We start from the raw sequence: 57,671 nt of genomic DNA, 5'->3' as shown, positions 1-57,671 counted from the left end.
AGGCAAACAAAGGAACGAAATAAAGAAAAATTAAACCGCTTTAACCCACCATTGCCATAGGGGTCATTGCAAAGAGGTGGTTTGCACAAGCCATGCGATCATGCATTACTTTAATCGGCTGCCCAAATTGAAGCGCCTTATTGCCATCAAGAACAAAGGCTTCTTGGTTAACATAAGCACATAAGCTCGATGTTTCGCCTGGTTCTAGAACGATGAACATACCATCAGAATATTGATTTGTGAGGAAGACCATGTCCCCTTCTTGAGGTTCATAATCAGAGGACTGTGCATCGAAGAACCAGCTCTTAGGCTGTACAGGTTTATGAAAACGCTTTGCAGCAACACAATACAGTGTTAATTCAGCTTGGCGATATTCACTGATATCGAGACAGCGAATGCGCTCATTAAACGTTTGAAATGCGCTGGCGTCATCAACGGTAAATTCACTGTTTGAGAAGGCACAGTTAACCAACAATTTTCGGGATAGATTGGTTTGGAAAATCATTTCCTCCCCCAGATCCAGCATTAAGCAAGCTTTTTGCTCGTCAAAATACCAATTCCATTTGTCGCTGGGTTTAAGCATTATTCCGTTCTCTCTTGACTAGTTAAATCAGTGGTAAAGAGGTAAGACGCTTAATTACCTACTCGTGATTTTTAAATTCTACAAACGAACGGATAAAAAAAAAGAGGAAACAAAATCCTCTTTTTTATGTAACAGGTACTGATTTTTCAGTAGTTTTTGATGTATATGTTAAAGATTTTTAACAATATCACGTACGAGACCTGGGCCGTGGTAAATAAAGCCAGTGTAGACTTGAACAAGTTTAGCGCCTGCCATGATCTTTTCTTTGGCTGCAACATAGGAATCTACACCACCAACACCGATAATTGGAAGTTTGTCTCCAAGCTCTTCATGAAGCTTACGTACGACCTCCGTAGAGCGTGATTGCACAGGGCGACCACTCAAGCCACCTGCCTCATTGGCGTGTTTCATCCCTTCTACGATCGTGCGATCCAAAGTTGTGTTAGTCGCGATCACACCATCTATATTGTTTTTCAATAAAGAATCGCAGATTTGGCAGATTTCATCGTCACTTAAATCCGGCGCAATCTTTAATGCTAACGGGACATACTTGTTGTATTTCTCTGATAACTCCGCTTGTTTCGCTTTTAATTCGGAAAGCAGTTCATCAAGCGCTTCACCATATTGAAGTGAACGAAGACCTGGAGTGTTTGGCGATGAGATGTTTACTGCAATATAGCCAGCATACTCATACACTTTTTCCATACAAATCAGGTAGTCCTCTGCCCCTTTCTCAATTGGCGTATCTTTATTTTTACCGATATTAATTCCGAGAACACAATTGAATTTTGCTCGTTTAACATTCTCGATCAAATTATCAACGCCTAGGTTATTAAAGCCCATGCGGTTGATGATCCCTTCTGCTTCCACTAAACGGAATAAGCGTGGTTTATCATTACCTGGTTGTGGTCGTGGCGTTACAGTGCCGACTTCGACAAAGCCAAAGCCCATGGCATCAAATGCTTCAATACATTCGCCGTTTTTATCTAAACCAGCCGCAAGACCAACAGGGTTACGGAATGTTAGACCCATACACTCAACTGGACGAGTTGGTAACTGTTGGCGGTAAAAGAGATCAAGTGGTGTGCCGTTAAAGCGTTGGAAGTTCTTGATTGCAAGATCATGTGCCTTCTCGGCATCGAGTTGGAAAAAGCCAGTTCTGGCTAGACGGTAAAGCATTGTGCCTCCGAAAGAAAAAAGCCCCGTATAAACGGGACAATATTATTTACCGTTTTTCATCGTAATTCAATGAAAATGAACGTAATAAGTAAAAACCTATATCTTTATAAGATTTTTAAATATAAAACAAACAATTACAATCAAGTTTCTGCGATAAAAATCGTAACTAACCGCTTAAAAGCAATCGATTTCACTCTGTTTTAATTTCAACCAAATGTGACAATGTAACCATTTTCGTTCCAAATGTGAATAATAGATAATAAAAAGCCCCGTTAAATAACGAGGCTTTTACTTATGACTTGATTATTCCACTACTCTTTCGATGAGCAGTTGAGGTTTAAAAGTACTAGCTCTCGAAGTGCTACAGAGAACTTAGCAAATTCGTGTACTGAGCCAACTTTGAACTCGTTTAAGATACTCTCCCAGCGGTGCAACGATTGCTCGTTAGTTTCAATCCAATCTTCTAACGCAGCCATCACGTCAAGCTCTTCGGTTGAGCAGCCACAAGTCAGTACCTGAGCGGTAAGTTGACGTTGTTGCCAGTCCAGATCTTCACGGAATGCCGCTCTTGCAAGTGCTTGCCAGTTGTTATCAACGGCTTGGCTATTAATTTGCTTCAAGAACCAATGCAACGATAAACGGTCACCCAAGTTAAAGTAGAGTTTCGATGCTTGCTCAACCGTTTTACCTGTTTCACTTGCTACTGATGAAATATCCAGTGCAGATTGTAAGCTTGATAAGCGGGCAACTTGGTGAGCGAGTTTCTCTTCAACCCCTTTCTCTATCCAACCTTGAGCCAACTCATTGTGTTCTTCAACTTCAGACTCAACTAACATAGTGTCTAGGGTTTCAGTGATAACATTGACATCTTGCTTGTAGATAGCAATCAACTCACCGACCGTGCATTTGCCGCTACGGTTACGAAGCAACCAGCGTGCAATTCGACGCAGTGCTCGGCGCACGTAAAACATAATTTCGTATTGAGCTTGCGCTGTCGCAACGTTATCAAGTTTGCGAGTTTGCTTGAGGATTTCTTCTAAATCAAAGATTTCTCTAGCCGCACTGTAAGCGTTGGCAATATCGACAACACTTGCACCAGTTTCTTCTTGCAAACGAGTAACGAAGTTACAGCCCATTTCATTAACCATCTGGTTAGCCAATGCTGTAGCGATAATTTCAGCTCGCAGTGGGTGATTAACCATTTGATCTTTATAGTTACGTCGTAACGCACTTGGGAAATATTCAACAAGTTGTTTTGCATGGAATTCATCATTTGCGATTTCATCCGTAACAAGTTGCTGTTTAAGTACCATTTTACCGTAGGCAACTAACACTGATAGCTCAGGGCGAGTCAGACCTAGTCCCTGTTTTTCACGCTCGATTAGCGTTTCATCATCAGGAATGTATTCGAGAGCACGATCCAAGTACCCTGCTTTCTCCATAGTGTGGATGAATCGAATTTGCTCCTTAACAATGCCAACACCTTGCTGTTCAGTAACAGAGATCGACTCCGACTGACGGTAAGCATCATCCAAGACAATTTCACCCACTTCGTCTTCCATAGACTCTAGAATTTGGTTACGTTGCTTAACCGTAAGATCGCCATTTGAAACCAGTCCATTGAGGAAGATCTTGATGTTGACTTCATTATCCGAACAGTCAACGCCACCTACGTTATCAACGAAGTCCGTGTTCACTCGACCGCCAGTTAGTGCGTATTCGATACGACCAAGCTGAGTCATACCCAAGTTACCACCTTCGCCAACCACTTTGGCTCTTAAGTCACGGCCGTCAATGCGCAGCATGTCGTTAGCACGGTCGCCAACATCTGTATGAGTTTCTGTTGATGATTTAACGTAAGTGCCGATACCACCATTCCAAAGCAGATCGACTTTCATTTTCAAGATCATCTTTATCAGATCGTTAGGCGCTAAAGATGCTTTCTTAGTACCTAACATTTTCTGAATTTCTGGCGTCAACTGGATCGATTTTGATCGACGAGAGAAGATGCCACCACCTTGAGAGATCAAGTCTTTGTTGTAATCTTCCCAGCTTGATCTTGGCAGATTAAACAAGCGGTTACGCTCTTCCCAGCTGCTGGCTGAATCTGGATTTGGATCAATAAAGATGTGCATGTGGTTAAACGCAGCTTGCAATCGAATATGCTTCGATAACAGCATACCGTTACCGAACACGTCACCTGCCATATCACCTACACCGATTGCAGTAAAATCAGTGGTCTGACAGTTGATGCCCATTTCACGGAAGTGACGTTTAACAGATTCCCAACCACCTTTTGCGGTGATACCCATTGCTTTGTGATCGTAACCGTTTGAACCACCTGAAGCGAATGCGTCACCTAGCCAGAAGTTGTATTCTGCAGAAACAGAGTTTGCCAAATCTGAGAAGGTTGCTGTGCCTTTATCGGCAGCCACTACTAGATATGGGTCATCTTCATCGTGACGAACAACGTTTTGTGGTGGTACCACCTCTCCTTCAATGATGTTATCTGACACATCTAGCAGTGCACGGATAAAGCGTTTGTAACAACGCTGACCTTCCGCAAAAATTTCATCACGAGTGGTGAGAGATGGCTGGCGTTTACAAACGAAGCCGCCTTTTGCACCAACTGGTACAATTACAGTGTTCTTAACCTGTTGCGCTTTTACTAAGCCAAGAATCTCCGTACGGAAGTCTTCTTGACGATCTGACCAACGCAAACCACCACGAGCCACTTTTCCACCACGAAGGTGAACACCTTCAATATCTGGTGCGTAAACAAAGATCTCGAATGCAGGTACAGGCTGCGGAATCTCAGGAATATCGCTTGGCTTCATTTTCAAAGATAACCAAGGCTTAGGCTGCTTATTCTCGTCTACTTGGTAGTAGTTGGTACGAAGCGTCGCCATGATCATTTCAATATAACGACGAATAATACGATCATCATCCAAGCTCTCTACACGATCCAACTGCTCTGTTAGCTTTTTAATTAGATCGTTTTGGCCTTTCTCGCTGCCTTTGTGTTTCGGATCAAATCGCTTGGTGAACAGCTTGACTAGACCTGTCGCTAAGTCTGGGTAGTGGCTTAGCGTGTCTTCGATGTACTGCTGACTGAATGGGAAGCCGACTTGGCGCATGTATCGTGCGTAAGCGCGAAGAATGGAAATCTCACGGCCAGATAAAGACGCACCTAATAACAATCGGTTGAAACCATCACTTTCAAGATTACCCGCCCAAATGGCAGCAAATGCTTGTTGGAAACGATCACGAGCTTCACGAAGGTCAACGGTTTTCTCGCTCTTATGCAGCATAGAGAAGTCAAGGATCCAGAAAGTCTGACCGTTGTTTTTCTCGATCTCATATGGCGATTCGCCAATCACACGCAAACCAAGGTTTTCCAACATCGGCATTACGTCAGAAAGGTGAATTGGTTCATCGCGATGATATAACTTTAAGCGGACAGCTTTGGAATCTGCACCCTCTTCTTGAGGTCGGTAGAACAACATACCAAGTTTATTATCATCACTTAACGCTTCTAAGCGCTCGATATCTGCAACCGCAGAACCTGGCATCATGTCCTCTTTGTATGAGCGAGGGAACGCACTCATATATTCTTTTGAAAGAGGAAGGCCTTTACTTTCACCAAAGTTAGCAATGATGGATTCTTTTAGTCTGTCATCCCAAGAGGTAGAAACTTCCATTAGATTTTGCTCGATCTTTTTCACGTCTACGTCAATGTTGTTATTGTCTACACGAACAATGTAATGTGTTCTCGCTAGTGGGCTTTCTGAGAAGTACGTTGTAAATTCAACCTCTTGCTCGCAACCAAAGTACTGCTTAAGAATGCGTTGAGTTTGACGACGCAATTCTGTGTTGTAACGATCTTTAGTGACATAAACCATGCAACTGAAGAAACGACCAAATGGGTCTTTACGAACAAACAAACGCAGCAAGTCACGATCTTGCATTTGTACAACACCCATTCCCACCTCAAGCAGCTCTTCTTCATTAGCTTGAAGCAACTCGTCGCGTGGGTAGTTTTCTAAGATATTGTGCAATGCTTTGTATGAGTATGATCCGTGACGGTATCCACTTGCTTCAAGGATACGGTCAACTTTTTCACGGATCAAAGGAATACTTTGTACCGCTTGGTTGTAAACGGCGGAGGTATATAAACCAGTAAAGCGATGCTCACCTATTACTTTACCGTTTTCATCAAACTTCTTAATACCGATGTAATCAGTATAAGCTGGACGGTGGATACGAGATGCTTTGTTACCTTTGGTGATGATCAGAGCGTATGGTTTTTTCGCTTCTAATCGCGCTGAATCTGATAATTCAGAGAGCTTGACGCTACGCACGCGCTTGTCATCAGCAAACAGACCTAGTCCTTTTTCTTTAGCAGGAACAAGTTCGGTATCACCATTGACCTCTTTTAAGTCATAATCTTTATAACCCATAAAGGTAAAGTTATGATCTTCTAGCCAACGAAGAAATGCGATCGTTTCATCCATACGATCAGTTTGGATAGAAACACGATCTTTATTTTTCTCAAGTTCATCAGTAACAAACTTAAGCTTATCAACCATCTGCTTCCAGTCATCAACGACTAAGCGAGTATCAGATAGAATTCTTAACAGCTCTTCTTTAAGCGCTTGCATCTCGTCTTTACTAGTAAGGCGGTCTACCTCTATGTGGAAAAGTGATTGAAGAACACCACCCTCACCGTTTACGTCTGTAACTTGGCCTTTTTTATCACGCTGAATCTGTGTTGGGTTATTCAACATTAGGTGACAAACAAGATCCAAACGTGCTAAAGCCATTTTGACTGAGTCCACTAAGAATGGACTATCTGGAACAACAATTTCTACGATTGTGTGTGTGGATTGCCAGCCTTGACGACTTACGGTCGGGTTAAATACTCGAACCGAAATCTCTTCTGGTTTTTTTTCATTGATATGGTGCCAAAGGCTAACGACAGCACCATAAAGGTCGGATTCGTTTCGCTGAATTAGATCATCATCAGCAATGTTACTGAATAAGTGTTGAGCAAGTTTAGTTACAAGCGTTTGGTGAGAAAGCTCGAGTTTGTCTTGAATCAGTTGGTAAACCTTTTCAAGCAGAACCGGCACTACATTTTCACGCGCGGTCATATTCACACTCCACATTAGAATTGTTGTTTTGTAGGGGGACTTAGTAGCTAGGTTGTTACCTTAGAAACTAAGCATAGGTAATGCATGTGCCCATTGTAAAAGCATAATTACAAATGTTTAACAACTAATCGTAGTGGTAAGAGGTGAAATGTCCGATTCTGTGACTAAGATTCCTATTTAACTCTCTGCAAATACAATACATCACAGAGTTTCTAACTTAAGAAACTTATTATTTTGGTCAGTTGTTAGTCTAAACTGGCCTCTAACGCCCAATTGACTAAGAAATGGTCTAAATCTCGCGGCGGGTAACTGCAAACGCAAACCGTTGTGTGTGACAACTTGAACAACACTTGCCGCACCAGAATAATGAGATAAAAACGTTTGATATGAAATGTTGAGATTGAAGTAGTAATAGTTCATGAAGTGAAAACTAAGTGACATAAACAAATAAGGTGGCCTTAATGACCACCCTATTGTGTTGTTTACTATTCGTCTAGTGCTTTAGTCACTTTTTCGAATAGATCTTTAGCAAGATTATCCATTGCTTTGAGCTTTTCAAGTTCTGCACGAATCATTGCTTGGCGAGCTTCATCGTATTTACGGAACTTAAGCAAAGGATCAATCATTCGAGAAGCTACTTGTGGGTTCGAATCATTTAGTTGGCGAAGAATTTCACCGGCAAACTGGTAACCTACACCGGATTTATCATGGAAACGTACAGGGTTCGCACTTAAGAACGAGCCAATTAAGCTGCGCGTACGGTTCGGATTTTTCAAACTAAATGCTTCGTGGTTCATGGTTGCTTTTACTTTTTCAAGAGCATCCTCTGCAGGATTGCTACCTTGCAGTGCAAACCACTTATCCATAACCAAACCATCGTGCTTCCATTTATCGCTGTAATCAGCCATAAGTGCTTCACGACACTCGAGCTGAGCGTTATTTGCAGCACTCATCGCAGCAATCGTATCTGTCATGTTATTTGCAGATGCGTATTGTGCGTTGACTAAATCATTACCTTTTGCCGTATGTGCTAGGTATTGTAGGCAACGGTTACGTAAAGCACGCTTGCCAATAGCAGCATGGTCGATCGTATACTCTGTTTGCTTAAGCGTGTGATAAGTCGCACTTAGCTCATCTTCTAATTCCTTAGAAAGTGACACTGTAATGCTGTTTAGCACTTTGTCTACGGCATCGATATCAATTTGTTGGTACCAACCAGTAATCTCATTGATTGAAGGCATAGAGAAAACTTGAGCAATGAAAGCTGGCTCAAGCGTTTCATCCAACAGCACACCGCGGAAAGCATCTATCACACCTTCAGAAAGCGATACTTCTTGTCCCGCTTGAACGTTTTTCACATTCTGACGAATGTATTTAGCCAATAGCATTTGGCTAGCGTCCCATCGAGCAAAATCGTTCGTTGCATGCTTCATCAAGAAGACTAACTCGTCATCGCTGTAATCGTATTCTAATTTGACTGGTGCCGAGAATTCACGCAACAAAGATGGCACTGGCTGTTCTTCGACATTTTCAAATACGAACGTTTGCTTATCTTGTTTAATATCCAGCACGTTATGAACAAATTCACCGTTACTCATCAGTGGGATAACTTGACCTTTCGAATCATACAACTCGATATCGAACGGGATATGCAGCGCTTGTTTTTCTGCTTGGTCTTGCGTCGGCTCCGTAAATTGCTCTACCGTTAGTGCGTAAGTTTTTGCATCAGCGTTGTATTCGCTATTTACGCGCAGCGTTGGTGTACCTGATTGGCTGTACCACAGACGGAACTGTTTTAAATCAACACCGGTGGCATCTTCCATTGCAGAAACAAAGTCTTCACACGTCGCGGCGGTACCATCGTGACGTTCAAAATAAAGTTTCATTCCTTTTTGGAAGCCCTCTTCGCCAAGGAGTGTATGGTACATACGAATAACTTCGCTGCCCTTTTCATAGACCGTTAGCGTGTAGAAGTTATTCATCTCAATGACTTTGTCAGGACGAATCGGGTGAGACATTGGGCTTGCATCTTCCGCAAATTGAGGACCACGAATAATACGTACGTTATCAATACGGTTATCAGCACGAGAACCTAAGTCAGAAGAGAATTCTTGGTCACGGAATACGGTTAAGCCTTCTTTTAGACTTAGTTGGAACCAGTCACGACAAGTGACACGGTTGCCAGTCCAGTTGTGGAAGTACTCATGACCGATCACAGCTTCGATACCTAAATAGTCACGATCTGTCGCAGTTTGATCGTTCGCCAGCACATATTTTGAGTTAAAAATGTTCAAGCCTTTGTTTTCCATTGCACCCATGTTGAAGAAATCAACAGCAACGATCATGTAAATATCCAGATCGTATTCTAGGCCAAAGCGTTCCTCATCCCACTTCATCGAGTTGATCAGCGATGTCATCGCATGGCCTGCACGATCTAAGTTACCTTTATCAACAAAGATTTCTAAATCAACACTGCGACCTGACATCGTTGTATATTTGTCACGCAATACATCAAAGTCGCCTGCAACAAGGGCGAACAAGTAAGCTGGTTTTGGATGCGGATCCTGCCATTGAACCCAATGACGACCGTTCTCTGCATCGCCTTCTGCAATTCGGTTACCATTGCTCAGCAAATATGGATAAACCGCTTTATCTGCGATCACTTTTGTTGTGTATTTTGCTAGAACATCCGGACGGTCTAGATAGTACGTGATACGGCGAAAGCCCTCAGCCTCACACTGAGTACAAAATGCGCCGCCTGATTTGTACAAACCTTCGAGTGCTGTATTCGCTTCAGGATCAATTTTGGTGACGATTTCAAGTTCAAACTCGGATGGAAGATCGGTCAGTACCAGCGATGACTCCTTCACCTCGTGATGAGCCCAATCCTCACCATTTACTTTTACAGCGCGTAGCTCAAGCCCTTCGCCATCGAGTTCTAGCGTTGTTGTATCGCCTTTTTGAGCAACTTTTGATACCGCCGTAACGATTGTGTCATTGTCATATAGATCAAACGTTAGATCGATATCAGTAATCGCATGAGATGGCTCTTTATAATCTTTACGATATTTGGCCTTGGGAGCTTGAGACATGAGCATAAATCCTTGTATGTCGAACAACAAAAATACCAGACTGCATGATCAAAAATGCAGTTCTGGTATCACTATATAAGCTATTTGTAGGGGTTGTGGTATCAGAATACAAGTCTTTCCATCAAAAAACGGAGCTTTTAGTGCTCTAGCTCCGTTTTTTGATTAACATTTAAACAACATTAATGACTTACCGTACGCACGCGTAATTTGGCGCATGTTAAAGGCATCATGGCGTAACTCTATTGAGTACGGCGTACATATCACCATTGGAATCTTCGATCGTTAGCTCATTCTTGTTGAGCTTATACGTGGTTCCATGCTCGCCATTTTCATACAACAAAACCAAAAACTCATCTTCTGTGTAAAACACACCTTGTTTGATGGACTCATCCCCTTCTTCGTTCGAAACCCTAAACATGAACACGAAATCAGGTTGAAGTATCAAATCCATCTGATTAATGTTGTTGGCCACTAGACCGTCGCCAGATACGTGAGAGCTAGACCAAATACCTGCAAGTGAATTGGATAATCCCTTAGTGAATGTTACACCATTAAGATCAAGCGTATTATGGTTGTTGCGATAGGCATAAATTTGAGGCTCGTCGGTGTTTAAACCAAGAACGATGGTGTCTTCATTTGCGTTATACAGCCCTTCCCAATGGTCAACGGAATAGTCTTTCTTTTGAATATCAATAGAAAAGCTGTAGTCAGAACCTAATGAGAGTTTGATCGCACGAAAGTTTTCAGCTGACTCTTCGGGGTTTGGGTTCATTAAATACCAGTCTCCGATGAGAAACGGCGTGTCAAAGTGACTTAATTCATCTTCTCTGGTGTTTTCTCCACCAAACACACTAAAGCAGCAAAAGCTAAGTAAAATAAAGAACCACTTCATATCGGCATCCTTATCGTTTTCTTTTAGCTTAGCCAGTAGTCCTCACTTTCGCGAAATTTTAGATGTAGATCACGTAAATTATTGGGGGAAAATAAGCGAATATCTTGCTCGATATCGAGACAGCGGAAGACAAAAAGGCATAAAAAAAGAGTGAATCTGAAAGACTCACTCTTTTTATTCTAAATTGCCAGTTATTATGACTGATTTTCCTGCTTAAGTAGATCGACCATAATCGCGACAGACTCATCTAAATAAACATCAGGAGCCTCGTAGTCTTTTGGTATATCATCCAATGTTTTGAATGCTTTTTTACCCAAAGCAGCTTGACGTTCATTTATGCGTTGTAATCGAAGTGCTTCCGCTTTATCCGATTCAGCTTTACGAACTTTTTCGTTCAAAGACAAAGTATTATCGTCTTTTTCTTTACGATATTTCTCGATGTCTTCATTGATAAAGCGGAACTCCATCTCATCAGAAATACGCTTGTTATGAAGAGCAGTAAGTTTTTCAATTAAGGCGTCGTTACTTGGAAACGTTTGATATTGTGCTTTATCAATCTGATCCCAAGGTAAAGCATTGTCTTCAACACTTTCACCTGTTTCAGAAGCCTCGATTGGCGTTGGGTACGAAATATCTGGTGCAACACCACGATTTTGCGTACTTCCACCGTCAATACGATAAAACTTCTGAATCGTGTACTGAACATAACCTAGCTCTTTATCGAAAAGATCGTAAATATGATTCAGTGAACGATGTTGCTGAACTGTACCTTTACCGAAAGAGTTTTCACCTAAGATGATTGCACGATTATAATCTTGCATTGCCGCTGCAAAAATTTCAGATGCTGAAGCACTGTAGCGGTTAATCAATACCGTCAATGGGCCATCATAACTCACTTTTCCATCGGTATCGGCATTCACCTTGATGCGGCCATAGCTGTCACGAACTTGAACTACAGGACCTTCTTTAATGAATAAACCTGTCAATGCCGTCGCTTCTGTTAGCGCACCACCACCATTGTTACGTAGATCAACGATTACGCCGTCAACGTTTTTGGTTTTCAACTCAGCTAGTAATTTATCGGTGTCTTTCGATAAGCCGACGTAGAAACTTGGTACTTCTAAAATACCAATCTTCTTACCGTCTTTTTCGATGATTTCTGACTTAACCGCACGATCTTCTAAGCGAACTTTGTCACGAACAATTGTGACAATGTAACTCTTCGCATCGTTACCTTCTGGCAAGATCTGTAGATTAACCTTTGTGCCTTTCGGGCCTTTGATTAACTGAACAACATCATCCAGACGCCAACCGATCACGTCGACAATTTCTTCACCGTCTTGTCCAACACCAGTGATTCGGTCCCCTTCACCAAGTTGCTTACTCTTCGACGCCGGACCGCCAACAACAAGTGAACGAATTACTGTGTAATCGTCTGTCATTTGCAAAACGGCACCGATGCCTTCTAGAGAAAGGTTCATTTCCGATTGGAATTGCTCGGCATTACGTGGAGAAAGGTAGCTTGTATGAGGGTCAACCTGTCGCGCGAAGGCATTCATATACAACTGAAATGCGTCTTCATTGTTGGTCTGTGTGATGCGCTTCATCGCGTTGTTATAACGCTTCTCTAAAACTTCTTTAATCTCTGGCCACTCTTTGCCAGTCAGTTTCAGATTTAACGCGTCATATTTCACACGCTTGCGCCACAACTCGTTGAGCTCTGCTTCGTCTTTTGGCCATGCGGCCTCAGAGCGGTCTAACTCTATCTCGTCATCGGTATCAAACTTGATCTCTTCATCGAGTAGAGTTAACGCATAAGCAAAACGATCGAAACGCTTCTGCATTGAGAGGTTGTAAACATCAAAAGCAATTTGGTTGTTGCCCGATTTAAGCTGATCATCAAGCTCGACTGACCAGTTTTTAAATGAGTCGATGTCTGCTTGAGTGAAAATATTTCTATTGTAATCAAGCAACTCTACATAGCGTTCAAAGATCGCTTTAGAGAAATCATCATTGAGGCTGAAGTGCTTATAATGAGAGCGGGTAAATCGCGAGGTGACTCGTTTGCTAGCTGTTTCATGCTGAACTTCAGGAGAAAGAACCGGCAGGTCATCTTTATGTAGTTTGGCTTCAAGAGCCTGAGCTGATGCTGCTAGCCATAAGCTAGCAGCAATCAGGGTCACTTTTGAACGGCAATTCATGCGTAGGAGTATCTCCTTTATGCGCGCAAGTGCTCCGCTTTCACAACCATTTGTAGGCCGTTAGCAAGTTGAACACGTACATCATCCTTATTGATTTCAACAATGGTCGCTGCCATGTTTCCTTTGCCCATGTTCACGTTAACTGCGTTACCTACTGTGATTTCATCAGCATTTAGAGCGCGCGTTTCTACAGGCTTAGTTGGTTTTTGTACTTTTGGTTTATTAGTACGACGAGGCTGTTGAGGCTTTTTAGCCGCAGGTTTCGCTTTCGCCTTACCCTCTTCACGAGCTTTTTGTGCTTGTTCTTTACGACGAGCCTGAACTTTCGCCTTGCTTTCTGCAAGTGTCGCTTTCGCGTGTTCAACGTGCTCTTCTTCTAGCTCACCACAAGGGTTGCCATCTAGGTCTACACGTACTGCACCTGGTTTTACACCGTGTAGGTAACGCCATGATGAAGTGTACTGTCTTAACGCTGCACGAAGCTGTGTTTTGCTTACTTTTTCGTCTTCATTTAGACGTTCCGCAAGATCTTGAAAAATACCAATTTTCAGAGGTTTTGCTTCACCTTCTAAAGTAAAGCACTTAGGGAAACATTCAGCAATATATGCAATAACTTCTTTGCTGTTTTTTAACTTTTCAGTCATGAGGGGTCCTGATTTGAGCGGATTTCCGCGAGCATTAAGAAAAAATATTCTCGTATTATAGTGACATGCCAAGGAAAAACCACACTCGAAGGCTAATTTATGCGTCGTTCGCGTGTGAATTAAGCAGCTTTTCTACTTCAACCATGAAATGAGTGAGACCTTCTTCGTCTGTTTCATTAAATCGGCCAATACTTGGACTATCAATATCAAGTACACCAACCACCTTTCCATTAATAGAAAATGGAATCACAATTTCTGAATTGCTCGCTGCATCGCACGCAATATGCCCCTCAAATTCGTGAACGTCGTATACTCTTTGTATAGTATTAGTTTGTGCAGCAGTACCGCAGACGCCTCGACCCATTGGGATACGAACACAAGCTGGTTTTCCTTGGAACGGACCAAGAACAAGCTCTTCACCTTTTGTTAGGTAAAAGCCTGCCCAGTTAAGATCGTCAAGTTCCATGAAAAGCAATGAGCTCAAGTTTGCTAGGTTCGCAATAAAGTCTGGTTCAGACTCAATTAGAGCAACAGCTTGTTTGGTTAGTCTTTGGTATTGTTCTAAGTTCATATTAACTTCCTACTTACTATAAAAGCTTCCATTCTCAATGTATGGCGCTAAAATGCAGCCCTACTTTATAATAGGACTTATTCTCAATTACAATGCTTCTGAAAAATGACACTATTAGCCGTTCTTGGTTGATAACACAAGTAAAAAAGCACAAGTCCAAGCTGATCATAGCGAACTTGATAGCGGTGCTTGCAACCTTGATTAGTGTTCCAATTCCCCTCCTCATGCCTTTGATGGTTGATGAGGTCTTATTGGACCAACCTGCAAAAGGCTTAGATGCCATGAATGCCATTCTCCCTGAAGCGTGGCACACTCCGACAGGCTATATTTTCTTTACCCTGTTCTTGGTTGTTCTTATGCGAGCTGCGAGCCAAGGATTAAATATCCTTCAAAGCCGACAATTTACGCTTGTTTCAAAAACCATCACGTTTGAGATGCGCAGTAAAATGATCGACAAACTCGGCCGTATCAGCATCCGACAATACGAGACCAAAGGTAGCGGAGGAATCAACGCACACCTTATCACTGACATTGAGACCATTGATAAATTTATTGGTTCTACGTTAGCAAAATTCGTTATCAGTTTTCTGACTGTTATTGGTACTGCTATCGTTCTACTTTGGCTCGATTGGCGACTTGGTCTGTTTATCCTGTTAGTTAACCCTATTGTCATTTACTTCTCACGTAAACTAGGCAGTATGGTTAAACATCTGAAACGGAAGGAAAATCATTCTTTTGAAATTTTCCAAAACCGTTTAGTTGAAACATTAGATGGAATCTACCAACTACGCGCGGCCAATAAAGAGCGAGAATTTCTCCAGCAACTCAAAGACAGTGCGAACCAAGTTCGCGTTGATGCAGACAAGTATGCTTGGCAATCTGAAGCGGCTGGTCGCGTTTCTTTCCTTCTCTTTTTGATCGGCTTTGAATTATTCAGAGCTGTCGCAATGTTAATGGTCATGTTCAGTGACCTTACTATTGGTCAAATATTTGCCGTTTTTGGTTACCTATGGTTCATGCTGTCTCCTGTTCAAGAGTTGCTTGGGATTCAGTTTTCTTGGTACAGCGCTAAAGCCGCATTAAAACGCATCAACGACTTATTAGAGTTAGAAGAAGAGCAGAGACCGGTTCCTAAGGTAAATCCTTTCAAAGAAGGTAGAGAAGTTGATGTTAAAGTAGAAAACATTAATTTCTCTTACAATAATGAAAACAAAGTCCTAGATAATCTTTCTTTACATATGCCGGCAGGAAAGAAAGTGGCGTTGGTTGGTGCAAGCGGCGGTGGTAAGTCGACCTTGATACAATTACTTATTGGGGTTTACCGTCAAAACTCCGGTAGCATTCGCTTTAATGATGAATTAACAGAAGATATTGGCTTTGAAGTAATTCGCGACAAAATTGCCGTGGTATTACAGCAACCTATACTATTTAACGACACCTTGAGGCATAATCTAACGCTTGGTGGTAATTTTGACGAAATGTCACTTTGGCGTGCGCTTGAAGTGGCTCAGCTGCATGATGTAATTTCTCAACTTAACCACGGCTTGGATACTCAAGTTGGTCGTAATGGCATTCGTTTGTCAGGAGGTCAACGACAACGGCTTGCCATTGCTAGAATGGTGCTGAGTAATCCTCAATTTGTTATTTTAGACGAAGCCACGTCTGCGCTAGATACCGCTACTGAAGCGGCTTTACACAAAGCACTGACCGAGTTCTTACGTGGTAGAACAACATTAATCGTTGCGCACCGACTATCCGCTGTTAAACAAGCCGATTTGATCTACGTGCTTGAAGATGGGAAAGTGACGCAAACAGGTACTCATGGTGAGTTAGTTGAGCAAGAAGGCTTATATCAAACCTTATATGGGGGCATACAGTCCCACGCTTAAATCGTTCAAGCTAGAGAGGTCGTTATGACCTCTCTGTCTAAGCACGCCATGCAACCCAATAACGTACGTCTGTGCCAAGGTTGTGAATTGCCTGTCGACATCGTCGACTTACCCCATGGCAAAAATGCACACTGCCCTCGTTGTGGTACACAATTATATCGCGGAGGTAGCCCTAGCCTCTCTGGTAATCTAGCCGTCGCGATAACCTGCATCCTACTATTTATTCCATCGCACTTTTTTAACTTTATTAGCATCCGACTCTTTGGTGTGATGATTCCGGCAACCCTACCTTCAGGGATGATCACATTGATGGAAGAAGGATTTGTTCTTCTTTCATTGCTCATTCTATTTTGTAGCTCTCTTGCGCCACTGACGGTTTGTGTTTCAGTGGTAACGGCGCATATTTCTTTACATCAACGATGGTTCCGTGGGCTTCGTATCTCACTGTGGCTAATTCAACATTTGAAGCATTGGGTTATGTTAGATGTGTTCTTAGTTAGCATCGCCATTTCCTGTTTTAAACTCCAAGATTATTCCGACATTTTCGTCGGTCCAGGGTTAATTGGTCTGGTTCTTTTGCAGATATTTACCGTTTTGTTAGTTTCAAGAATCAGCGTGCGTCGTTATTGGGAAGCTTGGAAACCAGAAAGTTTATATGCTTTTGAGCATAAAGATGTGCATTGCCATGAATGCCACTTGTCCCAGCCTGAGGGTGACCATTGCCAGCGTTGTCATCACGAGTTATATCATCGCAAGCCAAACTCCATTCAGAAAACATGGGCTTACCTCATCGCAGCAACGGTCGCCATCTTCCCCGCTAACCTGATCCCTATTTCCATCTTGCTTACCAATGGTAAGCGTTTGGAGGACACTATTTTTTCAGGCGTGGCTGGTTTGGTAAAAAGCGGCATGTATGGAATCGCTGCGATCATTTTTGTTGCCAGTATCGTTGTACCGGTGATTAAAATACTTGGGCTCGCCTACATCATGCTTTGCATCCAATTCAAACGTTCGGTGTTTAAGAGACAACGAATGATGGTTTACTTTGTTGTTAAATGGATCGGTAAATGGTCTGTGATGGATTTGTTTGTTATTTCTATCATGATGACGTTAGTCGATCGTGGTCAGATACTGGATTTCACACCAGGATATGGCGCGGTAGCATTTGGTGTTGTCGTTGTATTGACCATGCTTGCAGCAGAAAGTATTGATCCAAGGCTAATCTGGGACCAAACAAGCCCAAAACAATCAGAAAAAGAGTCAATGAATGAGTGATCAGAACAGTTCTCAAACGTCATACGTACCAGATGTAAAGCGGAGTAAAGGCATATCTCCTCTTTGGCTGTTGCCAATTTTGACCATGGTCTTAGCTGGCTGGCTTGTGGTGAAGTCGATACACGATGCAGGACAACGAGTGCAAATCTATTTTTCTGATGCCGCTGGTCTTGTCGCCGGCCGAACCACTATCCGTTACCAAGGATTAGAAGTCGGCATGGTAAGAGACATTAACCTCACCGAAGATCTCGGCAGTATTTATGTCGATGCTGATATCTATCCTGAAGCTGCAAAGTTACTGAACGATAAAACACGCTTTTGGTTAGTAAAACCAACAGCTAGCCTAACGGGAGTTTCCGGACTGGATGCGCTCGTCTCAGGTAACTACATCTCGATTCAACCCGGAGATGGTCAAGAGTTTGAGACAACATTCCATGCGTTAGACTCTGCCCCAACAGATTTACGCGTTTCTCAAGGTTTGAATATTAAGCTCAAAAGCCGTGATTTAGGTGGTGTATCGGTTGGCTCTCAAATTGTTTATAAGAAAATCCCAATCGGTGAAGTGTACAGTTACCAGCTAGATGAAGATGCAAAATCTATCACTATTCAAGCCAACATTCAGGATCAATACCGACATATCATTAACAACCGCAGTCGATTCTGGAACGTCAGTGGAATTGGTGCCAGCATCGGTTTTGAAGGTGTCGATGTAAGACTAGAAAGCATGAGTGCCTTACTAGGTGGCGCCATCGCCGTCGACTCTCCGGATGATGGTGAGCCTGTAGAAGAGAACACCGAGTTCCGTTTGTATAAAGATTTGAAAACTGCTGGTCGAGGCATCGCGGTTAAAATCGTCCTACCTGATGACAGCAAGATCAGCGGAGAAGGCGCTCCAATTATGTATCGCGGAATCGAAATTGGCCAAGTTACGGACTTGAGCCTTTCCGAAGGCCGAGAAGTGATATTGGCGTCAGCGGCAATTCAACCCGCTTTTAGTGACATGCTGACGACAGGTACTCGATTTGTTTTAGAAGAAGCAAAAGTGTCCCTTTCTGGTGTTGAAAACATTGCTAATTTAGTGCGAGGAAACTTCTTAACGATCGTGCCGGGCGCGGGTGAACGCTCTCGCCGCTTTACTGCCATTCGTAAAAACGTGTTTAACCAACAGCAAGAAAAGTCCATCGCGATTCGTTTGGTATCCGACAATTCGTTTGGCCTAGATAGCGGTGCCAATGTACTTTATAAAGGCATCGTTGTTGGTTCAATCATCAAAGTGGGCCTAGTTAAGGAAGATAAAAAATCACAACACGAAGTATTTATGGATGTATTGATTGACCATGAATACAAACATCTGATCAAATCAAACAATCGTTTTTATGTAACCGGCAGTGCATCAGCAGAGTTAACTGAATCGGGGCTCAGCGTTACCGTTCCTCCAGCAAAGCAGTTGTTAACTGGGTCAATTAGTTTTGTGAGCGAAGGCAAGCAAGATATTCAAAAAGAGTATCAACTGTTCCAAAATGAATCATTGGCTGAATTGGCGCAGTACAATCAAAGTGGCTCTAGGGCGCTAACACTATTTGCTTCTGAATTGCCGCCGATTTCCAAAGGCAGTCCTCTACTCTATCGTAATCTTCCAGTTGGTAACGTCTCCGATTTCCAACTAGTTGATGGCGGAGTACTAATTAAGGCTACTATCGAAAACCGCTTCGCTTATCTTGTAACGCCACAAACCGTTTTTTGGAATCGTTCAGGGATTGAGATAGATGCATCATTAGCTGGCGTCAGTGTGAAAGCACACCCTTTGAAGTCGTTAATCGAAGGTGGCATCGCTTTTGACTCCGTGCCAGGCGTTGAAAACAAAATCGGAGAAAACTGGAAGCTGTATTCTGATCAAAAAACCGCTCGCAAGTTTGGGCGCGTCATTGCTTTAGAAACCGACGGTTCGCAAGAGATTGCTAAAGGAATGCCGATTGAATATCAAGGTGTTAAAGTTGGTGAAATCACTCTGGTTGTACCGAATTTTCGTCGTAACATGGTTGAAGTCACTGCAAGGATCCTACCTGAATACGTAGAAAACATTGCGGTTGAAGGCTCACATTTTTGGCTAACTGAACCAGAAATTGGTTTAGGTGGCGTTAAAAACCTCGGGGCGTTGGTGTCGAAATCCATCAGTGTTGAACCAGGTAAAGGTAAAGCTAAATTTGATTTTCAATTAGAAAATAGTTCAGAACGCGTGCATGGAATCATGTTTACGTTACAAAGTGAACAAAGAGGCTCAGTACAAGTCGGTACCCCTATTCTTTACCGCCAGATGGAAGTTGGCCAAGTGACCGACGTAAGCCTAGGAGAATTTGCTGATCGCATCGTCACGACTATCAAAATACAGCCTGAATACGCTTACCTCGTTCGTCAAAACAGTGTGTTCTGGAATGTTTCAGGAGTAGATGTTTCCATCGGGCTTACCGGCGCTAACATCAAAGCGGGAACCTTTGATAGTTTAGTTCGCGGAGGAATTGCGTTTTCAACGCCAGAGCAATCGACTATTCCACCAGCGGCAAAGAGTGGGCAATCTTTCTTTTTGTATCCACAAGCTGAAGAAGGTTGGACTCAATGGCGTACAGCGATTCCTAAGCCGTAGAATAAAGCTCAATTCACGTACAATTGAAGTTTGAGTACCTTAAAAGAGCAGCAATCGCTGCTCTTTTTTATTGCTCGGCCCTTGTCACTATTCGTTTCTGCTTCGCTTTCGTATATTATTTGCCACAAATTCTGCAAACGAGATCCCACATTGCATCCTAATGTTTACATCCCAGACGCGTTTCTGGAAAAAATCCAAACGATCCTTCCTGCTCACCTCAACATGGAAGACTTTATCGCGTCTTGCCAAAAGCCACTGCGCAAAAGTATTCGAGTTAATACGTTGAAGATCACTGTTGAAGCGTTTCTAGAACGAGCAGAAACAAAAGGCTGGAAGCTTTCTCCCGTGCCTTGGTGCGACACAGGTTTTTGGATTGAAGCGGATGAGTCAGTTGTACCATTAGGCAACACAGCAGAACACATGTCTGGCTTATTCTACATTCAAGAAGCCAGTTCGATGATGCCGGTATCTGCTCTGTTTATGAATGATGAATCTTACGATGCCGTGTTAGATACCGCAGCCGCTCCAGGCTCAAAAACCACTCAAATTGCAGCTTTAATGAACAATGAAGGTGTACTTGTGGCCAATGAATACGCCGCAAGTCGTGTAAAAGTACTGCACGCTAATGTGGAACGTTGTGGGGTACGTAACGCCGCACTAAGTAACTTCGATGGACGCGTTTTTGGCGGTTGGCTACCAGAACAATTTGATGCGGTTTTGCTCGACGCGCCTTGCTCTGGAGAAGGCACCGTTCGCAAAGACGAAGATGCGATGAAAAACTGGACGCAAGCTTCCGTACTCGACATCGCTGACACGCAGAAAGATCTTATTGAAAGCGCCTTCCATGCATTAAAGCCCGGTGGAGTGATGGTTTACTCAACATGTACGCTCAGTACAGAAGAAAACCAACAAGTTTGTCATCACTTGAAAGAAACCTTTGGGGATGCTGTAGAGTTTGAAAGCCTTGAGAACTTGTTTGAAAACGCAGAGGCAGCTCTAACTGAAGAAGGCTTTTTGCATATTTTCCCACAGGTCTACGACTGTGAAGGGTTCTTTGTTGCAAGAATTCGCAAACTGGCTGCTGTTGAGGCGCCAGAAGTCAAAAAGCGCATGGGTAAATTCCCCTTTGCCAAAACATCAAAAAAAGAATCGACAGAAATTGCTCAACAACTCCAAAGCGCGTTAGGTATTAAACTTCCAAATGACGGTTCTGTATGGCTTCGCGATAAAGATGTCTGGCTGTTCCCTAATGCTTTAGAACCGATGATCGGCGAATTACGCTTCTCCCGTATGGGTATAAAGATCGCGGAAGCCCATAAAAATGGCTACCGTTGGCAACACCAAGTCGCGACTGCCCTGGCGACAGGTTCTGAAAGCAACGCCATTGAACTCAGTATTGAAGAAGCGCGCGAATGGTACATGGGGCGTGATGTTCGCCCACAAACCATTCCTGAGGGAATGAAAACAGGTAAAGGCGAAGTACTTGTCACCTATCAAGGCGCAGTTATTGGCCTTGGCAAGTGGGTAAGCAACCGAATAAAGAATGGTCTTCCTCGCGAATTAGTACGAGATAAGAACTTATTTTAAAAGACGTAACGAACCATAAATAAATGAAAAGCCATCGTATTTGCGATGGCTTTTTAATTCGTAAGTATGAAAGCAAGTGGGCTCGCTAGCGATCCGGACACGCTGTACTAAACTAGTTGTATCAAAGTAATGCTTTGATGTGGCATTTCTCTCTATGTTCACCAACAAAATTATTGTTGGACAAGTTTAGCGCAGGCTCTGCGGAGCCGTTTCCCCTAGGCCCAAAAAAAGGAAAAGTTTGGGCCGTTTTTTTGGCTGTAGATCCGCTATACGTGAGTTAGGGCTAAGCTAGACGAATACCGTCTTTCTCAATGACAATTTTACCCTGCTTGTATAAGCCACCGATGGTCTTTTTATAAGTCCCTTTACTTGTGCGGAAAGCATCAAAAATCGCTTCAGGAGACGACTTGTCATTCAAAGGCAAAAATCCGCCTTTCTTCTCTAGCAGGTCAAGGATCTTACTAGAAAGATCGTCCATTTTCGCCACACCGACTTTTTGTAGAGCAAGGTCGATTTTACCATCTTCACGAATGTGCTTAATAAAGCCTTTCAGCTTTTTACCGATGTAAAGCTTACCAAAAACATCCGATGGGAAAATCATGCCCCAATGCTTACCGTTAACGATAGCTTTATAACCAAGTTGACTACGCTCTGCGATGATCAAATCAACTTGTTCGTTAACTTCATAATTCGCTGGAGTTTTATCTAACCATTTATTGAACTTAGTCGTACCAACAATGCGACCTGACGCTTTGTCGGTATAAACATACACTAAAATGGTTTGTCCGGCAGAGAAGCGAGTGCGTTGCTCACTAAAAGGAATCAGTAAGTCCTTTTCTTTGATGCCCCAACTTACAAAAGCACCTGTCGCATTCACACCCTCAATCTTCATTAAACCCCATTCACCCACTTGGGCAATTGGTCTTTCAATGGTCGCAGCAAGTTGGCTTTCTGAATCGAAGTACAGAAATACGTCTACATGCTCACCAATTTCAGTACCCTCTGGTACATACTTACTAGGTAGTAGAACAGAACCGTAATCATCGCCATCCAGAAATACGCCAAAATCAGCCTTTTTAATGACTTCTAAGCTGTTAATTTGACCAATTTTAATCATTGATTTTGTCTCTTTTTAAATTTACGTGGAATTATACCTAAACTAACAAGAAAATCAGAGAGAAAAGCATAGTGCTCTGTTATGCTGTTGTCGTTCAGCTATATGCCCCAGTCACTCTTTTAGCACTCTTATACTTACCTGCTCAACGGAACGCATAAGTTAAGAATGCTTTAGCAAAGTCAGGAGCTTTCTTTGGTCACCGTCGATAAACAAGACTCAATAACATTAAAAATCAGTCATGCACTCGCAAAGAGCAAAAGTGTCGACCTAGATATTTACTTTTTTATACCTGGTGAGCTTGGTTTAAACGCCGATATCATCAGTGAATCCGAATTTTATTACACCTCAATCACACAGCAACGATCTTATTACAGTACTGAAATCCTTCTTCCGCTAGTACACAGTCGACTTGCCAAACGTGGACGCCTGTCGAATCAGCAATACCGAGTAAGTTTGAGTTTGTTCGCTTACCAATACGTTATCGCGCTAGACAAAGCGGTAGCAAGTTTAAACAAGCATGAGAACAACTCCGTAACGGAAGATGAAGTGGACGAAGTTATCGAGCTCACGCTTGAGATCTTAAAGCGCTTGCGGCGTTCTATTCCTTATGAAGAGAACTTAAAACGCTACTACGTTAACATCGATAACTATCTGTCTTGGTATACCGAGCAAAAGTTCCTGTCACTGGTGGCCCATCTACCACGTGAAGGCGACTATGGCACGATCAAAAAGCGTCTGATCACGCTATGTGAGAAAGAGCAAGCCCATCGTAAACTCAACAAATACAACTCATCAAGAGTCGTTGAAGACGTTACTCGCCTATCTAACAAAATGCGCTTGCTAAGGCGATTGATTGAACACCCTATCGTGCTTCGTGAAGAAACCATATCGATGGGTAACAACATTAAGCGCGCTATCAAAGGTATTGCAACCGGTTTAGTGATGGTTGTCGTGACCTCGACCGTGATTCTCGCTCGCGATTATCTGGGGGAAATTTCTGCCTCATTCATTATCGCGATGTCTTTTATTTACGCTTTACGAGAAATCTTTAAAGATGATTTACGCGATGCCATGTGGCGATGGATCCGTAAAGGCAAACCAAAATGGCGTAAGAAGTACGTTGATCCAACGACGAAAAAAGTGGTTGGCAAAAAATTGGAGTGGCTCGATTATCGTACCTTAAGTAGCTTGCCGGATAAGATTCAAAGAATACGTAAAAAACGCGTCGTTCAACGTGAAGAGCAGATTCTTCATTATCACGAGAAAACCGAAATGGCGACCTCTCTTTTCTTGAGTGGTTACGAACAAACGAGAGAAACATTGAACATCAGTTTGCGCCCTATCATCCGCTTGATGGATAAAAGCTCAAACCGAGTTTACCGTTTAAATGAAGGTCAAGTAACCAAAGAGTCAGTAGAGAAACGTCATTTGCTCAATGTGATTGTCAAAGAGGACAACCACACCGATGAGCCTGTTTATTACCGCTGGAAAGTGGTCTTAAATCGCTCCAAAATCGTCTCTATCGAGAAGATTGAACTCAATTAAGCCAACGCCTTTAAACAAACGAGCCACAAACCACTAGGCAGCCTCTTTTCTTTGTTGGGCTGCTTTTTTTATCGAAAGAGTAAGCGAAAATTCAGCCATTGGCTCGTCACCATGTAAGTTAGGACACAGCGCGACAATTTTTACGTCACGATTTACTCGTTCACCCGTTGCCAAGGTGTGCTCGAGCATCTCATCAATGACATGACCATCGTTACAAACAAAGTGCACATCGGCTTCCGGGCGCTTTAAAAACTCGGCTTTCACACCTTTAAATGCTAGCGAGATCGCTTCTCCCTTTTCTTGCGCTTTACTCATAGCAAGAAAACCACCAGCAACATCAGCGCCAACGGCTAAAGCGCCGAAATACATGCTATTCAGGTGGTTCTTCGTTCTTCTGCGCAATGGGATACGAACCTCAACATGCTTGCTATCTATCGCAATGATTTTAGGGTGGCAAAGCCAAATCAGCGGCACTTTCGAAAAGCCAAACAGATTTAGATACAAATTCGCACGACGTAGAGCTGATAACATTTTGGTCTCCTTACCAATCTAGTCAGACCAGTTAATCAACGAAAGAAATAGATGTCAAAGAAATGTTAACAAAAGCTCGATCTCACTAGTTATTTAACCCTCATAAAGTGACGGCGTCACCCGTAAGGTATGAAGTTTATCGCAGTTACTTAGATTACCTTACAGCGAGATAGATAAAATGGTTATAAATTCAAATGTATATATATTGATTTAATGATCAAGTTTTGTCATTTATACATAAGTCATTTAAATGAATACCTACACCTTTGTATACAATTCGGTATTTCCTGGCGAAGATTCCCGTGAAACGGTTTATTCCTGCCTGTAATTCCGTTATCTTTACCCCTTCGCAATAGAGAATAAAGCTATAACATGCCTATAAAAACAGATGAATTGAGAACCCAGCCTTTGGGTCCAATGCCTACCCCAGCAGAGCTAGGTAGTGTACATCCTATTACGGATGACGTTGCAGACCGTATCGCTCAATCTCGTCGTCAGATTGAAAACATTTTATCGGGTGAAGACGATCGCCTTCTTGCGATTGTAGGTCCGTGTTCTGTTCACGACACTGAAGCTGCCATTGATTACGCCACTCGCCTGAGTGAAATCCAAGACAAGTACAAAGACGAACTGTTTATCGTGATGCGTACTTACTTTGAAAAGCCTCGTACAGTAGTTGGTTGGAAAGGTTTGATTACGGACCCTAACCTAGATGGTTCTTACGCACTTGAAGCTGGTCTTCATAAAGCTCGTAAACTACTACTGGATATCAACAAGCTTGGTCTTGCGACTGCTACTGAGTTTCTTGATATGATCACTGGCCAATACATCGCGGATTTGATCACTTGGGGCGCGATTGGTGCTCGCACAACGGAATCACAAATTCACCGTGAAATGGCGTCGGCACTATCTTGCCCAGTTGGTTTCAAAAATGGCACAAATGGCAACGTAAAAATTGCAATTGATGCAATTCGCGCATCGAAAGCATCGCATTACTTCTACTCGCCAGATAAGAACGGTCGAATGACGGTTTACCGCACAAGTGGCAACCCTTACGGTCATATTATTCTGCGCGGTGGAGAAAAAGGCCCTAACTTTGATGAAGCATCAGTCAAACAAGCATGTGATGCTTTAGCTGAGTTTGGATTGCCACAACGTTTGGTTGTGGATTTCAGCCATGCAAACTGTCAGAAGCAACACAGAAAACAAATCGACGTAGCTCAAGACATTTGTAACCAAATTAAGTCAGGCAGCACTCGTATTGCGGGTATCATGGCTGAAAGCTTTATTCTTGAAGGCAATCAGCCAATGACTGACATCAATAACCTAACGTATGGTCAGTCTATTACAGATCCATGCCTAGGTTGGGAAGACACTGCTACAATGCTAGATATGCTGGCAAGCGCTGTTAAGTCCCGAAAGTCCCTATAACAAAATAATCAAGGAATCTTCATGCCATCGTTTGATATTGTTTCTGAAATCGATACGGTTGAACTACGTAACGCCGTTGATAACGCTAACCGTGAATTGTCTACTCGTTTCGATTTCCGCAACGTAAATGCGAGCTTTGAGCTAGTAGAAGAAAACGTAAAAATGTCTGCGGAAGGTGACTTCCAACTTAAGCAAATGCGCGACATTTTACGCGGCCACTTAGCGAAGCGTAACATTGACGCGAACGCAATGGATGCACAAGACCCAGACGTTACTGGTAAAAACTGGCACCAAACTCTGCTTTTCCGCCAAGGTATTGATACTCCAACGGCGAAAAAAGTAGTGAAACTTATCAAAGACGCAAAGTTAAAAGTACAAGCTTCTATTCAAGGCGACAAAGTACGTGTTACTGGTAAGAAACGCGACGACCTGCAAGCGACAATGGCAGCGATTCGTGAAGCAGAGATGGGTATCCCATTCCAGTTTAACAACTTCCGTGATTAATCAATCTGAGAAGTAAATAAAAACGCCAGCGCATAATCCGCTGGCGTTTTTTATTGGCTTTAGTGTAACGAACTACGTATCCACTTTAGCATTTGGCATTGCTAGATAACTAAGTCCTGTCCTTGCAGCAATACGAATTCGCTCGTTCCTTGTGGTATGAACACGCAAATTCGAAGCTTTTCAGCTTTAGCCTTAGCCAGCATATCCGAAAGCTCAGCAGCGCTCGAGAAAGCTTCTCTTTCTGCATCTCTTCGTATTAGTTCTAACACATTCGCTTCACATCGAGTTGAGTACAGAGCCAGCTCCGCTTGTTGCATATAGCGTACGGCTTTTATTGGCAACATCTCAACATCTTTCCCAACATGAACCCAAGTACAACTTCCCTTTTCATCTAAAGGTGTTGCCATGGTCGCTTGGTAAATTGCTTCTAACTCTCGATTATCTCGTGCGTTTTCAACCTCGGGATTCGAGAAGAATTGCTCCCAAAACTTACGGCGTAAATCGACGCTAGGCAATGCCTCTTTAATTGAGTTTCGCTTTGAGTTAGCAAAATCCGCCATCAACCCCATGTTTTGTGGCAGTATCGATTCAAGCTTTTCACGGATGTTTCGAATTAAAACTGGCGAAGCTCCACCACTAGAGATAGCGATTTGGATGCGGCCACGATTAATCATTGACGGCGTGATGAAATCACAGTAAGGCTTATCATCCACAACGTTAACCAAGATGCCTAGCTCTTTAGCATCTTTGTACACTTGGTGATTTAGCTCAGGATTGTCTGTCGTCACCCACACTTGAACAAAGCTTTTAGTGACAATGTCACTCGAATAGAAACGTTGTACCCAGCGCAGTTGACGCTCAGAAGCAAGCTTAGACAGAAAATCAACCAACGTCGGAGAAACGATAGTCACATCCGCCCCAGCCTTTAGCAACGCTTCCACCTTTCGGCTTGCCACCTCACCGCCACCCACGACGAGAACGGGTTTATTAATTAAATCTAAGAACAGAGGAAAATATCGCATTTCAATCCATGATTACTCTAATTAGCTGTTGTAGACCATGCTACCAAAAATGGGGCAAGCTCATCACCCTGTTTCGGTATCACAAATAATTTTTGTTTGAATTTTTACTGAACTTCACCTTGCTCAGCTAATGACAGTTTTAATAACAACTTTTTATTCTTTTGTATTGTTCACTCTTCTATTGATTGTTCTGATGCACCAAATTGTCCATGAATTGCACTATTTACAAACAATTAACATTTCGTCATTCTAAATCTCAAGGCACTTTGTAAGTTCTCTCAAAACTTCATTTAAATTATATATTTGAGAATTAACAGATCCTTTCCTACGCTTATAACTGGTTGATCTATCGAATGCCGTTTCTTCGAAAATCAATCACGTAGGACGATAACTCTAACGAATTGGACACGTTATTTCAGGTCACTCCTGATTAAACATGGATCATACAGGAAGGATACAAATGGCAAATAAACTCACAGTTCTTGCTTCCGTCGTAGCGGCTTCTACTGCGATGATGGCAACATCAGCTCAAGCAGCAGACACTACTCTGGACAAAGTCACAAAACAAGGCTTTCTTACTTGTGGCGTAAGTACCGGTCTACCTGGTTTCTCTAACCCTAACTCAAAAGGCGAATGGGAAGGTATCGACGTAGAATATTGCCAAGCACTGGCTGCAGCCGTTCTTGGGGATAAAACGAAAGTTAAATATGTACCCCTAACCGCAAAAGAACGTTTCACTGCGCTTCAATCTGGTGAGATTGATGTGCTTTCCCGTAACACGACCTGGACTCTCCACCGCGACACTGCACTGGGCCTAAACTTCGTAGGTGTGAACTACTACGACGGTCAAGGTTTTATGGTGAAGAAGGAACTTGGTATATCAAGTGCTAAGGAGCTTGATGGTGCGTCGGTATGTGTTCAGTCAGGTACAACAACCGAGCTAAACCTTGCAGATTATTTCCGCAACCAAGGCATGGCGTACAAACCAGTGGTATTCGACACAGCGGCGCAAACTTCGAAAGGTTTTGATGCGGGACGCTGTGACGTATTAACAACTGACCAATCTGGCCTTTATGCACTACGTTTGAATTTGAAAGATCCGTCCTCTGCGGCCGTTCTTCCAGAAATCATCTCTAAAGAGCCACTAGGTCCAGTCGTTCGGCAAGGCGATGATCAATGGTTTAACATCGCTAAGTGGACATTGTCTGCGATGATTAACGCTGAAGAATACGGTATTAGTTCGAAGAATGCGGATGAAATGCTGAAGTCAACAGATCCAAACATCAAGCGTATCCTTGGTGTTGATGGCCCTAAAGGCAAAGGGTTGGGTATCCGCGACGATTGGGGCTACCAGGTTATCAAACAAGTTGGTAACTATGGTGAAAGCTTCGAACGTACAGTCGGTACTGGTTCGCCATTAGAAATCTCTCGTGGCGTTAATGCGCTATGGAATGCAGGCGGCTTTATGTACGCGCCACCAATCCGATAGAAAGAGTTAATCAGGGCGGTTCATGCCGCCCTTTTTCTTGATTATATCTCACTGTATGAGTAAGGATCGCTCATTGGATGGCGAAAAGCGCTCGCTTTGTGGAACGGCTTTAAAGGTTCGTAAGCCGCTAGACATGAGAGCGTTATTCTTTAGCCAGCAAGGACGAAACTTCGTTATACAGGCCGATATCTATAACTAAGGTTTGAGGTTATCGCTGTATGAAACCGACACAAGATGCATCGCCAAGTACGATGTCCAAACCAAGCGGAAGCAAGAGCCTGATTTATAATCCTGCCTTTCGTTCTGCTATTTTCCAGATCATTGCCATTGCTGCACTGGTATTTTTCTTTTACACGATTGTAAACAACGCTCTCAATAACTTAGATGCTCGTGGTATTGCAACGGGCTTCGGTTTTCTGAATCAAGAAGCCGGGTTTGGTATTGGGTTAACATTAATTGAATACGATGAAACGTACTCTTACGGTAGAACATTTATCATCGGCCTTCTTAATACGGCGTTAGTCTCCGTATTAGGTATTATTCTGGCTACTGTGATTGGCTTTACCATGGGGGTTGCCCGCCTTTCTTCTAACTGGTTGGTTAGTCGTTTAGCGGCAGTTTATATCGAAACTTTCCGAAATATCCCCCTTCTTCTGCAAATATTCTTCTGGTATTTCGCTGTTCTTCAAGCATTACCCTCACCACGCCAAAGCTTAAGTCTTGGTGAAGCTATTTTCCTGAACGTTCGTGGCTTATATTTCCCTGCACCGACTATGGAACCTGGCAGTAGCTACGTTATTGCCGCGTTAATCTTCGGGGTAATCGCAAGCTTATTAATTAATGTATGGGCGAATAATAAGCAACGTCTCACTGGGCAACAAACCCCAATGGGAAGAATAGTTTTGGGTTTAGTTGTTGGCCTTCCATTGGTTGTGTACTTCCTTGCTGGTATGCCAATTTCACTGAATTATCCTGAACTAAAAGGGTTTAACTTCCGAGGTGGTATTAGCATTATTCCTGAATTGGCTGCGCTACTTTTGGCATTGAGTGTTTATACAGCTTCTTTCATTGCTGAGATTGTTCGCTCTGGTATTAATGCGGTTAGTCATGGTCAAACCGAAGCAGCGATGTCGCTAGGCTTACCACGCTCGAAAACTTTAAAGCTTGTTGTCATTCCTCAAGCGTTACGAATTATTATTCCACCTTTAACCAGTCAATATCTCAACCTCACCAAAAACTCATCGTTAGCGATGGCGATTGGTTATCCAGATCTTGTCTCTGTGTTTGCTGGTACTACCCTGAACCAAACGGGACAAGCGATTGAGATCATTGCTATGACGATGGGCGTGTACTTGACATTAAGTCTGATTACGTCTGCATTAATGAACTTGTATAACCGTAAAGTCGCGCTGGTGGAGAGATAATATGAGTACTCATCAATTTCAACCGGATCTCCCGCCACCCGCCAATACTGTAGGCTTCGTTGGTTGGATGCGGAAAAATCTATTTAATGGCCCTGTCAATTCCATTGTTACTGTCATTCTTGCGTATATTGTCGTAACTGCAATATGGTATATCGTGGATTGGGCGTTTATTAACGCAGACTGGATTGGCTCAACGCGTGACGACTGTAGCCGAGATGGTGCTTGCTGGGTATTTATCAGCGTGCGCTGGGAGCAGTTCATGTATGGTTTTTATCCAGAGTCCGAACTATGGCGCCCTCGCCTTTTCTATATCACATTGGCCATATTTACTGTTTTACTCGCGTATGAGAAGACACCGAAACGGATGTGGATTTGGCTTTTCTTCGTAAACATCTACCCATTCATCATCGCTGGACTTTTATACGGTGGTGTCTTTGGACTAGAAGTGGTCGATACACACAAATGGGGTGGACTACTCGTTACGCTCATTATTGCGTTAGTTGGTATCGTAGTTTCACTGCCAATTGGTGTGGTGCTTGCGCTTGGTAGACGTTCAGAGATGCCGATCATTCGCAGCATTTGTACCGTCTACATTGAAGTTTGGCGTGGCGTTCCGCTGATTACGGTTTTGTTCATGGCTTCGGTTATGCTTCCATTATTTATGTCTGAAGGTTCAGAGACAGATAAACTGATTCGCGCCCTTATCGGTGTGGTTATGTTTGCCTCCGCTTACATGGCAGAAGTGGTACGCGGTGGTCTACAAGCCATTCCGAAAGGTCAATATGAAGCCGCTGATGCGCTTGGGTTAAGTTACTGGAAAAAGACTGGGCTGATTATCTTGCCACAGGCGCTAAAGATTACTATTCCTTCTATCGTGAACACCTTCATCGGTTTGTTTAAAGACACCAGTTTGGTACTCATCATTGGTATGTTTGACGTACTCGGTATAGGGCAAGCAGCAAACACCGACCCTGAATGGTTAGGTTTTGCTACAGAAAGTTATGTATTTGTCGCGTTAGTGTTTTGGGTATTTTGTTTTGGCATGTCGCGCTATTCGATATGGCTTGAAAACAAACTTCATACCGGTCACAAACGATAACTCATCAAGATCAAGGACGTATTATGACGCAACAACAAGATTACATGATCCAATTGAAGGACATGAATAAATGGTATGGTGAGTTTCACGTACTAAAAAATATTAACCTCGACGTTAAGCGCGGCGAGAAAATCGTTATCTGTGGCCCATCTGGGTCGGGAAAATCAACGATGATTCGCTGTATTAACCGCCTTGAAGAGCACCAAGCAGGCAGCATTTACGTCTCTGGTACGGAATTAACTGAAGACTTAAAGAACATTGAAGCAGTACGCCGAGAAGTGGGCATGTGCTTTCAACACTTTAATCTCTTCCCTCATTTAACCGTACTGGAAAACTGTACGCTCGCGCCTATCTGGGTGAAGAAGATGCCAAAAGATGAGGCAGAAGCAGTTGCGATGAAATATCTGGAACGTGTTAAAATTCCAGACCAAGCGGAGAAGTATCCCGGTCAGTTGTCTGGTGGTCAGCAACAACGCGTGGCGATTGCTCGCTCTTTGTGTATGAACCCTAAAGTCATGCTTTTTGATGAGCCAACATCTGCACTCGACCCGGAAATGGTTCGCGAAGTACTGGATGTAATGGTCGAACTCGCCGAGGAAGGCATGACTATGCTATGTGTGACACATGAAATGGGCTTTGCTAAAGAGGTTGCCGATCGCGTGATATTCATGGACGCAGGAGAGATCATCGAAGAAAACAACCCGGTCGATTTCTTTGAGAATCCTCAATCGGATAGGACCCAAAACTTCCTAGCGCAAATCTTACACCACTAAGATTTAGCCGAATCGACATAAAAAAGCACTGGTTTCTATGAAGCCAGTGCTTTTGTTACTAAATTCAAAAATCTGTGTGAGAATCAACATAGCTATGCTAGGCAGTAATATTGTGTTACAAGTTGCCAAATACATAACATCTTATTTCCATTATCATTTTATCTAGGATATGCATGAAAAGGGCTTGATTTTTTGAACTTTCAGCCCCATAAATGTACCAATAGTAAACTCCCTTATTGAGGATAATTATGAACAGTCCAATGTTTACTCGTTCAACAAGTGTTCCTAATACACTAGAAACTAACAAAGTACTGAAAAACACTTACTTCCTACTGTCGATGACACTGATGATCAGTGCTATCGCAGCAGTCGCGACTATGGCAATGCAAATTTCACCAATCATGGCAATTGTGATGCAGCTTGCAGCGATTGGTATTTTGTTCTTTGTTATGCCAAAGGCAATCAACTCATCATCTGGTATCGTTTGGACATTCGTTTTCACGACTCTAATGGGTGGTGCTTTAGGTCCAATGCTTAACTACTATGCATCAATTCCAAACGGTCCTACTATCATTGCTCAAGCTCTAGGTTTGACTGGTATGGTGTTCCTTGGCCTATCGGCTTACACCATTTCAAGCAAGAAAGATTTCTCTTTCATGCGCAACTTCCTGATGGCAGGTTTGATCATTGTGATCGTTGCAGCGCTGATTAACATCTTCGTTGGTTCAACAATGGCTCACCTAGTAATCAGCAGTGTTTCTGCACTCGTGTTCTCTGGTTTCATCCTATTCGATACAAGTCGTATCGTTCGTGGCGAAGAGACAAACTACATCAGTGCAACAATTTCGATGTACCTAAACATCCTTAACTTGTTCACTAGTCTACTAAGCATTCTAGGCATCATGAACGACGATTAATCGTTTCTCGTTAAGTAGAATCAAAAAGCCCGAAGGTAATTCCTTCGGGCTTTTTCTTTGCAAGTAATTCAGTTTGTTACGCTTGGTCTACCGCCAACTCGATAACTTCGTCAGCTTCTGGGTTTTCTCTAAAGCGTCTCACTTTAATCGTTTCCTCTCCTAACATGATTTGCTTGGCGATTCGGTGCATACCGTCAAAAACACGATAGTCACTGGTTAAGATTACCGGATACGACAAATCAGCTTTGTTGATTCGTTGGCAATGTTTTGCAATTTCACGGCAGGTTGGCTGTGGTCCTTCATGACTAAACCAAGTCACTTCATTTGGGCCTTTTATATCATCAATCGCAATTTCTTCTACAGGTAAGGATTCTGCAAGTTGCCAAATTCGCTCGATGGACCAAGTGGATTTTACATTGTCATTAATCTCAATGTAACGTTGTTTCGACATGACTAACTCCTTGTCATCATTGTTGTTTCTAACCTGAATACAGGCTTTCATTAATCCAATGAGAATATCGGTCTATGAAAACAAACACAACGTTTAAGCTATTAATTCTCAAACAATCGCTATATCGATTGTATGAGCGCTTTATAATCACCTCTCTCAGTTTGTAAACTGATTTCAGGGTATAACTTGTATTAATTCAAACCGCGACTTCGCAATCGCTCATCGACTGATGACAAGAAGCAAAATACTCCAAACGCAACCCACCAATAACCGAACATCTTGAGCGCGGGCAACCAGACTACTGATTTACCAGCTACGCTAAAAAATATGTAGGCCGACATCATCGGTGTCACTAACATGACTCCCCAAGTCAAAAAAAGTAACGGCCCATAGATGTACTGCAACCAAGCATACTTCGGTTTTATAGGATTATGTTTTACAAATCCCGTCAGACATAGAAAAGAGAAAATGCTAAAGCATGCTTGCAGTACCGCCCATCCAATGGAAACGAAAAGATTCGACCACTCCATACACTCCTGAATTGCTCCGTGTTGTTGTTAAGCATGGGTGAACATAACGATTTTTTTCAATTTATTCTTTTGATTTAAAACTAGTTTATATTCGTTGTGATCGACTTATCTAAAACAATAAATATAACTGACAAATCAATCACACCAGGCAAATTGCATAACAATGCAAAACCACCGATATCAACCCCGAAAATTTTCTAACAACACGAATAAAAAAACAAATTTATGCTTAAAATATAATTTAAGAGTATTCAGTTATAGGCCACTACTTTGTACGCTTTTGCTTCGCTCGGCACTACTTCGAGATTCTTTTGTTGAGAACATTCTCGGCTGTCGCTAATCTATAAACATCCATGTTTACTTAACGGATAAAACGTTATGTTCGTTTACAACGGCAAAGAAATTGAAACGGATGCTCAAGGCTACTTATTGGATCATACTCAATGGGAAGAAGGTATGATTGAGCTTTTAGCAAAAGAAGAAGACATCGAGCTTACGGATGCTCATTTGGAAGTTGTGCATTTTGTGCGAGACTTTTATGAAGAGTTTAATACCTCCCCTGCAGTGCGTATGCTTGTGAAAGCGATGGAAAAAGCGCACGGCCCAGAAAAAGGTAACAGTAAGTATCTGTTCAAGCTGTTTAAAAAGGGACCAGCCAAACAAGCAACCAAATTAGCCGGCCTACCAAAGCCAGCTAAATGCTTGTAGATTCATAAAATTTTAAAACCGCGTAACGGCTTATACGACGCAGGCTCCTGCATCACATGCTCTACTATTGCCGTTCGCGGTCCTTCTTGTAACCATTCCGAAAACGCAACTATTTGCGCGTCTGTTCCACACGCCATCACTTCAACATCACCATTGTTTAGGTTCTTCGCATAACCTGTTAACCCTAGCTTCAATCCTTGATGGGAAGTATGGTAACGAAAGCCGACGCCTTGAACGTGACCTTTTACTATAAATCTCTCACACTTTACATTCATCTTTGTACCGCTTCTTTTTACTGAGTGATATATTCTTTTCGTCTATTCACCCCACTAAGGATAGTGGGTTTTTGCACGGTTATTATAATTATGAAAGAAATTCCATTCCGCTGGATTGATAAGTATCTCATTCACTTAAAGATTCAAGAAAAGTTCTATTTGCTCTTCGTTCTCCCTCTTCTCGCTTTAGTCATTCTCACACTCGTCCTTAATAGCGCGGCTAATACACTGATCTCAAGTATGTACCAAGAAGAGCTCATGCTTATGAAAGGTCTGATAGAGGCAGGCAACCTTTCTCAATCTCAAGTAGCAAGCCTCATAGCGGGTTCAGAAACCGTTTCTATTGGCTCTGGTCCGCAATCCGTGTCTGTTTTAAATGGTACGTACAGTTTGGTTGCGAACCATGAACTTTCTTTATGGGCTGCCCTATCAACGACTCAAGTGAGCATCATCTGTGTGAGCTTGTTTATTCTCGCTCTTGGCGTTTACTACATCATGACGTTTATTGGCGGCGCGATGTTCACGATGAACAAAGCATTAAACACCCTTGCGGGTGGCGACTTAACTGCGAGAATGAACTTCTTCCCTGTTCGCGACGAGTTTAGTGAAATTGCTATTACGATAGACAAAGTTGCAGAACGAGAGCAACAAATGGTGCTGTCGATTCAAGAGTCTGTGGCGTTAATGCAACAAATTAGCTCAGACCTGAATCAATCGATTCATCACAGTTCAGATATTTCAGCGACTCAGCAGGAACACCTCAACTCTCTTGCGAGTGCAACTGAACAGATGGCATCAACGATTCGAGAAGTCGCGACACTAGCTCACGATTCAAGCACGCAAACCGATGATGCGCGAAACGTGGCTCAGTCTGGACAAGTGAAAGTTGAGAATACGCTTCACTCGATTTCGAACCTTTCTAATGAGATTCAATCTGCGTCTCAAGCCGTTGCCGAGTTAGATGCCAATGCAGCACAAATTGATGAAGTCGTGACAACCATCAATGGGATCTCCGAGCAAACCAACCTACTTGCTCTGAACGCGGCTATTGAAGCTGCACGTGCTGGAGAACAAGGTCGTGGATTTGCGGTCGTTGCGGATGAGGTTCGCGCTCTTGCGGGACGCACTCAGCAAGCGACAGTTGAAATCCAAACGATGATTGAATCGTTACAGCGTAACAGCCAGTCGCTTACTAAGCTGATGGAAGTGACAGTTAATAATGCAAATGAGGGACAAAACCTCATGACGGAAGTGAATCACGAAATCGGCTCTTTGGCAGATAAAAATCAAACTATCTCCGACAGTAGCATTCAAATTGCAACAGCAGCTGAAGAGCAAGGTGTAGTCGCGGACAATATCGCCTCAAGCGTTGAAGAGATTCGAGTTCAAGCAGATAACGTGTGCAATATGATAAGCACGACTTCACAAAACGTTGATCAACTGCGTAAGCAAAGCGACACCATGGAAGCACTACTTACTGGACTTAAAGCATAGCAACGGAATCTGTTACAGCAAATTCAAATAAAAGGGTCACTTTAGTGACCTTTTTTGTATTTAAAAGTCACTACAATGTACTGGATTGCCGAGGGATATTGCTTTTACCATTCACATCCCGGACAATACGCCCCTTTCAAAATTCAACAAGAGCTAATGAAATGACAGCTGCTATCTATTTGGTTAAAGGTCGTGAGAAATCGGTCAAGCGCAAGCACCCTTGGATCTTCTCTCGAGGCATCAACAAAGTTGAGGGCGAACCTGCTCTTGGCGAAACGGTTGATGTATTCACTCACGACGGTAAATGGCTAGCTAAGGCGGCATATTCGCCAGCTTCACAAATTCGTGCTCGTATTTGGAGTTTTGATAAAGAAGAAATCGACACCGCGTTTTTCGTTAAACGACTTAAAGACGCACAACTTCTTCGTGAAGACATTATCGAACGTGATGGCCTTACGGGTTATCGCCTTATCGCAGCAGAGTCTGACGGCTTACCAGGCGTTACGATCGACCGTTACCAAAATTTCTTTGTGTGCCAACTTCTCAGTGCTGGCGCAGAACACAATAAGCAGGCTATTGTTGACGCTCTGGTTGAGAGCTTCCCTGATTGTAATGTGTACGAGCGCTCTGACGTGGCCGTTCGTAAAAAAGAAGGTTTAAAAGAGATCACGGGCGTCTTGCACGGCGAAGAGCCACCTAAATCGGTCGTCATCGAAGAAAATGGCGTAAAGATTAGTGTAGATATCGTTGGCGGACACAAAACAGGTTTCTACCTAGATCAACGTGATAGTCGCCAGCAAGCGATGAAATATATGAAAGGCAAAGAAGTTCTTAACTGCTTCTCTTACACAGGTGGCTTCGGACTTTACGCTCTAAAAGGTGATGCAAAGCGTGTGATTAACGCTGACGTGTCACAACCTGCTTTAGATACCGCAAAATTCAACGCAGAACTAAACGAGTTTGATATTTCGAAGAAGCGTGCCGTGTTCCTAAATGCAGACGTGTTTAAGCTGCTTCGTGAGTATCGTGATCAAGGAACTCAGTTCGATGTTGTGATCATGGACCCACCGAAGTTCGCAGAGAGCAAAGCACAACTAAACGGCGCATGTCGTGGTTACAAAGACATCAACATGCTAGCAATGCAAATTCTAAAACCGGGCGGCACGCTACTGACCTACTCTTGCTCTGGCTTGATGGATCAAGTTCTGTTCCAGAAAATCATCGCTGATGCAGCCGTAGACGCTAACCGCCAAGTAAAGTTTGTGGAGCGTTTTGAACAAGCCGCTGACCACCCAACCGATACCGCATATCCAGAAGGTTTCTACTTAAAAGGTTTTGCATGTAAAGTGCTTTAATTATTGCCTGAACTTACTGCATTACTAAATGAAAAACGGAGCTTTCGCTCCGTTTTTCATTTTGAATCATTTACTCTCGTAATTGTTCAAGATTAGAAATCAAACTATTGGCAATATCAGAAGCAGAAGCTCCGTCAAAATTAACCTCCAACTGTTGTCCATCTTTATTTATGGTCAGAGTTGAGTTACCTCCACTTTCAGTCACCGCCACCGTGATATCATCCACGCTTCCGTGATAATCGCCAGAGCCGAGATCATCAAGTAATGTGGAAATATCAGTACCACTCATATCATCAAATACATCGGTAAAATCGAGCTGATCCCCGTAACTGAAATCCGTCACGGTGTCAGTTGCGGATTGCATCTCTGTCCACTTGAAGATGTCATCACCTCCGCCACCAGTCAAAATATCATTACCTAGACCACCAATTAGAATATCATTACCATCGGTGCCTACAAGAACATCATCTTGGTCTGTTCCCATGATGATATTAGGCTCTTGCTGTAACGAAGCAGTCTGTGTACCGAAAGCGGTCACTGTTTCAAAAGAGACATTGTTAAAATCAATATCAACGGTTGCAGTGGTATCGCTTTCTAAACCATCTGAGTCAATCGCTTTGTAATCAAACGAGTCGTTTACATTATTAAAACTTGTAATCTGAGTACCAACTAGAGTAAAGCTGGCTTTATCACTTGAACTGTCTGTTTCAGGGAACAAGCGAATCTCATCAAAACTGCCATTACTTAGCGATACGTCAGCGTAACCTTCTTGATTACCAGTAAATACGATGTCACTGGTGTGTATGGTTTGTATATCAACAAGAGTATCGCCCATATAAAAGTATGCTTGAATCCAAGCGCCGCCACTGTTAAACCTATCATTCAAGCTTGCTAGGTTTAACCTTGCTTCTTTAGCTTCAAGCCCTTCATCTAATTCAATGGCAATGAACTCACTCGTACTAATTTCATCCCCTTGGCCAGTTTCGCCCGGTGACACTACAACTAAACCTACCTGCTGAGCGGCAAAGTCAACCTTGATTTGAGCATTATTGATAAAGTCACCATTACCATCAATGGTTCCTCCAAAGAAACTTAAACCGTTAACATCGACTGAATCGGCAATGAAGTCTTTAGAAAATTCATCGAGTAAATCTTGGGAATCAAAGCTTTGCTCATCAAAGAAATCTTCCGTTAGTGCATATCTGACTTCCGTAGTTTCTGGAATCACATCACCAATGTCCAATATGACTTCATTGTTCTGATCATCCAAGTAATAGAGATAGCCATAGTCTGGAAGCGTCGTGACACAGATGCTCGTTTCTTTATCATCTTGAAGATCAAAGTCATCTTCAAAGTCTTGCGCATGTGGTGCAAAGTCAATTAAAGCGTCTCCTCCCACACTAAGGTCAACCGAAATGCCAAAGTCTTCTACTGTCGGAGGTGTATTGTCATCATCAATAATCGTACCAAGGCCTGACGCTGCAGGTGATTGCCCTTGAATCGAACCAGTTAAAACAAAGTTTTCTGAAGATTCATAAATCTGGTCTTCAACAGTGTTTACCGTAACACTAAAGTTAGTATCACTCGCAGGTACCGAGACATCAAACGTTCCATCAGGGTTTACCGCAATAACTTCCGTCGTGTTATCAGCATAAGTAATGGTCACACTCGTAGCGTTAAAATCATCTCCAGCGACAGCGGTTCCGTCTAAGAGAGACATACTAACCATAATCGCAACCGCACTTGCATTACTCAGTGTAACGTTAAATTTCGCATCGTTACCTTCCACCACTTGAATATCCGTAATTTCAGTGACAGTTGGTATGTCTGCATCATCGTTAATCGTTACGGTACCGACAGCAGCAGTTGTTTGCACAGCAGTGGCACCGGATAATGTAAAGTTCTCATCACCCTCATAAATATCATCGTTTAACGTCACCATAGTAACGCTAAATGTTGTGTCTAACGCTGGTACAATGACATCAAACGTACCATCTGGGTTCACTGAAATAACGTCGGTACTACTATCAGCGTAGGTAACGGTTACTGTCGTATTTGTATAATCCGAACCTCCTTCAGCTGTCCCATTTGCTAATGTCATATTAACAACGGTGTTTGTGGTACTTGCATTGCTTAAAGTGACTTCAAGCGTTGCCAGCTCACCCTCACTAACTATGGCATCCGTAATCGCTGCTACAGTCGGGCGGTCATCATCAGGATCTGGTCCTGGGCCACTACCATCATCAACAATAGTACCGGTACCAATCACAGAACCAACTTGGTTATCAGTGTTACCTGATAACGTAAAGATTTCAGGTCCTTCGAATAAGTCATCATCTGTTGTACTTACAGAAACACTATAAGTCGTATCATTTGCGGGCACATCGACAATAAAGCTGCCATCTGGATTTACCGTAACGACTTCTATGCCGCCACTCTCATAAGTAATTGTTACTGAAGTATCGGTGTAATCCACACCGCCTTCTGCTGATCCGTCAGTCAGCATCATATTGACAGTGATGTTGGTGGTGCTTTCATTACTCAACGTTACATCTAGTGTTGCAATATCACCTTCGTTTACCGTTGTAGAGGTAATCGCTGCAACTGTTGGGCGATCGTCATCTGGATCAGGTCCTGGCCCCGAACCATCATCAAGAAGAGTCCCTGTACCCATTGCAGATGTAATTTGAGTGGCAGTTTTACCCGAGAGTGTTAAAGTCTCTGCGCCTTCGAATAGGTCATCATCAATAGTATTGACTGTGACGCTGAATGAGACGTCGTTCGCGGGAACTGAAACATCAAATGTTCCGTTTGCGTTGACAGTAATGACATCTGTTGAGTTATCCGCATAGGTAACTGTAACCGATGTATTGATGTAGTCTATGCCCCCCTCTGCGCTACCATCAGCGAGCACCATATTGACCAAACTTTCACTATCACTAGGGTTACTTAAAGTAACATCAAAAACGATAGGTTCACCTTCATTAACCACTTCACTAGAAATAGAGGCAACGCTGACTGTATCGTTATCAAGAATCGTTACCGTGCCTGTAACCGGAGTTGTTTGTATCTCGGTCTGTCCAATTAATGTGAAATTTTCATCGCTTTCGAACAGCTCATCGTCGGTGGTACTTATCACAACGTCAAAGGTCATATCACCAGCTGGTACGGACACATTAAATGTACCATCAGGGTTCACAGGGATAACGTCTGATGAACTATCTGCATAGGTAACAGTAACAGACGATTTGGTGTAATCTACCCCTCCCTCTGCTGTGCCATCATTAAGTGTCAGATTAACGAGAGTATCCTTAGTGCTTAGGTTACTCAAAGTGACAACCAGCGTAGCAGACTCACCTTCGTTTACGGTTGTATCACTAATTGCCGCAACAACCGGACGGTCATCGTCCGGATCTGGCCCCGGACCACTGCCGTCGTCCACTATCGTTGCCGTACCCGTATCGCTGCCTTGCACCGCGCCAATGCCAGTTACTGTCACACTGAAATCTTCAGGGCCTTCATAAACGGCGTCATCAATGGAAGCGATACGCACATCAAATTCGGTTTGCTCGGCTGGCACCGACACCACGCCATCGTTTGGCACTGTGACCCAACCGCTTCCCGTGTTGTATTCTAGGGTGCCCAAATCTCCAACTTCGGTATCGCCGAGATTAAGACCCAGTTCCACCTGCGTTTCCGCTTCAGAGGCGTTCGATAGCGTCACTTTGAAGTTCGCAGTCTCACCCTCATTAATAGTGCCAGCATCCGTAATAGTCACACTTGGACGGTCATCGTCCGGATCAGGACCTGGACCACTGCCGTCATCCACTATCGTCGCCGTCCCCGTATCACTGCCTTGTACTGCACCAATACCGGTCACCGTCACACTGAAGTCTTCAGGGCCTTCGTAAACAGCGTCATCAATGGAAGCGATACGCACATCAAATTCGGTTTGCTCGGCTGGCACGGTCACCACGCCATCATTTGGTACTGCAACCCAACCGCTTCCGGTGTTGTATTCTAAGGTACCTAAGTCACCGGCTTCGGTATCGCCAAGATTAAGACCCAGTTCCACCTGCGTTTCCGCTTCAGACGCGTTCGATAAGGTGACTTTGAAGTTCGCAGTCTCACCCTCATTAATGGTGCCAGCATCCGTAATAGTCACACTTGGGCGGTCATCATCCGGATCAGGTCCTGGACCACTGCCGTCATCCACTATCGTCGCCGTCCCCGTATCACTGCCTTGTACTGCGCCAATGCCGGTCACCGTCACACTGAAGTCTTCAGGGCCTTCGTAAACAGCGTCGTCAACAGAAGCAATGCGCACATCAAATTCGGTTTGCCCGGCTGGCACCGTCACCACGCCATCGTTTGGCACTGCAACCCAACCACTTCCCGTGTTGTATTCTAAGGTGCCTAAGTCACCGACTTCGGTATCGCCGAGATTAAGACCCAACTCTACTTGCGTTTCCGCTTCAGAGGCGTTCGATAAGGTGACTTTGAAGTTCGCAGTCTCACCCTCATTAATGGTGCCAGCATCGGTAATAGTCACGCTTGGGCGGTCATCATCGGGATCAGGTCCTGGACCACTGCCGTCGTCCACTATCGTCGCCGTCCCCGTATCACTGCCTTGTACCGCCCCAATGCCAGTTACCGTCACACTGAAATCTTCAGGGCCTTCATAAACGGTGTCATCAATGGAAGCGATACGCACATCAAACTCAGTTTGCCCGGCTGGCACCGTTACCACGCCATCGTTTGGCACTGTGACCCAACCGCTTCCCGTGTTGTATTCTAGGGTGCCCAAATCTCCAACTTCGGTATCGCCAAGATTAAGACCCAGTTCCACCTGCGTTTCCGCTTCAGACGCGTTCGATAAGGTGACTTTGAAGTTCGCAGTCTCACCCTCATTAATGGTGCCAGCATCCGTAATAGTCACACTTGGGCGGTCATCATCCGGATCAGGTCCTGGACCACTGCCGTCATCCACTATCGTCGCCGTCCCCGTATCACTGCCTTGTACTGCGCCAATGCCGGTCACCGTCACACTGAAGTCTTCAGGGCCTTCGTAAACAGCATCATCAATGGAAGCGATACGCACATCAAATTCGGTTTGCCCGGCTGGCACCGTCACCACACCATCATTTGGCACTGCAACCCAGCCATTTCCCGTGTTGTATTCTAAGAGACCTAAGTCACCGGCTTCGGTGTCACCTAAGTTGAGAGTCAGTTCAACCTCAACATCTATAGCTGATGGATTAGATAACGACACTTTAAAGCTAGCCGTTTCACCCTCATTAACTATCCCTGCATCGCTCATCGTTACCGTTGGGCGATCATCATCAGGACTTAAACCTGGTCCACTACCATCATCAACAATGGTTGCCACCCCGGTTGCAGGTGTATTTTGTTCTTCTGTTGTGCCAGAAATCGTAAACGTTTCTGGGCCTTCGAATATAGAGTCATCTATAGAGTCGAGAGAAACCGTAAACCCGCTTTCACCTAATGGGACCGAGACTGTAAAAGTACCGTTATCATCAACCAAGATTTCTTCCGTTGTACCATCAGAAAATGTTATGAGAACACGCTCATTAACGTAGTCACTTCCGCTCTCGTCAGTTGAACCGCCAGTTGCGGTGCCATCAAGTAGCGACAAAGTGACATCAGTATTGTCCTCTGTTGCTTGGTTTAAAGTAATATCGAATACAACCTGATCACCTTCGTTGATAGTCGGACTGGATATTTCCTGAACAATTATCGTTGCAGGAATGGGGATTGCTGTTGGTTCTGGTGGTTGTATTTGGAGAATATCGAGTAGCGTCTCTACCTGAGTACTTGAAAATCCTGTTCCGTCAGTTCCCACTGTCTCAAAATTGGTACTAGCGAGTAATTCAGCACCTGTGCGATCTATAGCTCCCGTATTCTGTGGGCTAGACCCGTTTCCTTCACCTGCAGCAGGTTCAAACTCTTCACCCAGCTCAGTCGGGTCTTCCCCACTCGCAATTGCTTCAATTAACGCAGTGATATCATCAGTTACATTTATTGAACTTCCTTGTGGTGTCACCTGCTCGATAACAAGTTCAGAAGTATCTGATACTTCATCGATTATTAACTCTCCTGGTTGAGGTAGTTGACCCTGACCTAAAGTCCTAATCTCCCCGTCCAACCCGATAACGACAATGTTGCCCGCCAATGAGCTAAAAGTTACACGTTCCATATCTACCTCGCCCCACTTCAAACCAAGTCAAAAGTTTGTCACCCCTACATTTACGTCTATAGTTTAGTCAAAATCATCATATTTTCGTTGTATGTGTAGCTTGTAGGACGTTTGATAACTCTAGGGGCAGAGTTACAAAAAAGCGCAGAGTGACACAGGCCGTGAAACGCTATGATATTAAGAATTCAAGCTTTTCTCCGAGCTAAACTTGCTATGTTGCTAAGCAACATTCGACATATGTGCTAAGGTTTTAAAAGGCGAAATCTTGGATTTTTGAAACAAAAGCTTTGTTTTAACAGTAGGTTGATAAATCCCTTACTCAAGCACTGTTATTTATGATGTTTCGTCTCAGTTATGAGATGAAATAGCAAAAAGCAACACGAATTTTTAGGAGAAATACCGTGAAATGGAACCGACTAAATATTGCTTGCTGCTGTAGTTTAATGGTGTCTATACCCGTTTTCGGTCAAACTTTAGAGCAAGCCGTGGCATTGACGTTAAAAAACAACCCTGACATTAAGAGTGCATTTAATGAATTTACGAGCCGAAAATACGTAAATGACGCATCTTCGGGTGCTTACTTGCCCTCTATTGATCTAGATGCGGGTATTGGGTATGAAGGATTAGACCCTTCTGACGAGGTGGGACGTGGAGATACAGATTACACTCGAAAAGAAGCATCGGTGACACTAACCCAACTTATCTGGGACGGCAGTGCGACTCTTAATGATATCGACCGAACTGCAGCGGATGCTGAATCAGTAAGATTTCAACTTTTGGCCGACGCATCGGATAAAGCACTTGAAGTCACCAAAGTGTATCTAGACGCTGTAAAAGCTTACGAAATACTCAAGCTGTCTGAAAACAACCTGGCTGTTCACAAAGATATCTACGATGACATTAAAAAACGAGTCAACTCGGGTATCGGCTCTACCGCTGACTTAACGCAAGTAGAAGCACGTTTGGCAAAAGCACACGGCAACTTAGCCGCTGCTCAAAATAACCTGTATGACTCTCACACGATGTTCACTCGTTTAGTCGGTCAAACACCGCAAGGGCTAATCTTTCCGAGAGCGGACCAAAACTTTATTCCGTACACAATTGATGAAGCGGTAGGCTTGGCATTTGAACTGCACCCCGTTATTCAAGTCGCACTCGCAGACGTAGACTCGGCTAAGTTTCAATACAAACAGTCTAAAGGTGTTAACTACCCAACCATTTCCATTGAAGCTTCGCAAACATGGCGTGACGACGCTGATGGTTTAAAAGGTCGCAGTGATGAGACACTTGCCATGCTGCGCCTACGCTACAACCTATTCAATGGCGGCAGTGATGCAGCGAACTCAGAAAACTTCGCCTACCAGCTAAATAAAGCAAAAGACTTGCGTGAAGGTGCCTATCGCAATGTTGAAGAAGGGTTAAGACTTTCTTGGAGTGCGCTTGATTTAACATTACAACAAAAAGAGTTTCTATCAGATCATGTAGACTCTGCGTCTGAGACCGTAATTGCTTACGAGAAGCAATATCGCATCGGTAAACGGACACTCCTTGATCTATTGAACACTGAAAACGAGCTCTTTGAGGCGCGTAAAGACTACTTAGATTCTAAATACGCAGAGCAGTACGCCAAATATCGAGTGATGAACGCAACAGGTCAACTGTTGAGTGCATTAAGGGTCGAAATGCCTAAAGAATGGCTAGAAGAAGTGGAGTATTAATTATGAAACACATAACTCTTATTGCACTCTCATTGATGATTTCGGCATGCAGTTCATCCGATAAAGGCGATGAGTATGATTACATCGATACGCCAATTGCCGATCAGTGGGCTGATCATATAGATGATGACTCAGACGGTGTTATTAACGAGCGCGATTTGTGTCCGGGTACTCCTTTAGGAGCCGAGATAGATAACGATGGCTGCGGTTCGTATGTCGACTCCTCACAAGAAATGCAAATTCGAGTCCTATTTGCGAACGATTCCGATGTTATCAACCCTATCTTTACGCAACAAATTCGTGAGTTGTCCGATTTCTTGAAAGAGTACCCAAATACGTCTATCGAGATTCAGGGCTATGCTAGTCGCACTGGTACTGCAGAACACAATCTCGACTTATCCAAGCGCCGGGCTGAGAACGTTAGAAAAGAACTCATGACGAATGGTATTAGTGGGGATAGAGTTACCATTGTGGGCTATGGAGACACAGTGCTTGCAACACAAGGAACCGACCAAGTGAGTCACGCGCTAAACCGTCGAGTAACCGCAACAGTGATTGGTCACAAGGGTGAAGTTAAGAAAGAATGGACCGTTTTCACTACACTTCCAAAAAGCTAACACAACCATAAACAGAACGTAAAAATAAAAGGTCTAGCAAATTGCTAGACCTTTTTTGATTTTCAATTTTACCTAAATGGTAACGCCACTACATATCTTTGTATTGCGCCTCTAAACTTGCAATCAAGCTTTGAGTCACATCATCAACACTTGCACCGTCAAAATGGATGTCTAATGTCGAGCTACCTTTTGTAATACTCAGGTTTGCCTCAGAGCTGCCATCTGGTGCCACTTCTACGTGATACTCTCCGACATCACCGGTATGATCACCTGATTGAAGATCATTAAGAAGCTCTCCAATTTCATCTTTAGATAAGTCATCAAAGAGATCAGAGAAGTCTAGAGTGTCTTCATCTTTATTGAAGTCAGTGACAGTGTCGCGTTCATTGGACACATCAACCCATTTAAAGATGTCTTCACCGTCCCCCCCTGTCAAAATATCATTGCCGAAACCACCAATTAAAATATCATTATCTGCACCACCGAACAGCTTGTCGTCACCGCCTTGTCCAAACAAAATATCATCTCCTGAACCACCAGAGATGGTATCTGCCTGGTCATAATAACGAGACTGTTCAAATTCTGCTTGGTTTTCAGTAATGTAGTGATGAACTTCTTCTTTGGTAACCAACGAAACATCCTTACCTAGTTGAGAAGCTACGTAGTTTTGCAGCGCGGAAACTCCTTGCTCACCATCGACGTCGAAACGCATGGCATCACCAAAAATAATGTCATTTCCATCAAGGCTGTTAATCTCATCTTTGCCTTGCATCAATGAAACTTCCTTACCAAGGATCACTGCTGCTAGTTGGTTTACATCTATGTTAGCTCTTACTACACCATCAGAGTCGAAGTTTTCTAACGAATCTTCATCTAAGTAGCGACCAAGACCTATCGAACGAACCTCACTAAATTCAGCCAATGCTTGATATGCGTTATTCGCTTGAGATAGAACATTATTTCCATAATCATCATAGACATATGAGTTAAGCATTCTCCCCACCTGTTCACCAGTAGAGAGCGAATACACCGCCCCGCGAAAATCTATGATTGTTTTATTGTTGTATGTGACTGTATCACCAAACCTGTAATCACTTGGCAAGACATCCGCTAGCGTCACTAACTTTTGTTCTGACACGCCAAGTACGACACCCTCCCAACCACTAAACCAACTCGTATTGTTATCCGTAGCTTGGTTTGGTTGACCATCAGATATGAAATAACTTAGGTTTGTTGCGCCACTATCGGCATTAGCAAACCAGTCTAGTGCAGATTGGAACCCGGCTTCATAATTTGTATTACCATCACCGATTTGTAAAATTGCATCCAATGTAGACTCTATTTGCGATGTTGCGTTGTCAGCACTCAAATCTAATTCAAGTACCTGAGAGCTCCCAGTAGCAAATGTGGTCAATAAAACGTTCACTTTGCCCGAATGAGGGCCACTAGCACTTTCGGTAAGAGTATTCAGCACTGTTTTTAGCTCACCTAGCGCTAGACCAACGTCGTAACCCATGCTGCCTGATGTATCGAGCATAAAAGCAATGTTGTAGTCCTGCCCCTCGACAATCTGTAATCCTTGAACATCGCCAACAATCACATCATTGCTATCAGATCCAGCTATCTTGTTATCACCATGCGTACCGGAAACAAAATCATAATCTCGAACTGAAACAGAAGCCGTGTCCGTTCCCATTTGAGTATTGTTATTAACTTCAACACTTCCTGCCGTCGCTGTTACATCAAAATCTAACGAACCATTGTAATCGGCTGGTACAGTAATCGTACCGCTTAGTTGATGACTGGTTTGATTTGGTTCACTTGAAAGGTCAACCGTGTAAGAACCATCGCTGTTTTCAGTAACCGTTTTGCCATTCACCTCTAATGTTAGCCCTGAAGGAATTCCCGTTAAGGTGACGCTATCGTTAATGAATGACTCACTGCCATCCACATCGATAAGATCAAGGTTCAGGTCAAAAGAGACTTGCTGCTCTGTAAGTACAACATACTCTCCTGTGTTGTTATTTAGCTTGATAATGGCATCTTGGAAGATAAGTTGTTCAATTTCATAAAGGTGGTCACCCGACTCTTTATGAGTGCTCGAAACAACATCTTTTGTATCAATAAATCGGCTATCTTCGACAATCCAATACGGGACCTCTGAGTGGTCAGATGCAGGGTAATAGTTGAAGTTGTAATCAGACAACTTGCCAGAGTAAACAACTGTGTCCGTCTCCGCTTGATCATCTAATGAACCAATACCGCCATAGGTAGAATCATTACCTCCTCCAGTCACAAAGATATCACTGCCTTGAGCATCAACGTTCGCACCTGCTTGTTGATCTCCGACAAAGCTCAGTGGCGATTCAGTGTCACCGCTTAGCATTAAGTCATTACCAACATGTCCGTTATTAAACGTTTGTGTCACCACATGTTCAAAGTCAAGCCCTGGTAAATTACTTGCCTCAAGCAGATCTTTAAGTTCTTCGTCTGTAGACCAGCTTCCGCCTAGTGTCACAGGTACAGACGTTACTGGACCGAAAGTAAGGTCAATCTTAATTGGGTCCGCGACAGGCTCTATGTCGATACTCAACGTACCTGAAGCAGAAGAATTGCCATCACTAACCGTGAAATGAATCTGCTCGTAAGTATCCAAGCCGTTCCCAACACCATCTTTATCGAAAACATCTGCACCAGATTCATGTTCAGCAGGAACGTAGCGAACAAGACCATTTTCGATATCAGAAGCGAGCACACTGCCAGAAACCTCTTCCCAACCATCAGAACCTTTCACTTGCAGTGAGCCATTTAGAGCAGAAGTGTCAAACTCAACACTTATACTACTATCAACGATGCCTAAATGTTCTAGTGTTATAACAATAGCTTCGTCTTCTAATCCGGAAATTTCGTTGCTTTGAACTGCTGGCGGAACATCATTATCATCAATATAGCCAACGCCAGATACATCTCCGACTTTAATCACAAGACTCTCTGTTGATTCAACCAACTGATCATCAATACTTGGAATGGTAATCTCAAACCCATTCACTCCGGCTGGAACAATAAGGTATCCGCCCAAATACTTCACGCCATTAGTAAAAGTTGCGTTCGACAAATCAATGTCTTGAGAGCTCATACTAGAACCCTCTGCAGAGAAATCCACTTGATACTTAACGGTCTGATCTGTTGCGTTATTTAGAGCAACAGAAAACGTGACATCGTCACCCTCAACAACAGTAACACCTGCAATGCTCTCCACCACAGGTCCATTTTCCGCAACATTACCATCTAGTATTTCGTTAACGATATTGACCGTAGATGGATCACTAACACCACTTTCAGAATCGACTGCCACATATCCAAAGCTATCTCCGGCAGGAATACCTTCTACATAACGTAACTCCCAGTTCCCTTCATTTTTCGTAGAAAAATCTAACTGAGTAATGACCGAACCTTCAGGAAGAGCTAGATCTTGCCCAAAACCAACGCTTGTTTCTTGGAATAGCATGAAGTTGCCTTCAGGCTTCAAGAACTCGAACGTTTGAGTCTGTTCGATATTATTTGAATCTAAATACGTAACCGTAATAAGCGCAGCGTTGTCATCACCGTAATCAAACAATCCACCTAATCCATCTAAGCCAAGGTTTACGCTGCCCACAGGGTTACTAGACAAATCGATCGTAATTGTCTCGCCTTTCTCAATACCCTGCCCATCATTGTCAGCAATACCGTTTCCGATATGTGACACTTGGCGGTTGTATTGAGCAAGTTCACCACTATCAGAAGATATAGTGATGGAGGAACCATTAACTAAATGCTCAGTACGGGAGTGTGATGGACCTCCGTCCTCACTTAGCCCCCAATTATTGAAATCTGTTGTAGACTCGGAACTATTTGGTGTATCTGGGCGATCCTTGATACCTAATAAGAAACCCACATTATCAGCTTCATAGTAAAGGCTATCTTTTTCATAAAGAGTGTCACTGACTTCTTTTATTTCATGCAGTTCACCGTTGTTATCTCTGAAGAACAATGTTCCTGAGGCCGGTAGTTCAGTAATCCGCACATGCAAATCGTTGCCATTTAAGTCATCTTCAATATCCGCTATATGATCCTGAGAGTCACCATCACCTAAAGGTTTCGTATCAGTATCAAATACAACTTGCGTCAAAGGCTTGTCAGTAACATGCGTAAAGTCCTCACTGTCAGGCCTGTCATTTACTGGTGTGACATCGACGTTCACCGTGGTGGACTCCGATACCCCACCGGAGGTGACGATGTAGGTAAAGCTGTCTGTACCGTGGTAGTTGTCGTTTGGCGTGTAGGTCACGCTGCCGTCCGGGTTGACCGAGACCGTGCCGTTGGCTGGACCGTTGTTGGTATCCAGCGACACCACTTTATCGTCGCCTTCGAACGTGTCGTTACCTAAGACCTTGATGATGGTCGGCGTGTCTTCCACTACCGTCGCTTTATCTGCCACGATGTCCGCCACAGGGGCTACCGTGAAGTTCACCGTTTGGCTAACGCTTTCACCGCTTGGGTCGGTAGCCGTAAAGGTCAACGCTTCTGAGCCGTTCCAGTCTGCCGTTGGGCTAATGGTCGCGATGCCATTTTCAATCGACACCAACACGTTGCTGTTGCCAGAGACGCTAAACGTTAACTCGCCATCCACGTTATCCACATCGCTGAAAGCGGTATTTAGATCGATGCTGTATGGCGTAAAGTCTTCCGCCAAGGCTTGGTCTGCAATGCTGCTTTCAACCACAGGCGTGTCGTTCACCGCATTCACGGTGACGTTGACCGTCGCTTGGTCAGTCAGCGCACCATCGGTGACGGTGTAAGTGATTTCAGCATCGCCATGGAAGTTCTCAGCCGGTGTGAACACCAACTTGCCGTCAACAATTTCAACCTTACCTTGTGCTTCAGGTACAGACGCTGATTGGATAGACAGCGTATCGCCATCAATATCGGTGTCGTTTGGCAGCACATCAACCGTTACTGGCGTGTCTTCGTCAGTAATCGCCGTGTCATTGGTCGCCACTGGCGCATCGTTCACTGGTGTGACATCGACGTTCACCGTGGTGGACTCCGATACCCCACCGGAGGTGACGATGTAGGTGAAGCTGTCTGTGCCGTGGTAGTTGTCGTTTGGCGTGTAGGTTACGCTGCCGTCCAGGTTGACCGAGACCGTGCCGTTCGCTGGACCGTTATTGGTATCCAGCGACACCACTTTGTCGTCGCCTTCAAACGTGTCGTTACCTAAAACCTTGATGATGGTTGGCGTGTCTTCCACGACCGTCGCTTTGTCTGCCACGATGTCCGCCACTGGCGCAACCGTAAAGTTCACCGTTTGGCTAACGCTTTCGCCGCTTGGATCGGTAGCCGTAAAGGTCAGCGCTTCAGAGCCGTTCCAGTCCGCAGTTGGGCTAATGGTCGCAATGCCATTTTCAATCGAAGCCAACACGTTGTTGTTGCCGGACACTGAGAAGTTCAGTGCCGAGTCGCTGTCTTTAAATGCGTCGTTTAAATCAATCGTGTAGATCGTAAAATCTTCTGCTAACACTTGATCTGAAATGACATTATCGACTGTTGGTGCATCGTTAACGCGATTCACAATCAAACTATCACTGTCGCTAACCGTTGGATTAACACCATCCGATACTGATGCGCTGATCGTTAGGTCTTTAAGGTTGAGTTCGTCGTTGTTAACCGCGTCAACACCCGCTTGAGTCAGTTTGACTTCATCGCCAACTAACGCAAAGTAGCCGTTTGAGTTGTTTTCTAAAGAAACGGTTAATTGCTCTTCTGGCGTATCGGTATCAGCGACTTCCAACGTTGCCACTACCGTATCGGTACTCACTGCGTCTTCAGTGATACTTTCTACAGCATCGACCTTGATCGTTGGCGCATCGTTCACTGGATTAACGGTAACGGCTACTTTCGCTTGGTCAGTCAGCGAACCATCGGTGATGGTGTAAGTGACTTCGGCATCACCATTGAAGTTCTCGGCCGGTGTGAAGACCAGTTTGCCGTCAACAATCTCGACTGTCCCTTGGTCACTCGGCACAGACGCTGATTGGATAGACAGCGTATCGCCATCAATATCGGTGTCGTTTGGTAGGACATCAATTGTCACTGGCGTGTCTTCGTCAGTAACAGCGGTATCATCGTTTGCCACTGGCGCATCATTCACTGGCGTCACATCGACGTTCACTGTAGTGGACTCCGATACCCCACCTGAGGTAACGATGTACGTGAAGCTGTCTGCCCCGTGGTAGTTGTCGTTTGGCGTGTAGGTCACGCTGCCATCCGGGTTGACCGAGACCGTGCCGTTGGCTGGGCCGTTATTGCTATCCAGCGACACCACTTTGTCGTCGCCTTCAAACGTGTCGTTACCTAAGACCTTGATGATGGTTGGCGTGTCTTCCACAACCGTCGCGTTGTCTGCCACGATGTCCGCCACAGGCGCAACTGTGAAGTTCACCGTTTGGCTAACGCTTTCACCGCTTGGATCGGTGGCCGTAAAGGTTAACGCTTCTGAGCCGTTCCAGTCTGCGGTTGGAGTGAACGTAGCAATACCGTTGACGATCGCCACTTGAATGTTGCTATTACCAGAGACGCTAAACGTTAACTCGCCATCCACATTATCCACATCACTGAAAGCGGTGTTTAGATCGATGCTGTATGGTGTGAAATCTTCCGCCAAGGTTTGGTCTGCAATGCTACTTTCAACCACAGGCGTGTCGTTCACCGCATTTACGGTGACGTTGACCGTCGCTTGGTCGGTCAGTGCACCATCGGTCACGGTGTAAGTGATTTCGGCGTCACCATTGAAGTTCTCAGCCGGTGTGAAGACCAATTTGCCGTCAACAATCTCGACTGTGCCTTGCGCTTCAGGTACAGACGCTGATTCAATCGACAGCTTATCGCCATCAATATCAGTGTCGTTTGGTAGGACATCAATCGTGACAGCGGTATCTTCTTGTGTTGTTGCCGTGTCATCGTTTGCCACTGGCGCATCATTGACTGGTGTGACATCGACGTTCACCGTGGTGGACTCCGATACTCCGCCCGATGTAACGATATAAGTGAAGCTGTCTGTCCCGTGGTAGTTGTCGTTTGGTGTATAAGTGACGCTGCCGTCCGGGTTGACCGAGACCGTGCCGTTGGCTGGACCGTTATTGGTATCGAGCGACACCACTTTGTCGTTGCCTTCGAACGTGTCGTTACCTAAAGCCTTAATGATAGTTGCCGTGTCTTCCACAACCGTCGCTTTGTCTGCCACGATGTCCGCCACAGGCGCAACCGTAAAGTTCACCGTTTGGCTAACGCTTTCGCCGCTTGGATCGGTGGCCGTAAACGTCAACGCTTCTGAGCCGTTCCAGTCTGCGGTTGGAGTGAACGTAGCAATACCGTTGACGATCGCCACTTGAATGTTGCTGTTGCCAGAAACGCTGAAGCTCAGATCGCCATCCACGTTATCCACGTCGCTGAACGCGGTATTTAGATCGATGCTGTATGGCGTAAAGTCTTCTGCCAAGGCTTGGTCTGCGATGCTACTTTCAACCACAGGCGTGTCGTTCACCGCATTCACGGTGACGTTGACCGTCGCTTGGTCAGTCAGTGCACCATCAGTAATCGTGTAAGTGATTTCAGCGTCACCATGGAAGTTCTCAGCCGGTGTGAAGACCAGTTTTCCATCAATAATTTCGACTTTACCTTGGTCACTCGGCACAGACGCCGAATCAATGCTTAACGTATCGCCATCAATGTCGGTGTCGTTTGGTAGGACATCAATCGTCACTGGCGTATCTTCGTCAGTAACGGCGGTATCATCGTTTGCCACTGGCGCATCATTCACTGGCGTCACATCGACGTTCACTGTAGTGGACTCCGATACCCCACCTGAGGTAACGATGTACGTGAAGCTGTCTGCCCCGTGGTAGTTGTCGTTTGGCGTGTAGGTCACGCTGCCATCCGGGTTGACCGAGACCGTGCCGTTGGCTGGGCCGTTATTGCTATCCAGCGACACCACTTTGTCGTCGCCTTCGAACGTGTCGTTACCTAAAACCTTAATGATAGTTGCCGTGTCTTCCACAACCGTCGCTTTATCTGCCACGATATCCGCCACTGGCGCAACCGTAAAGTTCACCGTTTGGCTAACGCTTTCGCCGCTTGGATCGGTGGCAGTAAACGTCAACGCTTCTGAGCCGTTCCAGTCTGCCGTTGGGCTAATGGTCGCGATGCCATTTTCAATCGACACCAACACGTTGTTGTTGCCAGAAACGCTGAAGCTCAGCTCGCCATCCACGTTATCCACATCGCTGAAGGCCGTATTCAGATCGATGCTGTATGGCGTAAAGTCTTCCGCCAAGGTTTGGTCTGCAATGCTGCTCTCAACCACTGGCGTGTCGTTTACGGCATTTACGGTGACATTGACCGTCGCTTGGTCAGTCAGTGCACCATCGGTCACGGTGTAAGTGATTTCAGCATCGCCATGGAAGTTCTCAGCCGGTGTGAAGACCAGTTTTCCATCAATAATTTCGACTTTACCTTGGTCACTCGGCACAGACGCCGAATCAATGCTTAACGTATCGCCATCAATGTCGGTGTCGTTTGGCAGAACATCAATTGTCACTGGCGTGTCTTCGTCAGTAACAGCTGTATCATCTTTTGCCACTGGCGCATCGTTGACTGGTGTGACATCGACGTTCACCGTGGTGGACTCTGATACCCCACCCGACGTAACGATGTAGGTGAAGCTGTCAGCCCCATGGTAGTTGTCATTCGGCGTGTAAGTGACGCTGCCATCCGGGTTGACCGAGACCGTGCCGTTCGCTGGACCGTTATTGGTATCCAGCGACACCACTTTGTCGTCGCCTTCGAACGTGTCGTTACCTAAAACCTTAATGATAGTTGCCGTGTCTTCCACAACCGTCGCGTTGTCTGCCACGATGTCCGCCACTGGCGCAACTGTGAAGTTCACCGTTTGGCTAACGCTTTCGCCGCTTGGATCGGTGGCGGTAAACGTCAGCGTTTCTGAGCCGTTCCAGTCTGCGGTTGGAGTGAACGTAGCAATGCCATTGACGATAGCCACTTGAATGTTGCTGTTGCCAGAAACGCTAAACGTTAACTCACTATCCACGTTATCCACATCGCTGAAAGCGGTATTCAGATCGATGCTGTATGGCGTAAAGTCTTCTGCCAAGGTTTGGTCTGCAATGCTACTTTCAACCACAGGTGTGTCGTTCACCGCATTCACGGTGACGTTGACCGTCGCTTGGTCAGTCAGTGAACCATCGGTAACGGTGTAAGTGATTTCAGCATCGCCATTGAAGTTCTCAGCTGGTGTGAACACCAATTTGCCATCAACAATTTCGACTTTACCTTGTGCTTCAGGTACAGACGCTGATTCAATCGACAGCGTATCACCATCAATATCAGTATCGTTTGGCAGAACATCAATCGTCACTGGCGTGTCTTCGTCAGTAACGGCATTGTCATTGGTCGCCACTGGCGCGTCGTTCACTGGTGTGACATCGACGTTCACCGTGGTGGACTCACTGACCCCACCCGACGTGACGATGTACGTGAAGCTGTCTGTACCATGGTAGTTATCGTTCGGCGTGTAGGTCACGCTGCCGTCCGAGTTGACTGAGACCGTGCCGTTAGCTGGACCGTTATTGCTATCCAGCGACACCACTTTATCGTCGCCTTCAAACGTGTCGTTACCTAAAACCTTGATGATGGTCGGCGTGTCTTCCACAACCGTCGCGTTGTCTGCCACGATGTCTGCCACAGGCGCTACTGTGAAGTTCACCGTTTGGCTAACGCTTTCGCCGCTTGGATCGGTGGCCGTAAACGTTAGGGTTTCTGAGCCGTTCCAGTCTGCCGTTGGGCTAATGGTCGCAATGCCATTTTCTATTGAGACATTGACATTACTGTTGCCAGAAACGCTAAACGTTAACTCGCCATCCACGTTATCCACATCACTGAAGGCCGTATTCAGATCGATGCTGTATGGCGTAAAGTCTTCTGCCAAGGTTTGGTCTGCAATGCTGCTTTCAACCACAGGTGTGTCGTTCACCGCATTCACGGTGACGTTAACCGTCGCTTGGTCGGTCAGTGCACCATCGGTCACGGTGTAAGTGATTTCGGCGTCGCCATGGAAGTTCTCAGCCGGTGTGAACACCAGTTTTCCATCAATAATTTCGACTTTACCTTGTGCTTCAGGTACAGACGCCGATTGGATAGACAGCGTATCGCCATCAATATCGGTGTCGTTTGGCAGAACATCAATCGTCACTGGCGTGTCTTCGTCAGTAACAGCGGTATCATCTTTTGCCACTGGCGCGTCATTCACTGGCGTGACATCGACGTTCACCGTGGTAGATTCCGATACCCCACCCGACGTAACGATGTAGGTGAAGCTGTCTGCCCCGTGGTAGTTGTCGTTTGGCGTGTAGGTCACGCTGCCATCCGGGTTGACCGAGACCGTGCCGTTGGCTGGGCCGTTATTGCTATCCAGCGACACCAATTTGTCGTCGCCTTCGAACGTGTCGTTACCTAAAACCTTGATGATGGTTGGTGTGTCTTCCACAACCGTCGCGTTGTCTGCCACGATGTCTGCCACAGGCGCCACTGTGAAGTTCACCGTTTGGCTTACGCTTTCGCCGCTTGGATCGGTAGCCGTAAACGTTAACGCTTCTGAGCCGTTCCAGTCTGCGGTTGGAGTGAACGTAGCAAT

General features: G+C 44.3%; 33 protein-coding genes. 17 read left to right on the top strand and 16 right to left on the bottom strand.

Annotation, left to right across the window (positions count from 1 at the left end; translation table 11 throughout):
* Positions 1-40: 40 nt before the first annotated feature.
* The 9 genes from R7M92_RS11955 to R7M92_RS11915 form a co-directional block, all read right to left on the bottom strand.
* On the bottom strand, positions 41-583 hold the full coding sequence (locus R7M92_RS11955) for a cell division protein ZapC (protein WP_005377444.1): 543 nt from the start codon (positions 581-583) through the stop codon (positions 41-43).
* Positions 584-751: 168 nt separating this feature from the next.
* Entirely contained in the window at positions 752-1,762 is a 1,011-nt protein-coding gene (gene pyrD / locus R7M92_RS11950) for a quinone-dependent dihydroorotate dehydrogenase (protein WP_017634281.1), read from the bottom strand.
* A 311-nt stretch (positions 1,763-2,073) separates the two neighbouring features.
* A complete protein-coding gene (locus tag R7M92_RS11945; RefSeq protein ID WP_005377441.1) occupies positions 2,074-6,915 on the bottom strand; it encodes an NAD-glutamate dehydrogenase in 4,842 nt (1,613 codons plus the stop codon).
* Positions 6,916-7,116: 201 nt separating this feature from the next.
* Positions 7,117-7,335, bottom strand: coding sequence for a DUF2835 domain-containing protein (locus R7M92_RS11940; protein ID WP_005377440.1), 219 nt, complete (start codon positions 7,333-7,335; stop codon positions 7,117-7,119).
* Between the two features lie 65 nt (positions 7,336-7,400).
* Positions 7,401-10,007 (bottom strand): aminopeptidase N, encoded by a 2,607-nt coding sequence (gene pepN, locus R7M92_RS11935; protein WP_253656871.1) that lies wholly within the window; start codon positions 10,005-10,007, stop codon positions 7,401-7,403.
* Between the two features lie 226 nt (positions 10,008-10,233).
* Positions 10,234-10,899 carry a hypothetical protein gene (locus tag R7M92_RS11930; RefSeq protein WP_005377438.1) on the bottom strand — a complete coding sequence of 222 codons (666 nt, stop codon included), beginning with the start codon at positions 10,897-10,899 and terminating at the stop codon, positions 10,234-10,236.
* A gap of 194 nt (positions 10,900-11,093) precedes the next feature.
* Positions 11,094-13,100, bottom strand: coding sequence for a carboxy terminal-processing peptidase (gene prc, locus R7M92_RS11925; protein WP_318133417.1), 2,007 nt, complete (start codon positions 13,098-13,100; stop codon positions 11,094-11,096).
* 17 nt (positions 13,101-13,117) lie between these two features.
* On the bottom strand, positions 13,118-13,744 hold the full coding sequence (gene proQ / locus R7M92_RS11920) for an RNA chaperone ProQ (protein WP_005377435.1): 627 nt from the start codon (positions 13,742-13,744) through the stop codon (positions 13,118-13,120).
* Between the two features lie 97 nt (positions 13,745-13,841).
* Positions 13,842-14,315 (bottom strand): GAF domain-containing protein, encoded by a 474-nt coding sequence (locus R7M92_RS11915; protein WP_005377433.1) that lies wholly within the window; start codon positions 14,313-14,315, stop codon positions 13,842-13,844.
* 92 nt (positions 14,316-14,407) lie between these two features.
* Here R7M92_RS11915 and R7M92_RS11910 point away from each other — a divergent pair, with 92 nt between their 5' ends.
* From R7M92_RS11910 to rsmF, 4 genes are all read left to right on the top strand, one after another.
* On the top strand, positions 14,408-16,204 hold the full coding sequence (locus tag R7M92_RS11910) for an ABC transporter ATP-binding protein (RefSeq protein ID WP_005377431.1): 1,797 nt from the start codon (positions 14,408-14,410) through the stop codon (positions 16,202-16,204).
* A 24-nt stretch (positions 16,205-16,228) separates the two neighbouring features.
* The gene (locus R7M92_RS11905; RefSeq protein ID WP_005377429.1) at positions 16,229-17,479 is read left to right on the top strand and encodes a paraquat-inducible protein A; all 1,251 of its coding nucleotides are present in this window, start codon (positions 16,229-16,231) and stop codon (positions 17,477-17,479) included.
* Positions 17,472-20,120, top strand: a complete 2,649-nt coding sequence (locus R7M92_RS11900; protein ID WP_017634276.1) for an MlaD family protein — start codon at positions 17,472-17,474, stop codon at positions 20,118-20,120. The genes R7M92_RS11905 and R7M92_RS11900 overlap by 8 nt, the downstream gene beginning before the upstream one ends.
* A gap of 150 nt (positions 20,121-20,270) precedes the next feature.
* Entirely contained in the window at positions 20,271-21,707 is a 1,437-nt protein-coding gene (gene rsmF / locus R7M92_RS11895; protein ID WP_104979208.1) for a 16S rRNA (cytosine(1407)-C(5))-methyltransferase RsmF, read from the top strand.
* 283 nt (positions 21,708-21,990) lie between these two features.
* On the opposite strand, the gene R7M92_RS11890 is transcribed toward rsmF, so the two are convergent.
* Positions 21,991-22,824 carry a S1 RNA-binding domain-containing protein gene (locus R7M92_RS11890; protein WP_158156490.1) on the bottom strand — a complete coding sequence of 278 codons (834 nt, stop codon included), beginning with the start codon at positions 22,822-22,824 and terminating at the stop codon, positions 21,991-21,993.
* Between the two features lie 192 nt (positions 22,825-23,016).
* Between R7M92_RS11890 and R7M92_RS11885 the strand changes: the two genes are divergently transcribed.
* Positions 23,017-24,369 (top strand): hypothetical protein, encoded by a 1,353-nt coding sequence (locus R7M92_RS11885; protein ID WP_005377421.1) that lies wholly within the window; start codon positions 23,017-23,019, stop codon positions 24,367-24,369.
* Positions 24,370-24,402: 33 nt separating this feature from the next.
* Here R7M92_RS11885 and R7M92_RS11880 read toward each other — a convergent pair whose 3' ends face one another.
* Complete coding sequence (locus R7M92_RS11880; RefSeq protein WP_005377418.1) at positions 24,403-24,900, bottom strand: DUF4442 domain-containing protein; 498 nt, start codon at positions 24,898-24,900, stop codon at positions 24,403-24,405.
* Between the two features lie 372 nt (positions 24,901-25,272).
* Between R7M92_RS11880 and R7M92_RS11875 the strand changes: the two genes are divergently transcribed.
* Positions 25,273-26,331 carry a 3-deoxy-7-phosphoheptulonate synthase gene (locus R7M92_RS11875; RefSeq protein WP_005390197.1) on the top strand — a complete coding sequence of 353 codons (1,059 nt, stop codon included), beginning with the start codon at positions 25,273-25,275 and terminating at the stop codon, positions 26,329-26,331.
* Positions 26,332-26,352: 21 nt separating this feature from the next.
* The gene (locus tag R7M92_RS11870; RefSeq protein WP_005377415.1) at positions 26,353-26,835 is read left to right on the top strand and encodes a YajQ family cyclic di-GMP-binding protein; all 483 of its coding nucleotides are present in this window, start codon (positions 26,353-26,355) and stop codon (positions 26,833-26,835) included.
* Positions 26,836-26,936: 101 nt separating this feature from the next.
* On the opposite strand, the gene R7M92_RS11865 is transcribed toward R7M92_RS11870, so the two are convergent.
* Entirely contained in the window at positions 26,937-27,857 is a 921-nt protein-coding gene (locus R7M92_RS11865) for a bifunctional precorrin-2 dehydrogenase/sirohydrochlorin ferrochelatase (protein WP_256901112.1), read from the bottom strand.
* A gap of 460 nt (positions 27,858-28,317) precedes the next feature.
* Here R7M92_RS11865 and R7M92_RS11860 point away from each other — a divergent pair, with 460 nt between their 5' ends.
* The 5 genes from R7M92_RS11860 (at position 28,318) to R7M92_RS11840 (ending at position 33,559) form a co-directional block, all read left to right on the top strand.
* The gene (locus tag R7M92_RS11860; protein ID WP_005377403.1) at positions 28,318-29,346 is read left to right on the top strand and encodes an amino acid ABC transporter substrate-binding protein; all 1,029 of its coding nucleotides are present in this window, start codon (positions 28,318-28,320) and stop codon (positions 29,344-29,346) included.
* A gap of 218 nt (positions 29,347-29,564) precedes the next feature.
* Positions 29,565-30,770 carry an amino acid ABC transporter permease gene (locus R7M92_RS11855; protein ID WP_005377402.1) on the top strand — a complete coding sequence of 402 codons (1,206 nt, stop codon included), beginning with the start codon at positions 29,565-29,567 and terminating at the stop codon, positions 30,768-30,770.
* A 1-nt stretch (position 30,771) separates the two neighbouring features.
* Complete coding sequence (locus tag R7M92_RS11850; protein ID WP_104979214.1) at positions 30,772-31,869, top strand: amino acid ABC transporter permease; 1,098 nt, start codon at positions 30,772-30,774, stop codon at positions 31,867-31,869.
* Positions 31,870-31,892: 23 nt separating this feature from the next.
* Positions 31,893-32,642, top strand: a complete 750-nt coding sequence (locus R7M92_RS11845; protein WP_005377400.1) for an amino acid ABC transporter ATP-binding protein — start codon at positions 31,893-31,895, stop codon at positions 32,640-32,642.
* A 248-nt stretch (positions 32,643-32,890) separates the two neighbouring features.
* A complete protein-coding gene (locus R7M92_RS11840) occupies positions 32,891-33,559 on the top strand; it encodes a Bax inhibitor-1/YccA family protein (protein WP_318133416.1) in 669 nt (222 codons plus the stop codon).
* A 76-nt stretch (positions 33,560-33,635) separates the two neighbouring features.
* On the opposite strand, the gene R7M92_RS11835 is transcribed toward R7M92_RS11840, so the two are convergent.
* Complete coding sequence (locus R7M92_RS11835) at positions 33,636-34,010, bottom strand: hypothetical protein (RefSeq protein WP_064368435.1); 375 nt, start codon at positions 34,008-34,010, stop codon at positions 33,636-33,638.
* 908 nt (positions 34,011-34,918) lie between these two features.
* Here R7M92_RS11835 and R7M92_RS11830 point away from each other — a divergent pair.
* On the top strand, positions 34,919-35,248 hold the full coding sequence (locus tag R7M92_RS11830) for a TusE/DsrC/DsvC family sulfur relay protein (protein WP_005377396.1): 330 nt from the start codon (positions 34,919-34,921) through the stop codon (positions 35,246-35,248).
* A 2-nt stretch (positions 35,249-35,250) separates the two neighbouring features.
* Here R7M92_RS11830 and yccX read toward each other — a convergent pair whose 3' ends face one another.
* Positions 35,251-35,523 (bottom strand): acylphosphatase, encoded by a 273-nt coding sequence (gene yccX, locus R7M92_RS11825; RefSeq protein WP_262638922.1) that lies wholly within the window; start codon positions 35,521-35,523, stop codon positions 35,251-35,253.
* Between the two features lie 90 nt (positions 35,524-35,613).
* On the opposite strand from yccX, the gene R7M92_RS11820 reads away from it, so the two are divergent.
* Both R7M92_RS11820 and R7M92_RS11815 read left to right on the top strand, forming a co-directional pair.
* A complete protein-coding gene (locus R7M92_RS11820) occupies positions 35,614-37,017 on the top strand; it encodes a methyl-accepting chemotaxis protein (protein ID WP_064353947.1) in 1,404 nt (467 codons plus the stop codon).
* Positions 37,018-37,178: 161 nt separating this feature from the next.
* Positions 37,179-38,372 (top strand): class I SAM-dependent methyltransferase, encoded by a 1,194-nt coding sequence (locus R7M92_RS11815; RefSeq protein WP_195723091.1) that lies wholly within the window; start codon positions 37,179-37,181, stop codon positions 38,370-38,372.
* A 70-nt stretch (positions 38,373-38,442) separates the two neighbouring features.
* On the opposite strand, the gene R7M92_RS11810 is transcribed toward R7M92_RS11815, so the two are convergent.
* Positions 38,443-44,589, bottom strand: a complete 6,147-nt coding sequence (locus R7M92_RS11810; protein WP_318133412.1) for a Calx-beta domain-containing protein — start codon at positions 44,587-44,589, stop codon at positions 38,443-38,445.
* Between the two features lie 401 nt (positions 44,590-44,990).
* Here R7M92_RS11810 and R7M92_RS11805 point away from each other — a divergent pair, with 401 nt between their 5' ends.
* A complete protein-coding gene (locus tag R7M92_RS11805) occupies positions 44,991-46,307 on the top strand; it encodes a TolC family outer membrane protein (RefSeq protein WP_301582869.1) in 1,317 nt (438 codons plus the stop codon).
* A 2-nt stretch (positions 46,308-46,309) separates the two neighbouring features.
* Positions 46,310-46,924: an OmpA family protein gene (locus R7M92_RS11800; RefSeq protein ID WP_031781371.1), complete on the top strand. Its 615-nt coding sequence runs from the start codon at positions 46,310-46,312 to the stop codon at positions 46,922-46,924.
* Between the two features lie 88 nt (positions 46,925-47,012).
* Here R7M92_RS11800 and R7M92_RS11795 read toward each other — a convergent pair.
* On the bottom strand, positions 47,013-57,671 hold a 10,659-nt coding region (locus R7M92_RS11795; protein WP_411974279.1), incomplete at its 5' end, for a tandem-95 repeat protein.

This window comes from Vibrio sp. Vb2880 (assembly GCF_033337975.1).
Lineage (GTDB): Bacteria > Pseudomonadota > Gammaproteobacteria > Enterobacterales > Vibrionaceae > Vibrio > Vibrio alginolyticus.
Note: the sequence above shows the minus strand (reverse complement) of the source record. Positions and strands in the feature narration are given on the sequence as shown.

Excerpts from the sequence above, each read along its gene's own strand:
- R7M92_RS11850 (WP_104979214.1), top strand. The coding sequence starts at position 30,772 with ATGAGTACTCATCAATTTCAACCGGATCTCCCGCCACCCGCCAATACT.
- R7M92_RS11815 (WP_195723091.1), top strand. The coding sequence starts at position 37,179 with ATGACAGCTGCTATCTATTTGGTTAAAGGTCGTGAGAAATCGGTCAAG.
- R7M92_RS11835 (WP_064368435.1), bottom strand. The coding sequence starts at position 34,010 with ATGTCGAAACAACGTTACATTGAGATTAATGACAATGTAAAATCCACT.
- R7M92_RS11865 (WP_256901112.1), bottom strand. The coding sequence starts at position 27,857 with ATGCGATATTTTCCTCTGTTCTTAGATTTAATTAATAAACCCGTTCTC.
- R7M92_RS11880 (WP_005377418.1), bottom strand. The coding sequence starts at position 24,900 with ATGTTATCAGCTCTACGTCGTGCGAATTTGTATCTAAATCTGTTTGGC.
- R7M92_RS11830 (WP_005377396.1), top strand. The coding sequence starts at position 34,919 with ATGTTCGTTTACAACGGCAAAGAAATTGAAACGGATGCTCAAGGCTAC.
- R7M92_RS11910 (WP_005377431.1), top strand. The coding sequence starts at position 14,408 with ATGCTTCTGAAAAATGACACTATTAGCCGTTCTTGGTTGATAACACAA.
- R7M92_RS11940 (WP_005377440.1), bottom strand. The coding sequence starts at position 7,335 with ATGAACTATTACTACTTCAATCTCAACATTTCATATCAAACGTTTTTA.
- R7M92_RS11860 (WP_005377403.1), top strand. The coding sequence starts at position 28,318 with ATGGCAAATAAACTCACAGTTCTTGCTTCCGTCGTAGCGGCTTCTACT.
- R7M92_RS11855 (WP_005377402.1), top strand. The coding sequence starts at position 29,565 with ATGAAACCGACACAAGATGCATCGCCAAGTACGATGTCCAAACCAAGC.
- R7M92_RS11845 (WP_005377400.1), top strand. The coding sequence starts at position 31,893 with ATGACGCAACAACAAGATTACATGATCCAATTGAAGGACATGAATAAA.
- R7M92_RS11875 (WP_005390197.1), top strand. The coding sequence starts at position 25,273 with ATGCCTATAAAAACAGATGAATTGAGAACCCAGCCTTTGGGTCCAATG.
- prc (WP_318133417.1), bottom strand. The coding sequence starts at position 13,100 with ATGAATTGCCGTTCAAAAGTGACCCTGATTGCTGCTAGCTTATGGCTA.
- proQ (WP_005377435.1), bottom strand. The coding sequence starts at position 13,744 with ATGACTGAAAAGTTAAAAAACAGCAAAGAAGTTATTGCATATATTGCT.
- R7M92_RS11955 (WP_005377444.1), bottom strand. The coding sequence starts at position 583 with ATGCTTAAACCCAGCGACAAATGGAATTGGTATTTTGACGAGCAAAAA.
- R7M92_RS11870 (WP_005377415.1), top strand. The coding sequence starts at position 26,353 with ATGCCATCGTTTGATATTGTTTCTGAAATCGATACGGTTGAACTACGT.
- R7M92_RS11840 (WP_318133416.1), top strand. The coding sequence starts at position 32,891 with ATGAACAGTCCAATGTTTACTCGTTCAACAAGTGTTCCTAATACACTA.
- R7M92_RS11820 (WP_064353947.1), top strand. The coding sequence starts at position 35,614 with ATGAAAGAAATTCCATTCCGCTGGATTGATAAGTATCTCATTCACTTA.
- R7M92_RS11905 (WP_005377429.1), top strand. The coding sequence starts at position 16,229 with ATGACCTCTCTGTCTAAGCACGCCATGCAACCCAATAACGTACGTCTG.
- R7M92_RS11890 (WP_158156490.1), bottom strand. The coding sequence starts at position 22,824 with ATGATTAAAATTGGTCAAATTAACAGCTTAGAAGTCATTAAAAAGGCT.
- yccX (WP_262638922.1), bottom strand. The coding sequence starts at position 35,523 with ATGAATGTAAAGTGTGAGAGATTTATAGTAAAAGGTCACGTTCAAGGC.
- R7M92_RS11945 (WP_005377441.1), bottom strand. The coding sequence starts at position 6,915 with ATGACCGCGCGTGAAAATGTAGTGCCGGTTCTGCTTGAAAAGGTTTAC.
- R7M92_RS11800 (WP_031781371.1), top strand. The coding sequence starts at position 46,310 with ATGAAACACATAACTCTTATTGCACTCTCATTGATGATTTCGGCATGC.
- pepN (WP_253656871.1), bottom strand. The coding sequence starts at position 10,007 with ATGTCTCAAGCTCCCAAGGCCAAATATCGTAAAGATTATAAAGAGCCA.
- R7M92_RS11930 (WP_005377438.1), bottom strand. The coding sequence starts at position 10,899 with ATGAAGTGGTTCTTTATTTTACTTAGCTTTTGCTGCTTTAGTGTGTTT.
- R7M92_RS11810 (WP_318133412.1), bottom strand. The coding sequence starts at position 44,589 with ATGGAACGTGTAACTTTTAGCTCATTGGCGGGCAACATTGTCGTTATC.
- R7M92_RS11900 (WP_017634276.1), top strand. The coding sequence starts at position 17,472 with ATGAGTGATCAGAACAGTTCTCAAACGTCATACGTACCAGATGTAAAG.
- pyrD (WP_017634281.1), bottom strand. The coding sequence starts at position 1,762 with ATGCTTTACCGTCTAGCCAGAACTGGCTTTTTCCAACTCGATGCCGAG.
- R7M92_RS11915 (WP_005377433.1), bottom strand. The coding sequence starts at position 14,315 with ATGAACTTAGAACAATACCAAAGACTAACCAAACAAGCTGTTGCTCTA.